Raw genomic sequence first — 48,480 nt, 5'->3', positions numbered from 1 at the left:
GAAGGTCCAATGGGTAAAAAAACCAACTTTATTGTTTCGGCACGAAAATCATACCTCGACTTTTTATTCAAACTAATCGATCTACCCATTCGACCTAATTTTTACGATTTCCAATACAAGGTAGTTCATAAATTCAATGAAAAAACAACCCTAACAGCCATAGGCTTGGGCGCCATCGACAACTTTTCTTTTGGTGCAACCCGGGAATCGAGCCCTGAAAATGAATATTTGCGCCGTTCATTACCTATAATTAAACAATGGAATTATACCACCGGTTTTGTTTTAAAGCGACTCATCAACAAAGGTTACCTGCAAGTGGCGGTTAGCAGAAATATGTTCAATAACGATATTGACCGTTTTGAAGATGCTCAATATGGAGATGAAACCAAACGCAACTTCAAACTTCGCTCCCAGGAAATTGAGAACAAACTCAGAATTGACGTTAACAAATACATCAATGGTTGGAAGATTTCGTACGGAATTATGGGTCAATATGTTAAATACAACACCCAACTCTTTAACAAAGTAACCAACACCATTACCGACTCTTTAGGCAATGTCATTTTCCCTGGATTAACGGTCAACATCAGTTCAGCGATCGACTTTTTTAAGTATGGAGCATTTGGACAAGTTTCAAAAGAGCTTTTTAACAATAAGTTGCTTACCTCGTTTGGCTTGCGAACCGATATGAATTCGTTTATGAAAGATGGCAGTAACCCACTTAAAACCTTGTCACCCCGACTTTCTTTTGCCTACCATATCACCCCCAAATGGGATCTTACAGCATCGGTTGGATTGTACTATAAAATCCCAACCTACACCACCCTAGGCTACCGCGATGCAAACAATGAATTGGTTAATCGTTCCATGAAATACATCAGGTCTATGCATTATGTTTTGGGAACACAATTTTTGCCCAATGAAAGTTTGCGCTTTACATTGGAAGGCTTTTTCAAACAATATAGCGATTACCCTGTTTCTGTGGCCAATGGCTATTCTTTGGCTAACCTTGGAAGCGATTTTGGCAGCATTGGCAGCGAACGTATTCAAAGTTCAGGTTTGGGTGAAACTTATGGATTTGAATTTTTTGTTCAACAAAAACTGGTTAAACGGCTTTTCTATGTCTTTAGCTACACTTTTGTAAGAAGCAAATATTCCGGATTGGATGGCAAACTTATTGCCTCTGCCTGGGATAACAAACACTTGGTCTCTACCACTTTGGGAATTAAATTGGGTAAAGGTTGGCAAATTGGTTTAAAATACCGTTTTGCAGGAGGAACTCCTTACACTCCATTTGACATGACTGCCTCACAGCGAAACTTTGTATTGTTAGGAACAGGAATTTTGGACTACACACAACTTAATACCCAACGTCTGAAATACTTTAGCCAGTTGGATTTAAGGGTAGATAAAATGTTCAATTTCAAGAAATTCAGCATGGATTTGTTTTTAGACTTCCAAAATGTAATGATGACTGCACAGCAATCTCCGCCCTATTACACTTTCAAACGTACTGCTGACAATTCAGGATTTGAAACTACCGACGGAAATCCATTAAAAGCGGATGGTTCTAACGGGATTCCGGTGCTATTGGAAAATTTCAGCAAAAACATTGTTCCTACCATCGGTTTAATTATCGAATTCTAAGCAAAAGTTGCGTATAATCAGTCGTAATTCTGATTGTACTCATTTGGTTAATTAGGGTCAACAACAACCTTTGCATCGGTTGTTTTGACCCTAACTAATGAAAACACCTAGTGATTTTGTATCAAGCCAGGAAGCCCTTCAACTGATTCAATCCGGTCAAAGGGTATTTATCCATGGAAGTGCCGCAACTCCGGTACATTTGTTAAAGGAGTTGATATCTCAAAAAAACCGATTAAATCAGGTTGAGCTAGTAAGCATTTCCTTGCAAGGAATAGATTTAAACGATGTTTCACTCGAAGGTCATTTCTTGATGAATTCCTTATTTGTTTCAGATAGTAACCGTAAGGCTGTTAACGAAGGACGAGGCGATTATATCCCTGTTTTTTTAAGCGAAATCCCCTTGCTGTTTAACCGAGGAATTTTACCCTTGGATGTAGCCATCATCCATGTTTCCCCACCCGATTCGCATGGATATTGCTCCTTGGGCACCTCGGTAGATATTGCTCGTTCAGCCGTAAATAACGCAAAAAAAATCATAGCACAAATAAATCCCCATATGCCTCGAACCCATGGCGACACCTTGGTTCCTTTCGAGAAAATTGATGCAGCAGTTTGGGTGGATGAACCTTTACCACAAATCAGCTATGCGCATTGTGCAACCGATATCACCGATAAAATTGGAAAGCGAGTGGCCGAATTGGTCGAAGATGGGGCCACCTTGCAATTGGGAATTGGTACCATTCCGGATTCGGTAGTAAAAAACCTGGGATCTCATAAAAACCTTGGGCTTCATACCGAAATGTTCTCCGACGGGGTTATTCCCTTGATAAAAACAGGGGTCATCAATAACTCCTTAAAGAAAAAATCAAGAGGCTATTGTGTAACCGGTTTTATGATGGGAACCAACCAATTGTACGAATTTGTAAATGATAACCCTATCGTATTGGCCTTGGACATTGCCTATGTTAACGACCCCCGAATTATCTGTCTTAATCCGAAAGTTACCGCCATCAACAGTGCCATTGAAATTGACTTAACCGGACAGGTTTGCTCTGATTCCATTGGCACTTACCAATATTCGGGTATTGGCGGACAAATGGATTTTATACGTGGAGCTGCCTTATCGGATGGAGGCAAACCTATAATTGCCATTCCTTCCACCACCAACAAAGGATTGTCGCGCATTGTGCCCAATTTGAATGAAGGTGCCGGAGTAGTTACCACCCGCGGACATATTCATTGGGTTGTAACAGAATACGGATCTGTTAACTTGTTCGGTATGAACCTCGAACAACGGTCCAGAGCCTTAATTTCTATAGCTCATCCCCAACATCAGGAGTCATTGGAAAAAGCCTTTTTTAAACGATTTAAACATTTATATAAACCTTTATAGTCATGGAAAATTCAACTAGAACTTACCTTCATTTATACCAGGAATTGGGCAAACTATTTTACGGAATTGCTGCATCAGATCGGCATGTACGAAGCGAAGAAGTCAAAAAACTTCGCCAGGTTGTAAGAGACGAATGGGTACCTTTTGAGAAACATACCGATGAATTTGGCACCGATTCGGCCTTTCAAATAGAAATTGTTTTCGACTGGATGGAAGCCAATCAAATTGATTCGGAAGATATTCTAAGCGATTTTCAGGACTATTTACATGAACATTCCAAATTAATTGATGCAGGAATGCGCAAACATATCTATGATACATCTCTAAAAATTGCCGAGGCCTTTGAAGGAAAAAACAAAGCCGAATCGGTGTATTTGAAACAGCTTAAGCGAATTTTATCGCATTAAGTAAGGCACTTGTTTTAGCTTTAAATCAATTTTATTTTTAATGTTTTGGCGGGCCCCCTCCCGCCCAAAATATTCCTGGTCAACCAATAACCATGCAAGGCGGTCGGGTCAGGCTTTCGGCGCTAGTCCTCGTCCAACTCGGCTAGCGCCTTCGTTGTCCTGTGGGCTAGACTGCCTCTATCCTTGCCCGAGGCACTCCGACCTTCCAATAGTAAGCATTCAAGCTTCCATATTCCAAGCTACCAGCATTACAAACTAAAATTCAGACTGGATGAACTTTCCAATTTCATGCTACTAAAGGCAATTCCCACTTACATTAGCCAACTTTTATGCAAGGAAATGAACACCTGTTGATTTTTGAAAAAACCTATCCTTACCTGATAGGAATTTTACTTGCATCCCTGGTTCTGAATGCCTTGGCCCACCGAAAATCCAATTGGAAACTTAACCTAAGCAACTCCTTCACCAACCTAAGTCAATTATTTACCGAACAGCTTTTTAAAGAGGTTTTGCTCAAATCGCTGTTGTTTTCCGGATACGGATTGGTTTACCATTATTTCCATCTTTTCGAATTTAAAAATCAGTGGTACCATTGGTTGGTGGCATTTTTATTAATTGACTTTATTGGGTATTGTGAGCATTATGCAGCTCATCGAGTAAACCTACTTTGGGCCATCCATGAAATGCATCACCAAGCAGAAGAAATGAATATGACCGTAACCCCCAGAAATCACTGGTTGGATGGTTTCATTAAATCTAAGTTTAACCTACCGCTTGCCTTGCTTGGAATTTCTCCGGAAATGCTTTTAATAATTTCCCTGGTTTCTGCATTTTACACCCTGTTAATTCATACTGAAGTCATACGAAATTTCGGGCCATTGAATTTAATACTGGCAGCTCCCGACCACCACCGGGTGCACCATGGCAAAAACCCGCAATACCTCGACAAAAATTTTGGAATTGTCTTAATTGTTTGGGATCGGTTGTTTGGCACCTTTCAACCCGAGAACGAAAAGGTAGTTTATGGAATTACCGCCACGCGTAACCGGAGCAACTTAATTTACCTCAATACGGCACGTTTTATGGAACTTTGGAAAGAAAGTACCAACCAAAAAGGCTTAAGAAACAAGGTAAAGTGGTGGTTTGCACCTCCCCAAGGAGCAGGTGTAAAAGTATCAACCGCTTCTACAAATCAAACCCGGGTAATATCCGGCCATTTCTATTACACCATGTTTCAGTTCATTCACCTGATTGGGTGGAGTTCCCTATTTTTTCAAATCGATTTAAACTTGGCAAAATCACTTAACTGGCTCGTGGGTCTTAGTCTGTTTGCGGGATTTTGCAATCAAGGTTTTCCAAGATTTTTGGGTTGGAAATGGATAGAATGGTTGAGGCTTTCCGCTTCATTGGCATTAGCATGGGCAATTCCTTACCCATATAATTGGATGCTGGCCCTACCCTGTTTCTTTTCCATTATTTGGATGTATCAATTGGAAGAGCGGAAGTAATTCAACCCTATTCCCTTAATTGGCTTTTGCCATTAAAAAGCGAAGTACTCCGTTTAATCTAGACTTCCAGGCTTTTTCGTCGTGCGCTTGTCCGGGGCAATACCGTGTTAACCAATTGGCAGAAGTATAACCCTTTTGTTTAACAATTTCATCTACCTGACGTTGGAAAGGCGGATAGTAGGCGTCTAGTGTTTGATCGCCGCAATCGAAATAAATTTTATGGTTAGCCGGGTTTGGAAGGTGATTTTGAAGGTATGAAAAGAAAGCCTTGGGTAAAGGATTGAACTCCATGGTATGTCCACCGGGCCAATGCGTAGAGATACAAGCTGCACCACCGAAAATTTCCGGATATTGACAAAGGGCATACATGGAAATTAATCCCCCCATCGAACTTCCTGCAATAAAAGTATGTGCCGGATCTTTGTAAACCGGATATCGGGAGGTAATGTAAGGATACAATTCCTGAGAAATGAATTTTAAGAAGTTATCTGAATTTGGCTTAAATCCATTTGGAGCCAAATTGGTGCGTTTAAATTGAGCTTGCACCGAATCTTTTTCTATCTGGTTGAGGGATTCATAAGGAAGTTGGGGAAAGTAGTTGGCTCTGCGAGTTTGCCACTGACTATAAATGGCAACAATAATAACCGGTGAAATAGAATCCTCATTTATGAGACGACCGGTAGTTTCATCTACATCCCAGCATTGATGGTTCCAGGTTTCAGTAGAGTCGAAAAGCATTTGTCCATCCAACATAAAAAGCAAACTATGTTGATCGTTCGGATTAAAGTAAGGAGGAAGCCAAACATCGAATTGTTGTGAATCCAGGTATGCCGAGGGAAAAGATAAAACCCGCTCCAATTGTCCTTCCGCTAACAACGGTTGGGAATTGGCAATTTTTATCCAGGCGAAAAGAACAAAAAACAAAATTACCTTCCTGATTTGTAGTTTTCCAAACTGCATGAACAAAAGTATCAATTTTATCAGCAAGGTTCAATTATACTGTTTGCAAATCTGTAGCAGAATGAAATTCAAGAACTACCGAAAAAGCAGAAACAAGTAATGAAGCAGGTAGGCTTTTAAGAACTGAGCCAATCCTAAGCCCAAAAGGTTAAAATGTCAATGAATAAAACAATTCCGGAGAAAGGTCATCGCAAGCATAATTGTCCTTGTTTCTTAAAATCATAACAACGATTCTGGCCTTTCCTTTCTTTTCCATGATGACCACATTTCCATCGGTAAATTCCTGCGCGAAATCTTTTTTAAATTGATAATCATCGTATTGTGTACTACCAAATGTAGTTAGCCAATCAGCTTTATTGGTAAGATCGCCCTCGCTGGGTTGTAGTTTAACAAAACTCTCATGTGCTTCGAAAAGTTGGAGACAAATTTTAGATTTTGCATCTGCCAGGAATGCAGTTAAATCTTTTCCGGGAGGTAGAATAAGGTAGCGGATTTCACAATATTTTCCTTCGTAAGCTGATTTAAGATGTACAGCAAAATCGTATGGCATAACTGAGTTGGATAATACCGGCACGGTTTCCCAACCATAAGGATAGGTGAAGTGCAATCCATACTTGGCAATTTTATCAGAAAAAGATTTAGGCAGAGGGTGTTGGCTGAAAGAAAACAGCGGTGCTATTAATCCAAACAGCAGCGGGAAAAGTTTCTTCATTTGTGAGGGAATGAAGATTGTAACGGAATTTAAACCAATTGGTTATCTATTTATTTCCAATCAACCAGATTCCCGGATGAAATCATTTGAAACACTTCATGTGCATAAACTTCATGTGCCCTTTGATTGGGGTGAAGTGGATCCAAAGGAGAACAATTATAGTCTGGATTGGAGATATCAATGGAGGTAGTTGAAAACCGAATATTATTTTCAATCAATACTTTTCTGATATAATCAGGAGGCTCGGTCATGCAATAAAAAAACAGGTGAATTCCATTTTGCTTACAAAGTCTGTCAATGTCCTTTACAAGAGAAACCATAGCCTTTTGATGTCTGGCATTCTTGCTGCGGTCGATCAGTGAGTTGTAGGTAGAATTAAGCAGATGAATTATTGCAGATTTTGACCTAAGCGGAAAATCCTGAGGCCAGTCGGCATAGGGTAAATATTTAATTTGGAGCCTTCCGGTTTCATCATCTACGTCTGCGTAAGGATAAACAAAATTGGTATTTCCGGTAGAATGTTGCAATGCCCAACCAAACCTATTAATCCATTCTCTTTTTAATACACTACGTTCATCATGAAAGGAAGCATAATTGAAAACCGCTACAGAAGGCTTAGTAAACTCAGATTTCAAATCTTGCTGAAGTCTTAAATACATTTGAGTTAAGCCATAACCGGGTACTGCTTGATTTACTACAATTGAGTTTGACAATTTAGATTGAAGGAAATACGGATAATTGGTGGTATCAGAAACAGAAAAGCCATACGTGTAAGAACAGCCATACAGATGCACCCGACTCGATTTGTCGCAGTTCTGAATTTTCTTTAGGCCTATTGTTCGGTTCATGGTTCCGTTGTTGGAAGAAAACACATAGCTGCCTTTGATATAAAAATGGTATTGCCCATTTCTTACCCGAAAACCAAAATTGGAATCAGGCTCAAAAAAACTATCCGGTTTTACCCGAGGGATTAATTCCTTCTCACCGAAGTGGGCCGGATGGAAATTTAACAGACGTAAGGAAATTTCAATAACCAGGAAAGAAAACATAAGCACTCCGGTTATAGCTGCCAATTTCCTTACCAATAGAGGAAATTGGTAAGAAATAGATTTCATTTATATTTTCAAAGGGTAACCAAAAATATAATTTTATCGAATACAAATAAAAATTAATCTATATTATTTAATATTTAATAAAAACAAATAACCATTTTATCGAATAAAAACAAAAGCTAAGTAATTGAAATTCCAAACTTTAGGCAGAAGACAAAACTCAGATAACAGGTTGGTATTCTTTCTTTCACTTAACTCAAAGTCGGTTCAAGAAAAGAAGGTGGGATCAAGAGCTACTTTTAGTTCGAAGCACCCGGGGCAGGGATAGAGCCAAGTACCCCACAGGAGCCCGCGGCGCTAGCCAAGGGCGACAAGGAGTACAGGCGATAGCCCGGTCTTTTTGCCCTTCAACACTTCGAGATTAGCACAAATGGAGTGGCAAAAAGAGCCCCCCAAAATAAAACTAATCTACCGTAACCCTCACCCCTGCGCTGTGGCTGCTAAACTCCGGTGCATACATGCATTCTATGGTCGTAATTCCATTGCTAAACCCACCTGATTGCTGCACAGAAAGCGGATATTCAAACACATATTTCCCCTTTTGCAGGTAGTGAATAAAAAAATCAGTACTTAAATCTTTGGTACTCTGATAATAGTACAAACCATCCTGAAAATGTCCTTCACTTAATGTTTGTGTAGGTTCAAAACCAGCGGCCCTCATATCGCTCAGGCGTACATACTCCATGGGGCGGTCCACCGAAATTTCGATACGAACCACCACCTTGTCACCTTTATGCAACTTAAAACCGGGAGAAAGTTTCACCAAAACCGGACCTTTATCGGTAGTTTGCTCCACATACAACTCTTTATTAATAGAAAGCGAGGTATTTGCCTTTGTAATTTTATCCATCTGTTCGAAATAAGTCCAGTACAATCCACCCCATGAAACTGTTTTGGAACCCGGATTTTGAACACTTACTTTACCCATTTCATTGCTCACTTGCTCAGCCTTCCATTCTTTTGAAAAATAGCCGGTACCAGCTTCGACCGACAAGTTTTTATCTGTAGCAGGTATATTTTTTTGTTTACCCACCGAAAGTTCAACCTTGGTTTCTGTTCCCAACTCGGTTCCTCCGGAAATGAGCAAGGCATAACAGGCATCGGCAGTAGCTTTGGAAGATTCCCAATGATTGGTTTGTTTGTTCTTCAACAACCATTTGCAAAGCTCACTCACCGCAACCTGATTATTGGCGGCTTTGAAAACTTCCACCATTAGTGCATTGGCTTCTATTGGCGCATCGTACCAATAACCGGCATTATTGTTTTTCCAATACATACCTAGATCGGACTTTTTAATGGCCGTTTCTTCTAAACTTTTAACCATATCTGCAAACTTGCCATTTTGTCCACGATGAAACTCCAGCATGGCAGCCAATCCTTTGGAATAATAATCATATTCGGTCCAGAATTTTTCTATTTGGTTGATAAAAAACCGGTGGGCTTCGTGGTCGTTTCCAACAAACTGGGTGGAAGAAAACAAGCTTCGAACATAGAGGTAATGAAGTTGAATTTCATTGGTTCGGTAATTCTTCCAATCTTTGTTTTCCTTTTTCAACCAGGAGTAATCTTTTATTAACTCCTGATCCAAATATACAAAACCTCGGGTTAAGATTTCGGTTACTTGGGCATTTTCTGTTGGATTTAATGCCTTTAATTGCTGCAAATGGGCCAGACCTTCCAAAATATGTTGAGTCATATAACGATCCACCGGCATTCCGGGAAACCAAGTAAATCCGCCTTGAGCGGTTTGCATTTCAGCTAATTTTTGAAGGCTGGCTGCTTGTTCGGCCTCCAAATTTCTGATATCAAAAAGTTGGGCAACCCTACGTTTTTGTTCTGTTTCATTTAAAGCGTTTCTAAGCCAAGGAGTTGTTTGTGCCAATTCTCCCAAAGCCTTTTCCAATTGGGCCGGTGCATTTCCCCATTGATCAAAAACAGCCTTTATTTTTGGGTTAGAATTAGCCACATTAGCAGCTATGGTATTGGCATAATAACGGTTAAACACTTGTTCTGAACATTCCTTTTCGCCTTCCATTAAATACGGCAAACATTGAATGGCCAGCCAGGCAGGATTGGAGGTAAATTCCAGCTTTAGAGATTGAGTGGTTAAGGTATTTGAATTGTTGTTTTCGAGCTTTTCAAGATGAAAAATTTTACTTTCACCGGGATTGATTTCCAGGGCTAAACTTTCGGTTACCAGCATGCGATTGGGAACAACCGGTAAAGTCATTCTTTCGGCATCCGAATAATCTCCGGCCTGAGCTGCAATGGTTAATTCCAATGCTCGAACTGAAGCAGGAATGATTAATTTCCACCAGGCCAAACCCTGAGTTTTAGAAGTAAAATTTGCCGGACTACTTTGACGGATTACCTTCAGGTTAAGGTTTTCCCCTGTAAGCGGATTAACCACTTGCAGGGAGGCCATTACCGGCTGGTTGGGCAGCTCTTGCAACAAATTAATTTTGGTACTGATTAAAATGGTATCCCCTTCCCTAAAAAACCTTGGCCAGTTAGGAGTTACCATCAAGGATTTACGGGTCACAGCTTCTTTTACCAATGGAGCAAACCTAAGGTCTTTGGTAGTGGCAAAGGCCAAAAATTTCCATTTTGTTAGCGCTTCCGGGGCGGAAAACTCAACCAAAACTTCCCCATTCTCATTGGTTCGAAGCTGTGGCAAGAAAAAAGCCGTTTCATTTAAATTGGCTCTTAGTCCTGGCATTCCAGACGCTTTATTCTGCCCGGACTGCTCATCCGGTTTGGACTCTTCAGCTGTGGAAGGTGGCGATTCCATAAAATTACCACCAACAAATCCATTTGCACCATCCCCGTCAGCAACAGCGGCAGCCAAGGTCTCTTCTGCTTCCTTTTTCGACTTTCTTCCCGAAGCTTTTCCGGTTGATTTGGTTCTTACTTCGGAGTCATTTAGCATTCGAAATGCTTGATACCGTCGTTCGCCATAATAGGAAAACCCAAACCAATTCAAATTCCAATATTGACGAGAACGAACCCGAATGTTATCCTGGGCCTTTTTGTAGCTGATGATAGTGGAATTAGAATTACCAAATTCAACCCAATTCCGATCCGAAAGAAATACATAATTAGTCAGACTGTTTGGATTAAAACTCCAGTCATGCTTCCTGAATTGATCCAAAGATGCGTCATACATACTTGCAAGCAATTCTGACTCCATCGGTTTTCCATTAGAATCGACCAGTTTAAGCTTCCACTTTTCAGGCTTTCCGGGTTCCATCACATCCCTCATACTCTCTACCAAAATGCGCATTTCTTTGGATTCGGCAACAATTTGAGGACTCAATTTAACCTGTAGCTTTCGGTTCCCCCAAAATCCACTTAAAACCACATCCACTTCCTTACCCCATTCCGGTTTAAGAGGAATTTCTTTTATTTGAAACTTTTGGGCAACCCCGGTCATCCATTGCTGCATCACAATGGATTGGGAATGATCCTTTCTATTTCCAACAAAGACTTCCAATAATACAGGCATTCCTAAAAAATGCCCCCATTCCATTTGCAAATTCTCTCCGGGTTTAAGCTCTTCCTTCAAAAGTCTGGCCTGTAAAACATCTTTTGAATTTGGACTAGGTTTTGAACCGGAAAACAATTCAACAAACTGATTCAATTTGACCGTATCCCCATTGGCAGCCCCGGTAATTTCTATCCATACAAGTTGTTGTCCATCCCAATTTTTTACAGGAATCAAACTATCCTTTAACGTATTAAAATTCAACGTTTGTAACAACTTCTTTGGAAACAAGTCCCGATTTTCCTCATTTGAATATGCGTATTCGGGGAAGAATTTATGAAACTCTTGCTCATTCAAAGTAAATCGATCCGGTTGTGACCAGAATCTTTTTTGAAAGGCCTTATCCGGAACTGTAACCGAATAAATCTTCACCTGTCCATTAACGGATTTGACCGATTTACCAGCCGAATTTTTAGCTTGAATGTAAAATTGTTTCAGAGTATCAAGATCAACTTCTTGTCCAAGAGAGGTTTGAATCTGAAAAGGTTTGGCACCTACCAGAATGGAATATGAACAGGTATGTGATTCTCCGGAAGGGTCGGTAACCGTGGCGTCAAATGAGAAATTGTACAAATCGCTTTCCAGTGAATTGGCTGGAGGAGTAAGAACCAGGTTCAACTTCACTTTCCCTTGGGCATCTGTCACAAAACCCGGATGAGCCAATACATCCGTTTTTTGGTTTCGGCCTCCATACCAATACCAAACCATTTGTTTACTGCGCGAAACAGTTACTTCAACTCTTGCATTTTCAACCGGCAATCCCGTAAAAGTTTTTGCTTCTAATTCCAGGGAGAAAGAATCTCCTAGCTTAAAACCGTTAAGGGGTGGAATAAAATTGGCTTCAAACTTCGGCCTTTTGTATTCTTCAACAGAAAATGAAACCTCACCGGAACCGGTATACAAGCGATATTCACCATTTAATTTCCCTTTGGGCAAAACAAAAGAACCATGAAAAGTCCCAAATTCATTGCTGGTCAAGGTCAAAGATGAAACATCCTGAAAGTTAGCATCCTTTAAAAACACTGCCACCTGCTTATTCACCAACGGGCGAGATTCATCGATTGTTTGTCTGTAAAAAATACCTTTGAAAAATACGGTTTGTCCGGGACGATAAATAGATCGATCGGTAAATAAACTCACCATGTTTTGATCCAGCACTTGCTCTTGCTCTTTAGAAAAATAAACCTGCTGATTGGACCAATACACTTCGATTCCCTTGCTAATTTTCACCGATAAGTTGTAAATATTGGCATTTCCTTCCAAAATCGCCACCCCATCTTTATCGGTTGTTTTTGCATCTATCAAAACTTGCTTGTTTTTACCCGAACTGTAGTTATACTCGGTATTGTAAATCTCCACTTTTGCTCCTTCCATAGCTTCTCCTGTCAACCGGTTTACTACAACAAAAGATATACGTTCACCAGACAAATCAGCAGTTGAATATGCTAAGGAGGTACACCAAAATGAATTAGCCTGTATTTCTTCTCCATTTTTAAATGCCTGGTTTCTAGACACCAACAATACATAGGCTCCGGCCGTTAAGGAAGGAAGAACGCATTCTGTAGAATGGCTCACCAAATCCTGTTCACCCCCAAATGTCCAGCTTAGTTCCTTATAAACAGGAAATTGCAACAAGGTTTTCTTTAAATCGTTGGAGTAATAACCTCCGGCATTCATTATTTCCTTTTGGTTAGAGGCCGGTATTTGTACCAAACGACCATATACAGTGGATGGCTTTCCATTCAAATCCAAATTTTTGTAAGTAAACTTAATCAGACCTGACCTCCCCGGCATTTGGATCTCTTCCACCTGATAGGATATTGAAGGAGCTTCCAAATCTTTAAGCAACAACTGACAGTATGGAGAATAAAAGGCTTGTGGAAATTTTTGCAAAGCTGTTAAACAAAGTTTTCTAGCCTTAAGCAAGGATTCTGAATCCTCCTCTCCTTGCTGAACCCCTCTTTTGCTGTAGAATGGTTGGGAATTTACGCGATACGATTGTGCCAATAAATAGGAAATTTCAGCAAAAACAGGTTCCTCCGCATACCTAACAAGCATTTCTGTCAAAGCCTTTTCGTAAAGCAACTTTGATTTTGGATTTTGATTGAAACGGGCATTTAACCAATTTAACCTTCTCAAATCAACATCCACAAATGAATTCAAAGAATTTTGATGCAACTCCAGCCATTGAAAATGTAAGGCCAGCGCTTGAAGAAAGGCAGAACTTGTATCCGAAGGAAATCGTTTTTGCTCCAGCAATACATAGCCGGGAACAAAACACTTTTCTAAATAATCCAAAAGGCCGGACTCATTCATATTCTCCAAACCATTAAAATGTTCACCCAAAAAGGTGGTATATCGCATTGCCAAAACATCATAAAGTGTTGACGCTAAAGCCTTTGAATTCTCTTCTTGGGTTAAAATCAACTGATAATTTTCGGCCTTGGTCTGAAAAAGAAATTTTGGATTAACCAATGATTGGCGATAATAAAATGCGCTTTGATCCAGTAAGGATTGGTAATCCCAACTTGAAAAATCCGGATTTTCCCTGATTTGAACTTTAGTTCTCCCTTGAAACTGCCATTGATTGGCGGTGGCATACATGGAATAAAACTCAGCTAAATAACTAAGGGTCAACTGCTTTTGCGGTTCAGGCATCCCCTTTACTTCCTGCTCAATGCTACGAATTTGAGTAACCAGGCTATCGTCGTAAATGTCTTGTGAAAACTTCAACCAATGCAAACTAGCCTTGAGGTATTCCAACTGATTTTTTTCACGGACGGCTTTGGATCGAATCTGGCGCACCCGTTGAAGGGCCGATTCCGGCAATCCTTTTTTATCGAGACTATCTATTGATTTCCAATACGTTGAATAGTTCTGTGAAAAAGAAACTGAAGAAAAGAGGAGTCCGGCGATCAGACTAAAAACATGCGATACTTTCATTCCTGCTGGTAAATTTCAATAGAGATGTAAAGGAAAGGTAAAATCCACAAATCAGGCCAAATTTTCAATATGAATTTACATTTTGCCGTGTAGAAACATGCATTCCAGTTTAGAGTTCTTAATTTTCGGGATTTGGCGGGCCCCCTTCCGCCCAAACCGGTCGATGCCATTTTTCAAAGTTTCAGCAATGGGCGTTCGGGTCACGCTTTCGCCTGTAGTCCTCGTCGTTGGCTGTGCCGAATGGGTTCGGCCAGCCAACTCCTGTGGGCTACTTGTCTCAATCGTTGCCCGGGGTGCAAACCCAAACTACCATTCTTCGACCCAGGTTTTAATTCGGTTTGTAATAACTTCTTGAAGAGCAAAAACATAGGACTATATTCGTCAGGAAAGATAGGTATCACCGGCAGTTTGAATCGGAAAGAATTAAACCTTTCGGTAAAAAAAAGTGCTGTTTTAAGAACGGCACATTTTAAATTTTCAACTGAATGGGCATTTCCTGCTTGTGGAATAAATTTTTTTAATACCTTTGCACCCCTTTTTAAGGTAGTTTGACATGAAGCTGACGGATGAGTTTTCCATTCAATACTCGGGATTAGGTTTAGGAACCCATGAATTTGATTGGAAAATCACAGATAAGTTCTTTGAAGAATTAGAATTCTCCGAAATCAAAAAAGGAGAAGTTGATGTCCATATAGTCTTGGAAAAACGTCCAAGTTTTATGGAATTACACTTCGAAATTGATGGGGAAATCGAACTGGAGTGCGACCGCTGTTCGGTTGAATTTGGCTATGAGATTTCATCTGATGAACGTTTGATAGTTAAATTTGAAGAGGACGGTGGTGAAAATGAAAGTGAAGAAGTAATTGTTTTAGGTAAAAATGATTATCAACTTGATTTATCGCACCATTTGTATGAATTCATTGCAGTTCAGGTACCCATTCGTAAAGTAGGATGTGAACTAAACAACGATGATAGTTTATGTGACCAAAATGTTTTAAAATTATTAGACAATTTGGCTCCTAAAACAGAAGAAAAAACCAGTGATCCGCGCTGGGATAAACTTAGCGGACTAGAATTGAACTAATTGTAAACTGTTTAAATATTTACTGAAATGCCAAATCCAAAGCATAAGATCTCCAAAACCCGTAGAGATAAAAGAAGGACTCACTACAAAGCTGTAGCTCCAACCTTGGCTACTTGTCCAACTACCGGCGAAGTTCACCTTTTTCACCGCGCGCACTGGTACGAAGGAAAATTGTACTACAAAGGACGCGTTGTAATGGAAAAAACGGCATAATCCGTTTCCTTGAACCTTTTTTAGCAAGCTTTCATCAATTGATGTGATTCAGTTTCACCAGGTTTGCTGTATGCCTTATTAACAAAATATGTATTTGCCGGAAGGATTTTCCTTTCGGCTTTTTTTGTTTCCCATGAATAAAATAACCGCCGCAATTACCGGAATTTCAGCCTATGTTCCTGAATATGTTCTAACCAACGAGGAATTGGAAAAAATGGTTGATACCACCGACGAATGGATTCAATCTCGTACCGGAATTAGAGAACGCCGAATTTTGAAAGGCGAAGGAATGGGGTCTTCAGAAATGGCTGTGCATGCAGTAAATAAGTTGCTGGAAAAAACCAATACCAAACCGGATGAAGTTGAACTTTTGATTTGTGCTACCGTAACACCCGACATGCAATTCCCTGCTACTGCCAATATCATTGCAGATAAATGTGGAATTAAAAACGGATTTAGTTACGATATTTCTGCCGCTTGCTCCGGTTTTATGTTCAGCTTGGTAACAGCATCTAAATTTATTGAATCAGGACAATACAAAAAAGTAATTGTAGTTGGGGTAGACAAAATGTCAAGCATCATTAACTACGAAGATCGGGCAACCTGCGTTATTTTTGGAGATGGCGGTGGTGCAGTAATGCTTGAACCCAATACCGAAGGATTTGGAATCGTAGATAACATCCTTCGAACCGATGGTAGCGGCCGTTTCTTCCTCAATCAAAAAGCAGGTGGCAGCGCCTATCCGGCAAGCCTTGAAACCGTCACCAATAAAGAACATTACGTGCATCAAGAAGGACAAACCGTTTTCAAATTTGCAGTTACCAACATGGCAGATGTTGCAGCACAAATCATGGAACGCAACCAACTCAGTGCCGACGATGTGGCATGGTTGGTACCTCACCAGGCTAATAAACGAATTATTGATGCTACAGCTAACCGCATGGGACTTAGCGAAGAAAAAGTCATTGTGAACATTCACAAATATGGAAATACCACCAACGGCACCATTCCAATTTGTCTTTGGGAATGGGAAAACAGGTTTAAAAAAGGAGATAATCTTATTTTAGCAGCTTTTGGCGGTGGCTTTACCTGGGGAAGTATCTATTTAAAGTGGGCCTACTAATCAGATGTAGGTATTTTTACTGCCCACTAATTAGTTCGCCTTAACAGCCTCTTTCCTTAGACCAATCAAAGAAAACCAAAAACAAAAACCACTTTTTACCCGATTCACAACCCTTGAATTTTAAAAGTTTCTCACTTTTACTCCTTTTTTAATCGAAGTATTCACCTTATTTTTGCAACTCAAACCTGAGGCCAGTTGTGAATACACCCGTATATTCCAAGGATATTTTCTATTTTAAACAGTTTGCCATCAAGCAGGACAAATGCCCTTTGCGAGTTGGTACCGATGCTGTTTTATTAGGTTCCTGGTCCAATTTTAATGGTGCTGAAAGAATACTGGATATTGGTTGTGGAACCGGTGTAATCAGTTTAATGCTAGCACAACGCCATTCAGCCTTTATCAAAGGAGTAGATATCAATCCAATCGTTCTGGAACAAGCTCAGGAAAATTATTCCAATAGTCCGTGGGGAGAAAGATTAAGATCTAGGCATATCTCTGTTCAGGAGTTAAGTTTAACAGGTCAGAAATTTGATGGCATTGCTTGCAACCCTCCTTTCTTCACCGGATGTTTACATTCCTCCCAAAAGGACAAAGCAATTGCCCGTCACTCTGATTTGGTATTGCCTTTAGATGAACTTTTTTTATCGGTTAATAATCTCCTTTCTTGTCAAGGTAAATTTAGTTTAATCCTTCCATCTGAATTATTTGAAAGAGCTGTTAAAGAAGGAAGAAAAAACGATTTATATCTAACCAGATTGACCTGGGTAAAAACCTTGGTTTGTAAACCGGCAAAACGGATTCTAATGGAGTTTTCAAAAGAAGAAAGTCCATTGGTAGAAGATGAAATTTCTATACAGCAAATTTCACCAGGTCAATTTTCACCAGAATATCAGAAACTTATTGGGAACTATTTTCTCGATAAAGAAGAACGAGTGGCATTAGTTGAAGGAAAAAAACCCTGCCCCCAGTCATTGAATCCTTCCCAATCTGCCCAAACCACCGTTTCTTAGTTCATTCTAATAGAATACCAAATCAACAACCTGAGTTACCTTACTCTTGGAAGGAATGTTGAATTTTGCTTTATCATAACTCGGTGGACCAAATGATCCCATGGCGTTATTTGAAAAACAGAATCCCTCTTTAGGAATGCCTAAAAAATTCTGATCCAGGTTTTGATTATTGTTCTCATCATGAAAAACAGCAAAAGCATAATCGCCTGATGGAATGCTATCAAATGTTACCTCCGTCGGATTACCTGAAACAGAAACGAAAGAGGAACGATATATTTGATCCGGGTTGTTAAAAGATGAACCGGTGTTATATAAAGCAATATTCACCTTTCCATTCGTATTCTTAAATCCCTTTATTTGAACCACCAAACTGGAGGTATCAGCTCTTTCATTGAATTCAGGAGCGGGCTGGATTTCATCAGATGGCTTTTTGCAAGCTGTTTGAAAAAGCCAAAGGGAAGCAATGGCTATTAAAATAATTGTTGAATTTATTCTCATGGTATATTGGTTCAAGCCTAAACTTGAAGTATTAGTTAAACAAACAGAACAGTCGTTCCGGTGGTTTAATGAGAATAAATGAGTATTGGGTGGGTGAAAATCTTTCGATTTCCGGCACAAAGGTGGAAATAAAATCAAAGAAACTAAATTCCTTATTCCTAACTAGTGTTAAAATTGGGCATTTCCATCCAAATAAAGAGGTATCCATTTTGCAGTATATAAAAAGATTGCATTAAAAAGCAATTGATTTAAGCCCTTCCCGGAATTGATTAGCCAATTATTGAAACCGCTCTTTCATAATAATATCCTTATTTTGATTCAAGAATTCAATATAAGCACGAGCAACAGGTGATAATTTTTTCTCGGCCAACCAAATTAAACTCCAATTGGTCAAAATAGGTAAACCGGAAATTGGTATAATCTTTAACAAGCCTAACTCAAACTCCCTTTTTATTCCAATTAACGGCATTATCGAATACCCCAATCCTGCCATAATAGCCTGCTTCACAGCCTCATTGGAAGTAAGTTCCAATCGTTTAATCGGATTTATTTGGTGATTGGATAGAAATCGTTCCATTACCTGCCTGGTCCCTGAACCTTGTTCCCGAAAAATCAAGGGAATCTTCTCCAAAACTGAAAAATCTTTCCCCTCCAAATCAACCGCATTCACCGCAGGACCAACCAGGAATAATCTGTTTTCCAATAACTCAATCTTCTCCAATTTTATATGGTTTGGCAGAATAGAAACCAAGGCAAAATCAATTTCATTTAGCTCTAGGCTTCTTAAAACTAAATTCTTATTGGTAACTTCCATTTGTAAGGTTACCCCCGGGTGAGAATTAACAAAAGAAGTAAGAAAATAAGGCATCACATATTTACCGGTTGAAACCACCGAAAATTTTAATTTTCCAACCAAAACTTCCCTAAAAGCCAAAGTCTTTTGCTCTATTTCAGTAACCTCTGCCAATATGCGGTAGGCAGATTGGGCTACCTCCTTTCCAAATTCAGTAACAAACACTTTTCTTCCAATTACCTCAATTAACGGAATTTCAAACTGTTCCTGAAAATTCTTCAATTGTATCGATACAGCAGGTTGAGTCAAATGCAGAAGCTCAGCAGCTTTGGTTATGCTGCCAGTTTCAGTAATGGTTTTAAAAACCTTAAGTTGATTAAGGGTGTAATTCATAAAAATTATTTATATAAAATATAACAAATATAAATAAATACTAATAATAAACCATAGCACCTTTGCAAAAATAATTCACATGAAAACGATAACGATTGCCAAAGGGGATGGAATTGGACCTGAGATTATGAATGCAACCCTGTCCATTTTAGAAGCGGCAGGAGCCAATCTCAAATACGAAGAAATTGAGGTAGGAGAAAAAGTTTATTTAGATGGAAACCTCTCCGGTATTAGTCAGGACTCATGGGAAACAATTCGAAAAAATAAAATTTTCCTGAAAGGACCGATTACCACGCCACAAGGAGGAGGTTATAAAAGTTTAAATGTATCAACCAGGAAATTTTTAGGCCTATTTGCCAATGTAAGACCCTGCTTTAGCCTTCATCCATTTGTTGAGACCAAGCATCAACAGATGGATTTAGTTATCATTCGTGAAAATGAAGAAGACCTGTATGCAGGAATAGAACACCAACAAACAGATGAAGTAGTGCAATGTTTAAAACTCATTTCCAGACCGGGCTGTGAGAAGATAATTCGTTACGCATTTGAATATGCCAGAATAAACAAAAGAAAAAAAGTAAGTTGTTTTACCAAGGACAACATCATGAAGCAAACCGATGGTTTATTTCACTCGGTATTCAATGAAGTTGCCAAGGATTACCCTACCATAGAAAACGAACATTGGATAATTGATATAGGTGCAGCATTAATGGCCGATACACCTGAAAAATTTGATGTAATCGTAATGCCTAACCTCTATGGAGATATACTTTCCGACGTTGCTGCTCAAATTACAGGATCCGTTGGACTTGCTGGTTCAGCCAATATTGGTGAAGAGTGTGCCATGTTCGAAGCCATTCATGGATCCGCGCCCGATATAGCAGGAAAAAACCTGGCAAATCCCTCCGGATTAATTCAAGGCGCAGTGCTCATGTTAACCCATCTAGGCGAACATAAAACGGCGGAAAAAATTCAAAATGCCTGGCTCAAAACCATTGAAGAAGGTATACATACTAAGGACATTTTCAAACCGGGAGTTAGTAAAAAACTAGTTGGAACAATTGAATTCACCCATGCACTTATCGACAACCTAGGAAAAATACCAAACAAACTAAAACCTGTTGAATTCTCTGTTCAAGACACCTTACAAATCCATAAGTATCAACGCTCTAAGCCCAAGAACAAGCAACTTGAAGGTGTAGATATTTTTATACAATGGAGAGGAATGGATCCGAATGAGTTAGCCAAACTAGCCGGAAACATCACCAACGAACATGTTAGTTTATCGATGATTACAAACCGAGGAATTAAAGTTTGGCCAAATGGATTTAAAGAAACATTCTGCACCGACCATTGGAGATGTCGATTTAAATCTAAAAATGCCAATAAGTTAAACAATAAAGACCTTATTCATCTTTTACAAAATGCTTATGAAAACAATTTGGATGTCATTAAAACTGAAAATTTATACAGTTTTGATGGGAAACCGGCTTATTCGTTGGGACAAGGCCAATAATTTAACCGATTGGTGGGAAGATCTATCTAACCAAATTTTATTTCCAGTCCTTTTTGCCATTGGTTTATGCGCTTTATGCCTAAGCTTCCTAACAAAAGAAACTGACAATCAATTGTTTGGGAGTTTAGGATTGATTAGCTTGCTTCTAGCCAATAGTTTCCTTAAACTCAATCAGGAATAGCATGGCTCAAATTATGTCTGCCAGGCAACTTTTTGAAGGTAGAAAGGCCTTGCTTACTTCCAAACATTGCAAAGAAAAAGTAATAGCTCCCTTGGCCAAAGAATCACTGGGCATTCTGGTTGAAGTCAACAATGAGGTAGATACTGACATTTTTGGAAACTTTTCAGGTGAGATTGAACGAAAAAACTCACCCAAAAATACAGTTGTGGAAAAATGCAAATTTGGACTAAATCGGGGAAACCATGATTTAGGTTTTGCAAGTGAAGGATCTTTTGGACCACATCCCATAATACCCTTTGTTCCATGCAATGAAGAATTGGTTTGTTTAATTGATTTAAAAAACAATTGGACCTTTGTTGGAAGTTCCCTTACGTTGGAAACCAATTTCCATGGACAGTATCTGAGCACACTGGAAGAACTGGAAAAATTTGCCGATAGAATTACCTTTCCTTCTCATGCTATTATATTGAGAATAGCAGAAAAGGAAGTTAAGGAAATTGTTAAAGGAATTCAAGACCATCAAAGTCTATCAGATAACTTTATTCGTTTAAAATCCAGATATGGAAAGGTTTGGGCAGAAACCGATATGCGGGCCCACCTAAATCCGACCAGGATGAAGAATATAGGTTTAGCAACCCAGAACCTAATTTCCAAAATAAACTCCCTTTGTCCGTATTGCCAAACCCCCGGATTTGAAGTTAGTTCCATTCAAAAAGGCCTACCCTGTTCAATTTGTCAATGGCCGAGCGAATTTGCTATTTCTCATTTATACCAATGTAAAACCTGCGGAAATTCTAAAACCATACTGTACCCTAATGGCAAGGAAAATATTGATCCTATGTATTGCCAAAACTGTAACCCATAAATTAAAATGAATTTTCAACTGCTTAGCGACAACTTAACCAATCCTGCCCTATTATTTTTTGTATTAGGTATTATTGCTGTTTACCTCAGGAGCGATTTGGAAATCCCTTCCAATTCATCCAAATTCATTTCTATTTACTTACTTTTCTCCATTGGTTTTAAAGGAGGACAGGAATTATCACATGAGACCATAGACCGGGAAATTTTATATTGTTTCATTCTAGGACTTTCCTCTTCCATACTTATACCCTATTACACATTTTATCTTCTTAAAACTAAGCTTAAGCTACACGATGCCGGAGCAATTGCGGCTTCTTATGGCTCGGTAAGTGCAGTAACATTTGTAACTGCTTCCGCTTACCTGGAAGGACTTGGACAACATTTAGAAGGACATATGGTTGCTGTAATGGCCTTAATGGAATCACCTGCAATTATTGTTGGGTTATTAATGGTTTCTCTTTATTCCAAGCAAGAGAATGAAGTAAACAATAACAAGAGCAAAACATTGTCACACGCTATGACCAATGGTTCTGTTTTGCTTATTATTGGTAGTTTGCTAATTGGGTTCATTACCACCACCAAGCATGCGGAAGGCATAAAACCATTCACCAATGATATTTTTAAAGGATTTCTGGCTATTTTTTTACTTGATATGGGAATTATGAGTGGCAGGAAGTTAAACTCTATGTTTTCCTATGGTAGCTTTCCTTTGCTTTTCGCTTTAATTATTCCATTGCTAAATGGATGCTTGATGGCCTATTTGGCCAATTATTTTGTTGAATCGATTGCCAATAGGTTTATTTTAGCGGTATTAGCAGCAAGTGCATCTTATATAGCTGTTCCGGCAGCCATGAAAATTGCCAACCCAAAAGCAGATCCGGGATTATACTTACCGATGCCTTTGGCTTTGACGTTTCCGATGAATATTACCTTAGGATTTCCGATTTATTACTCCATTGCCACCTACTTCTAATTTAGTAGTTGTATTCAACTATATAAGAACTACAACTTTTAGCGAGGATTATTAAATAAATCGTTGGCACTAGAACCGAATCGACTATTTATTCCACTTCCTTGTTCATCGATTGGTTGAGTATAATCCAGGTTGCGGCTTTGATCGCTTCTGGCATTTAGGCGCATTTGCCAGCGTTGATCATAAATTTCACCAATGGCTGTGGAATGCAACAATTTATAATCATTGGTAGAACGATCTTGAGCATAAAATACAAACTTTTTATTGGATTGCTGTTTGGTAGTTGCTGTATTAGGAATTTGGTAATAATGCCAAATTTCATAAGGATAGGAGTTCGGCTCAAACCTCCGGATATCCATGGTATTGGGAGCACCATATTGCAAATAAACCCTTCCTCTATCGGTATCATAACCTCGTTGTATTTGAGTACTATAATTTTTCACCACTACTCTAACACGCTCAAAGTAATCAGCCCAAGCTTTATCCGGATTTTGCTTATCGCGAGATTCCCAAAACGCCAACATATAGTGTTTCATTAGCTCTAAATTACCCAAATTCAATTGATTGCGCTGAAACAATTGTTCCATGTTGGTAGAAATTGGATAAAGGGATTTGATACAATCAGCCAGTAGAGAAACATTGGTAAACGTATCGACAAAACTTTGGGAAATATTAGAAGTGGTATAGTCGAAATTACCGGCAATTTCTTGAAAATCGGAATTGAGGGATTTTACAGCAGGATTGCTTCGTTGGAAAAAGGTTGATTTGGCAGCCAAAATTTCATTCTTCACATTTTTAACTTGTATAACCAAATTGTAATTTCCGGAACCTAAATTTTGGATATCTACCTCTTTGCACAACATATTTACTTCTTTAATTTCTTGTCTTGAAAAACCGGAAAAGCCTTCTACTACGCTTTTAGAATCTGCGTTTTCGATAAAGAATTGGAATACAATATTTTTATCGGGAAGAGAAAGTAAAGCTTCATTGAACATGGCTTCCACATAGAAGGTCAAGGTTGAAATAGTTTTAGGGTAGAAAGCTCCGGTAAATGGTATTATATCGTATCCACTTTTGGTAAGTTTAGTTGCGCCGGTGGTCGGTTTCATGCTTTCAACAAGCAGAATATCACTCAAGAAAGTTTCCTGTCTATTTTGCTCTATTTGAATAGTTTGTTTGGTTTTAAGAGTGTCTTTTGGATTATGGAGGTCAGAAATAAATAATTGAGCCTCATATTCTCCATTTTTCAGCGGAATTCGTCTAACATCCAAGACCATGTAAGGATAAATTGAATCCTTGGTTTTAGGTGCCATCAAGGTGTATTTATCGGCAAAAACAAATTGATTTGTTTTTTTATTTAAGATAAGCATACCAATACCTGCTCCTCTAGAAAAGGATGAATCAGGCTGAGAAATGGAAACCAGGGATCCAGCATCGATAGATAAAATGGTTTCCAGGTAGGTGCCAGTTTTAGGTGCTGCAAATTGCAGAAAATTGGCTTCTGCATAAATTTGAGCATTAACTCCAATTGGAAGAGCCAAGATTATGAGGCTTTTTAGCAGTTTTGAAAACATAGGGTAAAGGTAGTTTATTTACCTAAAATAGTTGGACCAAATCCTGAAATAAATTGCAGTTCTATGGCATCTTATCTACCTCTTTTGTTGTTGCACCCAGGATGAACTAGCCAAAATAGAGAATACAAAAAAACATAACGCATTGTTTTCCAATAATTTAATCCAAAATAAAAAAAGTAGCTCTGAATGTTTGTTGGAAAGGCTTTTCTTCTACTTTTGCCCCCGGAGAGATGGCAGAGCGGTCTAATGCGGCGGTCTTGAAAACCGTTGTGCCGAAAGGTACCGGGGGTTCGAATCCCTCTCTCTCCGCCAAACAAAAAAACCAGCCCCTAGGGTTGGTTTTTTTATTTCCAACCCGAACCAAGCCCGCCAGGGATTGAGTGAGGAGTGGAAATAAAAAAAACCAAGCGAGGTCACGAGCGGTTTTTTTGTTTGATGCCCCCCAACCAGGGTTCACGTAAGTAATCCCTCTCTCTCCGCCAAACAAAATAAACCAGCCCGGAGGGTTGGTTTTTTTATTTCCAACCCGAACCAAGCCCGCCAGGGATTGAGTGAGGAGTGGAAATAAAAAAACCAAGCGAGGTCACGAGCGTTTTTTTTGTTTGATGCCCCCCAACCAGGGTTCACGTTAGTAATCCCTCTCTCTCCGCCAAACAAAAAAAACCAGCCCGGAGGGTTGGTTTTTTTATTTCCAACCCGAACCAAGCCCGCCAGGGATTGAGTGAGGAGTGGAAATAAAAAAACCAAGCGAGGTCACGAGCGGTTTTTTTATTTGATGCCTCCCCAACCAGGGTTCACGTAGTAATCCCTCTCTCTCCGCCAAACAAAAAAAACCAGCCCGGAGGGTTGGTTTTTTTATTTCCAACCCGAACCAAGCCCGCCAGGGATTGAGTGAGGAGTGGAAATAAAAAAACCAAGCGAGGTCACGAGCGGTTTTTTTGTTTGATGCCCCCCAACCAGGGTTCACGTAGTAATCCCTCTCTCTCCGCCAAACAAAAAAAAATGTATATTTACAAAACCATCTTACTTATGAAAAAACTATACTTTCTTTCTTTGTTGCTTTGGATACCTAGATTTCAAGCTCAAGCTCAAACCGTTTCCTGCACTGATCAACCTTTTGAATACTTTGAAAATTTAATTACTTATCAAAGTTCCGGAGGGATTTCGTTTGGCGACTATTATTTAGGAATTCCGATTAAAAATACCACTTCCAGCAATTATGCTTACCCTCAGGCCAAGTTAGTTCCTATTACTCCCCTACCCGACGGATTGGTTTTAAATCCTAGCGGCGATGTATGGATTGTATTTGCATCGTCGTGGAATATTGACAGCACTTCTATTGCGCAGGTATTTTTTGACCAAACCCAGGCTTTAGCACCCAATGCAAGTGCAAGCTTTGAACTTTGGATGAAAAACTTAAGTCCTTTAACGATCGACTCGTGCAAGTTTGACCAAACATTTACCTTTAATTTTAACCCACAACCTAACTCGGTAAATACAATAGAGGATTTTATTCCGTATGCCTATTTTCAACAGGAAAGCCTTGTAATTGGTCAGAATGAGCAAGTGAAGTCATTGAGAATTTCGGATGTGTCAGGCAAAAATATTAGCCTGTCCAGTAAATCAATGGAATCAATTAGTTTACCTGCAGGATTATACATAATCACCTTCGAAACAAAGGGAGGGAAAATTATCCATCAAAAAGTAATAAAGCAATAAATAGGGAAAGAGAGAAATCAAATCCTTGAATATTTAAACGTAATTTATTGTTGGTACCGGGGAAATAGAATTTTCATGCACAACTGATTGGGGTTGCTTCGGGCAGGGATAGCAGTGGAAAGCCCACAGACGCCCGCGGCGATAGCCAAGGGCGGCGAGGACTTGAAACGAATAGCCCGGCCTTTTGCTTGCAGTCCATTTTGGGAAAGGCCATACTTTCATAGCAAAAGGGCCCGCATCATTAAAACAAAAACCAATCTAAAACTCCCACACTTTTCAGTTTTTATCCTGTTTCTATACCAATGCAGGCATCTACCTTTGCTTCAACATTTTTACCATGAAAACAACTATTATTAAATCCAATGAGCGCGGCCATGCCAACCATGGCTGGTTAGATGCCCACCATACCTTTAGTTTTGCCCATTTTTACAACCCCGACCAAATGAATTTTGGACTACTTCGGGTATTTAACGACGATCTTATTGCCCCCGGAATGGGATTTGGAACCCATCCGCACGATAACATGGAGATTGTTTCCATTCCATTGAAAGGAGACCTTCAACACCGCGACAGCATGGGAAATACCTCGGTAATTAAGCACGGAGAAGTTCAAATAATGAGTGCAGGAAGTGGAATAACTCACTCCGAATTTAATCCGAACAAAGGCGAAACAACCAACTTGCTTCAGATTTGGGTGTTTCCGAAATTAAGAAATATTGAACCTAGATATGGGCAGGCCCAATTTGCAGCAGAAGGACGAAAAAACAAGGTTCAAACGGTTGTGTCGCCAAACCAGGAAGATGGATCTTTGTGGGTAAATCAAGACGTTTGGTTCTCTTTAACCAACCTGGACCACGGAATGAGTTTGAATTATTCTATGAAAAAACAGGGCAATGGTTTGTGGGTTTTTGTGATTCAAGGACAGGTTAAAATTGGAGACATGGAACTTAACACCCGGGATAGTATGGGGATTTGGGAAGTGGAAAACGTGAACTTGCTTGCCGGAAAAGACAGTGAGTTGGTAATAATTGATGTACCAATGAATTAATGAGGGGCCAAAGGATTTAATGCCGTTCTTTGCAGCGCATGTCCACACCAGCTCTCATCCTTCATCCGAACAAAGAACAATCCCTGTTGAGGTTTCACCGATGGGTATTTTCAGGTGCAGTAAAAACCGGATTGGGTTTAAAAGACGGAACCCTTTGTGAAATTTACTCATCAAGAAACCAGTTTTTAGCCACAGCCCACTACAACGATGGTAGCATTGTTGCCCGAATCCTTGATTTTAAGCCTATTCCGGATTTGGAGCAATTTTATACGGAGCAATTAAGTAAGGCTTATTCCCTTCGTAAGTCTTTGTTTCCAAAGGATGGCCCAACCAATATTTATCGATTGGCACATGGAGAAGGGGATGGATTACCGGGACTTATTGTTGACATTTATGGTAGTACTGCGGTACTTCAAGCCCATTCGATGGGTATGTTCAAGGACAGAAAAATTATTGCCCAGGCATTACTAAAAGCAGGCGAAGGAAACATTACCCAGGTTTATTCCAAGAGCAAGGATACGTTGCCTGGCAAAATAGGATTGGATGTAGAGGATGGATTTTTAATAGGCGACTTGAAGGAGGAGGAGTACTTTGAGAATGGGATTCGTTTTCAGGTAGATTTTATACAAGGACAAAAAACCGGATTTTTTATCGACCAGCGCGAAAATCGGGCACTTTTAGGTGCATATTCAAAGGGAAAGAGAGTTTTGAACACCTTTTGCTACACCGGTGGATTTTCCATGTATGCCTTACAAAATGGAGCCAGTTTGGTGTGTTCGGTTGACTCATCCAAACGAGCCATGGACCTCTTGGAAAAGAATTTAGAACTAAATAAAATCCGGGCATCCAGGCATGAGAGTTTAACTGAAGATGTTATGGAATATATCAAGGATGCAAACTTTGACTTTGATATTGTTATTCTAGACCCTCCGGCCTTTGCAAAAAACATCAAAAACCGTCACCATGCCCTCATGGCCTACAAGCGACTTAACGAGGCTACCTTTAAGCGAATTTTACCAAAAGGTTTAGTTTTTACATTTTCATGTTCACAGGTGGTTGATGCAGATGCATTTGAAGGAGCAGTAAGAGCAGCAGCAATAGAAGCTAAACGTTCGGTACGAATCCTTCACCGGCTGCGGCAGCCAGCCGACCATCCGGTTTCCATTTTCCATCCGGAAGGTGAATATTTGAAGGGATTGGTCGTTTATGTTGAATAAGCCAAGTTAACACAAACTTAACCTTGGCGAAATAATGAGATAGGGTTAGAAATGTTGTTTTGCAGCAACAAAATAACCATGTCAAAACTTTATACCCTTTTTGCTTTTGTTGCATTAATTTTCCTTTCCTTTTCGGCATTTTCCAATACGGATCAATTCAGTGCCAATGTGAGTGGAAAAGTTATCGAAGTACTGAATGGCGTTGAAACACCTATTCCTTTCGCCAACGTAAGCATACCGAATACCAGTTTAGGGGCTACCACTGATTTTGATGGAAATTACCAATTTAACATTCCTGCAGGTACCTACGAAATTGTTGCCAGCTTTGTAGGGTATCAACCTTCAGCTCAAAAAGTTCAGATTAAACCCGGAGAAAACCTGGTATTGAATTTCACCTTAAAAACAGACAAAAAAACACTTGCTACTGCAGTAGTTCAAGCCGAAAGAGTTAGAAATACCGAAAAAGCAGTGGTTGCGGAAATCCGCCAGGCCCAACAAATCGTAAGCGGTATAGGTAGTGAGCAAATTGCAAAAGGCCAAGACAGAGATGCAGGAGAAATCATCAAGCGTATACCTGGTGTAACGATTATTGATGATCGCTATGTGAATATTCGCGGTTTATCGGAGCGTTACAACATGGTTTGGCTTAACAATACCACATCACCATCGGTGGAAACCGATGTAAAAGCCTTTGCTTTTGACATGGTTCCCAGTTCATTGATTGACCGAATGCTAATTTATAAAACCCCTGCTCCGGAACTTCCCGGTGAATTTGCAGGTGGTGTTATAAAAGTTTTCACCAAAACTGCACCCGAAAAGAATGAAGTGAAAGTTGGATTTTCAGGTTCATACCGCGCAGGAACCACCTTTAACGAATTCCTGGTAAATAAAAGCGGAAAAACCGAATGGCTTGGTTTTGATGATGGCGGACGAAGCCTCCCCGATAATTTCCCTGCCAATCTCAACACCATTGACAACAAAGAAGGACAAAACCAATTGACTCAACTTGGAAGAGAATTATCGAACAATTGGAGCACTGTAGCACAAAAAGCCAATCCGGATTTACGATTTAACCTGGAGTTTATTCGCAGATTTAACATTGGAGATAAAATTAAAATCGGACATATCACCGCTCTCAATTATTCCAATACCCATCTTTATTACAACAGCCGCCGTACCGACTACAACGCCTATGACAGTTTAGCACAAAAGTCAGATACCATTTTCGACTATCAAGACAAAACCTATATCAACCAAGTAAGGGAAGGCATTCTGCACAATTGGAGTTTTGGGTTTGGAACCAACCACAAAATCGAATTCAAAAATATTTTTAACCAAATCGGAAACAATACAACTACCATTCGTGAAGGTCGTAACTTAGAAGAAGGTGAAGTGCGAAGAGAGTATTCTTACCGCTATTTCAACCGTTCCATTTATACCGGACAATTGGGAGGTACCCATAAATTCTTCCATGAATTAACGACCATCGATTGGACCTTGGCCTACAGCCGCTCGGTAAGAAAAGACCCGGATTGGAGAAGGGTAAGAACCAGCAAGGGTATTTCAGAGCCCGATTCAGTTCCATTTAGAACTTATATACCTTTTACCGCTACTCCATTTTTCTTGGGCCGCTTGTTTTTTGATTTGAACGAATCTATTCAAACTGCTAATGTGAACCTGGATCAGAAAATTCCGGTATCGGATGTTTTTGTTCCACATGTAAAGGCAGGTTTTTATGGGGAAATTAAAAATCGTACCTTCTCGGCTCGTAACTTGGGTTATGCTGCAGCCGGGTTTGCAACTTACCAAAACTATGGATTGTATACACAACCTTTCGATAGCTTGTTTGCCGACACCAATATCAACTCAAGCAATGGCTTAAAAATTACCGAAGACACCAAAGGAAGCGATAGCTACACTGCCAGAAACGAATTATATGCTTCCTATGTAGCACTTGAAATCCCATTGGCAAAGTATGGTACTTTGTATGGTGGAGTGAGAATTGAAAACAACCGCCAAACCTTGCATTCCAAAGATATTACCGAAAAACCACTGGACATCGACAAACACATCGTAAGTGTATTACCATCCGTAAATTTATCCATAAACCTGACCAAAACCATGTTGGTGCGACTTGCATATGGTAAAACTGTTAACCGCCCCGAGTTCAGAGAATTGGCCCCTTATGCCTTTTATGATTTCAACTTTAACAATGTTATTTACGGTAACGATAGCCTGAAAACCCCAACCATTCACAACCTGGATGCACGTTGGGAGTGGTACCCTGAACAAGGAGAATTAATTAATGTAGGCTTTTTTTATAAAAAGTTCATCAACCCGATTGAGACCTATTTCGTTCCCGGTACCGGATCGGGAGGAACCAGAAACTTCTCTTTCCGAAATGCCGAATCGGCTGTTAGTTACGGAGTAGAGGTTGAACTAAAGAAAAGCTTGAGATTCATATCTGAAACTACCTTTATCAAAGATTTTGCCTTGGTTGCTAATGGTGCTTATATTAAATCGCAAGTTGATTTAGGAGCCAATTCTGCCGGACAAAGCCGCACACGTCCGATGATGGGACAATCACCTTACATCATCAACGCTGGAATTTACTACCAAAACGACAGTTTGGGTTTAAGTGCCAGTTTGTTGTACAATGTTATGGGTCCGCGAATTCGGGTAGTAGGAACCTTTGGAACACCTGACATTTATGAAATGCCTCGAAACACGCTCGATTTAAGCGTTTCTAAAAACTTCTTTAAGCGTCACCTCGAAATTCGTCTGGCTATCCAAAACATCCTTAACCAATCCTTCTTATTGCTCCAGGATGCCAATGGTGATGGTAAATTAAGCCGCAAAACCGATCAGCAACAACAATCATACAAAACAGGTGCTTATTACACACTTGGAGTTATTCTACGGTTTTAATCCAAAGCTATGAGTTCTTAACTGAAAAAGTTAGCTAAACCTCTTCATAAAACTCTGCTATTAAGCCGTCGTCCAGGTAGCGAACTTCCACCATGTGTTTGTTTGAAAACTCGAGTAAAATCGCCTCGTTGCTATAGGTTCCATTCGAAAGTTTTTCCAGTTTAACATGACTAAAAACCTGTCCAACCGCAGGTGACCATAAATCAGTTTCATTCATATTAACCACATGCATGGTTATTTTGCCCTGAAACTCATTCATTAAATCCTGCTTTAACTTCTCGGTATCATCGCCCTGATTATTTACGGTAATCCCTAAAGCATCTTCACTTACACCTAACAATACAGATGGACTGTCCCGAAATACAAACTCTATTTTATCAATGAAGTCGAAGGGTTTGGAAGGATTAGCACGGTTCCGCCAAATTTGGTAGAAAACAGTATCCAGAGTTTTGCCTTCCATGCTCTGCAGCTCTTGCAGTTCGTTGTATAAAAAGTTCATGCTTATAATTGATCTACTATTTCATTAAAAATATCCTGCCAGTACCCATCCGTTTCGCGATTAATATCCGAAAAACGACAAATAACAATGTTTTTCCTTGGGTAAACCCAAATATATTGGTTGTACATACCATTGGCATAAAATGAACCAACATCCTGATTTCCCAACCACCAATGCATTTTATACCTCGACACCGAATAGGAATTGGGGTCATGCATAGCGGTTAATTTAACCCAGGCCTCGGGTACCAGTTGTTTACCATTCCAATTGCCTTTATTTAAATACAACCTACCAAATTTAGCAAAATCTCTGGTTCGGCCATTGAGGCAACAAAATGCCTTTACCTGTTTATCCCGATTATTGTCAACACTCCAGGTAATATCGTATTCGGCTCCCAAGGGTTTCCAAAGTTTCTCTTCCATGTATTGGTACAAGGGCTTTCCGGTGGCTCGTTCAATAGCCATTCCAAGCAATTGTGTATTGGCATTGTCATAAGCAAACACTGAATCAGGTTTTAATTTATACCTGCTTTTCTTCATGTGATGCTTCAAGTTATTTCCATAATACAAAGCGATTGGATTGGCCTGCTTCATCCCACTTTTCATTTTCAAAAGGTGGGCTAGGGTTACCGATTTTAAAGCCGGGGACTTTTTACCCAATTCAGGAAAAAAAGTGGTAATAGGTTCATCAATTCCAGAAATTTTGCCTTCTTCGATTGCAATGCCTAACAATGTAGCAACGAACGATTTAGCCACCGAGAAAGTGGTTACCACACCTTCCATCGGCATTTCATTCTTGTAGTATTCATACAAAATGGTATCGTTTCGAATAATCAGAAAAGATGCCGTAGGTCCCTTATCAAGCAACTCTTCCAAATTTACAACCTTAGAATTCAGTTTTCGGTTATTAAGCTGCATTGTTTTACCTAACCTGTTCAAATCCTTAACTTCAGAAAAACGAAAGGGCTGTTCAGAAGCCTTAATCTTTACTTCCGGAAAAGCTTTATAGGTTTCCAGTTTGGGCTGAAAATACACCAAGGTTCTTACCAATGAACAGCTCGAAAATTGGAGTCCAATGGCAATAAACAATACTAAAAATACCGCCCTTTTCATGCAAGTGCGAAGGTATAGAAATGCGCTTGGTGCATACAGAATTAGGATACTTTTTGAAAATACTTTATTCCCAGACCAACAATCACAGCTTTAAGTTCGTAATCACCCTTAATAACTCAGGGGTTTAATTTTTCGTCCTTCGGCACAATCATGTATCAAAGTTAGCATCCTTTTTTCGCGTGTTGTGGCTTGTTTGGCAGTCATTACCCACTTAATCGCCACTTTACGATAACTTTTGGGCTGGCTTTGAAAGTAGCTCCAGGCTTGAGCATTGGCTTGAAAGGCAAGTTCAAACTCCGGTAACAAACTGAGATTATTTTGCTCAAAAGAATAAAGCAAGGAGCTATCTGCTCTACGTTTATTAAAAATAGCAAGTCCGGGTTCCCGCATTAGTCCGGCCAGGCTCAGTTCCTCCATTTTCCGTATATTCGTTGGACTCCAAACGCTATTGGGCTTACGTGGCGAAAAACGAATGGAATATGAATTGGCATCCAGGTTTTTACGTATGCCGTCAATCCAGCCAAAGCACAGCGCCTGGTCAACCGATTCAGGCCAGGTCATGCTGGGTTTTCCGCTACCTACTTTGTAAAAGCCTACCAGTAACTGACTTTCAGTAAGGTGATGGAGTTCAAGCCAGTGTCTAAATTCTTCTTTTGTGGTAAAAAATTGAGGCAACATGAGGCGAAGATAAAAGCAGATTGTATAAAGTTGTCCGCAAAGTTTTCTGATGTTAATTTTTTGGATGCGGGCCCCCTCCGCCAGGTGTTCGGGTGCCAAATTCCAACCGAAGTCAAGGGCGTCGGGTCACGCTATCGTCTGTAGTCCCGGCAGCCAACGCACCATTGCCCTTCTTTGCCGGGAGCTACTTGCCTCTATCGTTGCCCGGACCAAACCCCGAACTGTTGTATTTCAAACTATGGTTGGAAGGTTGACTGAGTTGGGTCAATAGGGTATTTTCATTTCCCACAGTTGTAATGAAACCCCAAACCCGGAACTTGCACCGGCCCCTCGGGTAGGGATAGAAGTGGATAGCCCACAGAACCCCGAAGGCGCTAGCCAAGGGGGGCGAGGACTAGGAACGTATAGCCCGACCATGAGCCTTGAAACTTTTGGAACCATTGAAAATTTTATGCGAATGGGACCCGCCAAATAATAAAAACACGGATTGAATTGCAATTTTTAAGGAATAATGCCCTTGTTGCTTTGCATCCTTGAATTAGCTTTGCACCGATTATGAAGAAAAACCTGATTTACCTGGCTATCCTGATTGTTTTATCCGGAATTGCTTACTTTTTGTACACCAAAAATCAAAAAACCGGAAGTTTTTCAGCCACCGACTTTGCCATTTCAGATACAAGTTCGATTACGAAAATTTTCCTGGCCGACAAAAAAGGAAACAAAGTCACTCTTTTCCGAAAAAGCCCCACCGAATGGATGGTTGAAAATAAATACACGGTTAGGGCTGATGCAATGAACACCCTATTAAAAACCATACGTCTGGTGGAAGTAAAAAACCCTGTTCCCAAAAAATCGCACAATAACATTGTAAAAGATATGGCAGCCAGGGCAGTAAAAATTGAAATTTACACACAGGATGAAGATGAACCGGCTTTGGTATATTATGTAGGTGGAGCAGCACATGACGACCTGGGTTCATACATGATAAAAGAAGGAGATGAGACTCCGTTTATATGTTATATTCCTGGATTTAATGGATATTTAAGCACAAGGTATATGACACGTATGAAGGATTGGCGCGATACGGAAATTTTCAGGTACAACACTATTAAGGATATAAAAAGTGTAAGTGTTGAATACCCGCAAAAACCGGATAATTCGTTTCAGATCGATATCTTGTCAACCAATAGTTTTGCGATAAAGGCCATGCAAAGCGGAAAAAACCTGGCCATTGTAGATACATTGGCGTTAAAAGACTATTTGACCGGCTGGAAATTTATCAACTTTGAAGCATTCGATTATCCGGAGGCCAAAATAAAAGATTCGATTGTTTCATCGAGTCCTTTGGCTATTTACCGAATGGTAAAATCAGATGGTAAAAAGGTAGAACTTAGGTCGTATTTAAAACGTCCCGGACAAAACATGCCATCCTACAACAAAGAAGTAATGTACGATGTTGACCGCATGTATGGCAAACTTTCCAACGAAGATGATTTAGTGATTATACAGTACTTTGTTTTTGACAAACTCACCGTACCATTGTCCTATTTTAGTGGAGCTAAAACGCCTTAAGCTTTTCCCATAATTCCATAACAGGGAGACCCATTACATTAAAATAACTGCCTTCCAGCTTAGTAATGGCAACGTAACCCATCCATTCTTGTGCACCATAGGCGCCTGCTTTATCGAGGGGTTTGTAATTTTTCACATAATATTGGATTTCATCCGGGCTTAATTGCTTGAAGTAAACTTTGGTAAGCACGGCAAATTTTTCCAGTTTATGGGCACTTCGAAGGCAAACTCCGGTATACACTTCATGCATTTTTCCGGAGAGCATTTCCAGCATTTGAATGGCTTCCTCTTCCGTTTCGGGCTTATTCAAAACCCGGTTATCCACCCAAACGATGGTATCGGAAGTAATCAAAACCGAATCGCCCAATTCCCGGGCTTCGAAAGCCATTGCTTTTTGTTCGCAAAGAAAAAGGGGTATTTCTTGGGCTTGGAGCTGGGGCGGAAAAGATTCGTCGGTAGGTTTTACCCGAACAACAAATTCCAAACCTAAACCTTCCAGCAATTGTTTGCGTCGAGGCGATCCTGAACCTAGGATAAGGCTAAATGGTAAGGTCCAATTTTTCATATTAGTATCCAACCTGAACCTGAGCTTGAGGTACTACTTCCTGGGCTTGAGCAGGCTTAGGAAAATAAGGTCTAAGGGTATACCAAAACACCACCATGGAACAAATTCCGGTTAACATAACCACTTTGCTCAATAAACTTGCTGTTCCGAAATTCTTTTTTGTTTTAGCTCGGGCAATTACCAGAGCAAGTACCAAAGCTGGTAAGGAAATAAACAAAGTGAAATAATAGAAGGAAAACTTGTCTTCATTAACCCATTGGTCGTATTCCAAATAACCCAACGCAACCAATAAGACCGACACAAAAAGCAAGGCAATTCCTTTACTAATTGGCACACCCCAGGCAATAGGCATAGTGCGGCAATCTGTTTCATGATCACCCTCCATATCTTCGAGGTCCTTCACAATTTCACGAACCATCGAAATCAGAAAGGCAAAAACAGAAAAACCCATTACAAATTTAATATCTATAAAAGCCATGTGATAGCTTTTTTGTTCGGCGATTTGTTCAAACAAGCCAACTACCAAAGGAACAAACGCAGTAAAACCAGAAATGACAACATTTCCAATCAAGGGCATTTTTTTATAGGTGGTGGTGTAAAACCAAAGCAGGCCAATAATTAGCAAAGGCACAATGGCTAAAGAAAGCAATTCGATGCGGTAAGCTAGAAAAACGCCAATTGCAAGTCCAAGTAAAGTATGAATCCAATACAAAGTCCAGGCATTTTGCACAGAAATATCTTTTCCAACATACAATTTATTGGGTTTATTAATGGTATCTGCTTCGGCATCAAAAATATCGTTAACAATATAACCTCCGGCCGACATTAGGGCAGTAGAAAGCACTACCAAAATAAACTCAAAGGTTGGATAAGACAGCTCCAAACCTTTTGCCAACAAAAAGGTATTCAATAAAAAATACCGGGTTAAAACCATGGTTACCCCCATCATAAAGAGGTTAAACCAGCGGATTAATTTTAAATAGGTAAGAAAGGTTTTCATAAAAATACAATCAGCCCAAACCAACAACGGTCAAGAACATAACAACAATTCCAAGAGTAAAGCCCCAGTAAACTTGAGCAGGTGTATGAGCAAATAACTTCAAACGAGCAAACCCGGTTAGTCCGGAAATAAACAAAGAAAAATAAATCATGGAGGAAAGATCCATTTTTAATAAGTAGGAAAGTCCGGCCACCGATCCAACCAAACCGCCAACACCCATCATGTGAATACTAATTTTCCAAAGTAAAGTAATGAGGGCTGAGATGAGGATTGAAATCATTCCACCAATAATCATGGCGTAAAAAATGGAAGGCAAACTGGTTTGAGAAAAAATCCAATACGTTAATCCCATAAAGAAGATGGTTACCACAAATGCATACTTACGTTCCTCCCGTTTATCAATATGGTAGGTGGTAATAATCTTTTTTCTAAAAAGATAACCAAATACCATAACCGGCAAAATAACGGTGGTGAGAAGTAAGGTAAGGTAAACGAACTTTCTAACAACCGGTTCGGAGGTAAAATCGATGTAGGTATGGCTATTAAAAAGCATCCAGGCAGTCAGCAATGGCATAAACATAGGTTGAAACACGATGGATAAAAGTTGAGCCATTCTGCGCTCAAAATTGTTCCATGAAGAAACCATATTGCTGAGATCAGGGATAAATTGTGACATAGTATTAAGACCTTTCTGCTTTAAATTGATTTAAGAAACGCAAATCATTTTCCGAATATAGGCGTAAGTCCGGAACTCGAAATAAAAGTTGTGCAATTCGTTCAATTCCCATACCGAAAGCAAAGCCGGTATATTGTTTACTATCAATTCCGCAATTATCGAGAACATTGGGATCCACCATGCCACAGCCAAGAATTTCGAGCCAGCCGGTATATTTACAAATATTACATCCCTTTCCACCACAAAGGCTGCAAGAAACATCCACCTCAAAGCTAGGTTCTGTGAATGGGAAATAACTTGGACGTAGACGAATTTGAACATCTTTTCCAAACAATTCCTGAGCAAAGTACAGCAATGTCTGTTTTAACTCAGCGAATGAAACATCTTTATCAATATACAAGCCTTCTACCTGATGAAAAAAGCAATGAGCTCGGGCTGAAATAGCTTCATTCCGATACACTCGACCCGGCATAATCATTCGGATGGGAGGTTGAGTCGTCTCCATTACTCTTACCTGAACCGAGGAAGTATGTGTTCTTAAAACGAAAGGTTCATCTCCTGTTGGATTTTCAACAAAAAAGGTATCCTGCATATCCCGAGCCGGGTGGTTCAAGGGAAAATTCAAGGCAGAGAAGTTATGCCAATCGTCTTCAATTTCAGGTCCATCGGCAACGGTATAACCAATTCGTTCAAAAATTCCAGCAATTTTTCCACGAACGATGGACAATGGATGCCTGCTTCCTAATTGGTAGGGTTCACCGGGCAAGGTTAAATCAAGTCCTTGGGTCTGGCTCACAGAAGTTTGGGTATTCTCCTGAGCGGTTTGCCACTTGGCCTCTAAAAACAATTTAAGCTCATTCAAGGCCTTACCAACATCACGTTTCTCAGGTCCCGGAACAAGCTTAAAGGCTTCAAAAAGATCATTCAATAATCCTTTTCTGCCAAGGTACTTAATTCTAAAATTTTCAGTAGCTTCTGCCGAAGTCAACACTTCGCTTTCCGCTTCGTTTCTTATTCCGTTTATCTTATCGAGCATGTGGCAAAGATAAAACGGAACAAGAAACAAATGGGAGCTATTACAAGTCTATTTTATTACTTGAACTTTATAGGCTTTTGTTTGACCCTGATTGGAAATATTTACCAGATACATTCCATTGGCCAAATTGGACAAGTCCATTTGAGCCTGGCCGGCATTGGAAGAAATAGGAACAAGCAATTTCCTACCGGAAAGGTCGGATAAACTTAGCTGGGAATCAGCAAGCAGACCCGAAATAGTAATTAATCCTGTGCTCGGGTTAGGATAAACAGAAACCAATTGATCATTTTCAGATATTCCTACCGGAATAGTGGTGCAATAATCGATGTACAAATTATCCAACAAAAGGAAGAACATATCGGTTGAAACGTGTTTAAAACCGATATAAACATTTTGTCCTCCATAGGTAGCTGCTGAAATAACTGCGGATTGATCAGTCCATACGGTATCTCCATCTGTGGAAGGGTCATTATCCGTAGCAGAATACAAAGTTGCACCTGCATTTAGGTTTGCAACGGTGGCACCAACGGTTGAAATTTTTACCGAGTATCCATCTCTGAAATCATTATCCGGAAGTAAATGTTGCCAATGTAAGGTAGCACCAACCGCCGGAATAGAAACTGGACCGAAAGTTAACCAATCGTTGCTGGTTGCAACAGCATCAAAGTAGGAAAGGCTACCTAAATACCAGTTGGTATCAGTACCGCTTGGCAATTCATAAAACGACATCCATTCTGTGCTGTAGTTGGTGGCATCAAAAGGTGTGTTAGTATCGTAGTTAGTAGCATCCAGACTAAAATTCGCCCCTAAGTTACTACCACCATAATACCTTCCATCAAAGTAGAAAGCTGTATCACAAACCGTAGTTTGTCCACCGGAAGTAACCAAAATATAATTGGTTTTCACTTCTGTATCAGAACCTCCATCATTGGTTGCAGTTAAGGTAATGGTGTAATAACCCGCACTTGAAAAAGTCATTTTAGGGTTTTGGGAAGAAGGAAAAGTACCTTGAACATAGGTGTATGTGTTTGGACTTACACTCCAGCTCCAACTGGTTGGAGAGTTGGTACTTAAATCAGTAAAATTTACTTGCTGACCAATACCTACCACCGTATTGTTGGCAGTGAAATCTGCTACCGGGGGATCCACCTGAACACATGGCTGGTTAACGCCTGCCAAGGTTGTAACTCCGGAAGAAGAAGGATCCAACCAAGGTGCTAATTGACGATTAGCCGCTGCTCCGTTCGAAGTCCAGCTATACGAAAACTTACCGTATAAATCAGGAGAAGTTTGTGCGGTGCAATAAGAACTTCCACCTGTTAATTGACCAACAATTAATCCATTGCTTCCGAAAAGCGGAGAACCGGAAGAACCTCCTTCGGTTACACCATGACCATTGGCTGTTCCTGCCCAGGTAACTCTCCAGTGTGTATTGGCAACTGTTCCTCCATACGTGCTGGAAACCAATGTTCCGGTATAGGTTGAAATTTTCTTGATATCACCGGCAGGATGGTGAATACCTACTCCTCCCGTTGATGCTGTATTATTTCTATCCCAACCGTTAAAATAGGGGGCATAAGATTGAGGTACATTGTTGTTTAGAAGAACTAAATAAAAGTCACTATCCTGGTTTCCCATTCCGGTTGTTTGGGCCTTAAGTGTGGCACCGGTCATGGTTTGGTTGGCAAGAGTTCCTTGTGAAGCAGGATTGGTACATCCTGAAGCCTGGTAATTAAAATAAAAAACCCATTGATTTAAATCACTGGCACTGGTTCCTTCAGAACAATGGTCAGCAGTTAGGAATAATGGAGAACAATCCACATTGGTATTATTAATTAAGGAACCGGAACACCATCCATACTGATTTCCGGCTTTCACCATAATTCTGGCAACACCTCTTTTTTGGTTAGCCCAGTTATTCCCTTCCGAACAATTAACATTTACTTCGCAACTTTCTGAATCTCCAAAATCCTTGGCATCCTTAGGAGCATAAACATTTCTATAAAAATATGCCACCTCATTTAAGTGAAATTGCAGGTTGGAACCTTTTGATTTCAATGGAATGTACAATTCCAATATGGCTGAAGATCCAAAAATCATTTCGGTGGCAAAATAGCCGCTTTCATGATTATTTTCAGAAGTAAAGGCTCCAATTACCTGGGATTTATTTTCATTGTATACAAACAATTGAGCACCTACTGGTAAATGGAATTGGTCAAAATAAAAACCCAAAGCTTTAGCACCGGAAGCCGAAACTTGCAATCTCCAAACTTTTCCTCCGTCCGGCAACAGAGTCCAAGTTCCTGAATTTGTAGGCTTTATATCTGTCAAAAGGGAAGTCCCAATTCGATATAAACTACCTTTTACTGCCCTATCCTGATCTTCTGCCAAAAGGCTAGAAGGGTCTGGAGCTGTCAATTCCACACCTTCCACCGACTTAAATAAAGAAGGGAAATGGTTTGAAAGCGGTTGACCTCCGTGACTAATTTGGGCTTGGGTGTTCAGGGTAAGGCAAACAGCTCCTACCAGAATGGTTGTAAAAAGTTTTTTCATATTTTAAGTAAACAGGTCACAAAGGTATATGTTTGATTTTCAAACCTTGTTAAACCTTTTTGCTTTTGTTTATCGTGTTGGATAAAACAAAATAATATCACAATACACCCTGTTAAATTGCCAGGAAATTCCTTTATTTACCTATTTTGGTTTAGGTCCTTGATCTAATTCATACGCTTGAAATAAAAAGTCCTTAATGATATCGGATTGAATATCTGAGATAGATTGAAAGTCTTTCCAAACCACTTGTTTTCGGCTTCCTTTATCCCAATAAACTTCCTCATCCACCAAATAGTTGCCATATGCGAATCCAAACCTAACACCCTTCCAATTTTGATTTTCTCCCCATCCAACAGAGGCTGGCCAGATAAAACAAATCATTCGGTGTCCTTTGAAATACAAAACGTTATACGAAAGTTGCTCCGTAGCAAACGGGATACAATCCAAAACCAATGCTCTCAGTTTCCTGCAAATAAGTTTTTCATCGGCAGGTAAAAATTCCCAAAAATCATCTAAGGTTTTAAAACTAACCTGTTGCATTTTCCGCTTGGGCTTTTGAGGATTCTCCATAGATTTGGTTAATAACCTGTAGAAGTTTCCAAAGATGGGTTATTTTTCCTTCCAGTAATCTAACTTACCTTCGCCCCATTAAAAATTGTCAAAACATGCAACGCGACACCCAGATTTTCAACCTAATCAACAAAGAAAAAAAACGTCAAACAGTTGGGATAGAACTAATTGCCTCAGAAAACTATGTTAGTGACCAGGTAATGAAAGCCATGGGATCGGTTTTGACTAATAAATATGCAGAAGGACTTCCTGGTAAAAGATATTATGGGGGATGTGAAGTGGTTGACCAGGTTGAACAACTTGCAATAGACAGGTTAAAAACTTTGTTCAATGCTGAATGGGCCAATGTTCAACCTCATTCCGGAGCTCAGGCCAATGCTGCAGTTATGCTGGCCTGTCTGAATCCGGGCGATAAAATTCTGGGATTTAACCTCTCCCATGGTGGTCATTTAACCCATGGTTCACCAGTTAACTTTTCAGGAAAATTATATGTACCAAGCTTTTACGGTGTAGAGGAAAATACAGGAAGAGTTGATTTCAATAAAATTGCAGATACTGCAAAAAAAGAAAAACCCAAGTTAATTATTTGTGGAGCATCTGCTTACTCACGCGATTGGGATTACAAAACCCTTCGCGAAATTGCAGATCAGGTTGGAGCATTATTACTGGCCGACATTTCTCATCCCGCCGGATTAATTGCCAGAGGATTACTAAACGATCCTATGCCTCATTGTCATATCGTTACAACAACCACCCATAAAACACTTCGAGGTCCAAGAGGTGGGGTTATTATGATGGGAAAAGATTTTCCAAACCCATTTGGCCAAACCACTCCTAAAGGAGAATTGAAAATGATGAGTGCTGTATTGGACGGAGCAGTTTTCCCCGGAACTCAAGGAGGCCCATTAGAACATGTAATCGCTGCAAAAGCCGTTGCATTTGGAGAAGCTCTATCCGATGAATACCTTGACTATTGCGTTCAAGTAGTGCAAAATGCAAAAGTAATGGCTGACTGCTTTGTGAAAAAAGGTTATAAAATTATATCCGGAGGAACAGATAACCATTGTATGCTAATTGATTTGCGATCCAAAGGATTAACAGGTAAACAAGCCGAAAATGGTTTGGTGGAGGCAGATATTACTGTCAATAAAAACATGGTTCCATTTGATGACAAATCACCTTTTGTTACCAGTGGAATAAGAATAGGTACACCAGCCATAACAACCCGAGGAATTACAGAACCTTACATCCCTCAAATTGTCGATTTAATTGATAAAACCTTGATGAACCTCGATAACAAAACAGTTATTGCTTCGGTTCGAAAAGATGTAAACGACTTGATGGGTGGATTCCCCTTGTTTTCATAATTTACAACACACCCATCGGAACTCGGGTACCTCTGGAACCATCGCATTTTCTGACATGGCCTTGCGAACTGCATGACGAAAATAGCATGGCAGCCAATAGGATGTAGGTTAGACAAGAAAAAAGGAAAACCAACGTTTTCCTGAAAGGTGAACTGAAAAGAATTTTCATTTTTCGGTTTTGGGTTGAAACGTTAAACATTTGGCTTGTATTGCCTATGAAAACTAAGTTTATTACGCTGCTTACCTTTCTTGGTTTAACATTTTCTACCAACGCCCAAATGACCAAGGCCAGATTGGTAGAAAACTTTGATACCACAAGCATCAAAGGATGGCAGGTTTTAGTAAGGACACCTTATGACAAACCTACCATTTTAAATCCTGAAACTTTAGAAAAAATCAGGCATTTTGAAGTACTTAGAATTGAACTTTTCTATACCAAATTTCAACGCAGTGAAAAATTCAATCAAAATCTCTTGAACCAAAAACGCTGGAAAGAACTTGAAAAGTTTATTCCAGGTATAACCCAAGAAGATGGCGTAGCCTATTTGGAAACCGGACAAACCGCTGTACCTAACCTGCAAGAAGGGCGGAAAATGTTCCATGGTTTTTTAATTACCTACCGTCCGGGAACAGATAGTACGGCTTATTCAACCGAGATTGCCAAATTATCCGCTTTTTTGGATATGCTGGAAAAGCCAAAAAATAAATTGAAAACCCCGGAACCTGACAATTCCAAACCAGGTCCCAAAAAATTTCCTCCTGCAAAAACTGGACCTACCCTACCCACACAATTTATCGGAGGTGAACAAAAATTCAAAACCTATTTGAAGGGCGTCCTATTAAGCAGTCCTAATCCTCCAGGTTGCAATTGCAATGGCCAGGTAAACCTCAAATTCACCATAGACACCATGGGGAAATTACGGTATTCTAAAGTGGCTTTAGGCATTGGCCAACCATGCGACGATATTGCACTAAAAGCTATACAAAATATGCCCGATTGGCAAGTTGGTCGTGTTAATGGAGATGCTTTACTTACCAATTTTATGCTTCCTATTAAATTTACCAAGGGGAAATGCCAGGCCGAACCCGGTGAATTAATTAATAATTCTACCTTTTTTCCGTCTGGCAGGAACTCACCTGAGGTAAAATCTTCACCACCTCCTGGTTTTGAACGGCTTGACAAAGCAGCCGAAGAAGTTGTAATAACAGCGTTAGATAAACACAATTGGAAAAATTCCGCCTTGGTTATTGATGTAACCGCCAGTATGTCGCCTTACCTAGCACAAACCATGCGTTGGCTCAAAAAAAATATTTCCAAAAAGAACTTCTCCAAAGCCTTTTTCTTTAATGATGGCGACGGCAAACTGGATGTAAATAAATCCTTAGGCAATACAGGAGGTATATACAGTACCGACTGCTCCTCCTTTGAGCAGGTAAAAGAAACTTTACTTAAAGCCTGCAACAATGGTGGTGATAAATCTGAAAACAACATCGAAGCCTTATTAAGAGCTCAGGAAGCTTGCCCTTCCTGCGAAAGTCTGGTTATGATTGCCGATAACCTAGCCACTCCGCGTGATTTAGCATTGATTTCTCAACTAACCAAGCCGGTTCATATTATTCTATGTGCAAGCCGCTTTTCACCTAATCCACGTTACCTTGATATTGCCAAAGCAACAGGAGGCACCGTTCATACCATGACCGGTGAGGCAATTGATTTGAATGAAATGCAAGAAGGACAACAAATTAAGCTGGGTGTTTTCACTTTTAAATTATTAAATGGGAAATTTGAAAAAGTGTTGAATTAGCAATCTTTGAGAAATCAACCTCGATTTTCCCAAAAATGTTATCTACCTTCGTTCTCTAATTCTCCTTTAAAGCAAACTGTATTGCTACCATGATTGAGTCCCAGATTTTTGAAAAAAAAACGGCCTATTTATGGTTTATTGCCTTTAGTATAACCATTGGGTTTTCTTTTAATTCCCTCGCTCAATCCATTTCCGGAAACGATTTGCATTACCTTGGGTACAGCCGAATAACTAATGACACTTTAGTTTTATCAAAAATCCAAAACGACGATATTTATTATTTGGCAAAATCCATTTTCGAAAAAAAAGAGACTCTGCTTAAGTTTGTCAAGGACGATGATCTGTACTTTCTAGGCAGAGCCTTGGTTTTAAAAAATAAGGCTGAATTGGAAAAAATAAAAAATGATGACTGGTTCTACCTGGGTTCAAGTCTCCTTGAAAACAACCCCTCCTACCTAACCAATATCCAATCAGATGATATCTATTTTCTTGGGAAGGGAATTTTAGACAAAGACAAATCCTATCTGGATAAAATGAGCCAATAAAACATCAGGCTCAACCGCTGGTACATTCATTCAACTCATTTTAAGTCAAATTCTACTGAAACGGAAATGTTGAAAATGCCGGAATTAATCGCTCAAATTTTCCTGCTTTAACACTGAGTTCAGTAGCAAAAAAATCAGTTTCTTTGCACCCTGAAATTCTGAAGCAATTTTAATACAATTGTTACATCCTAAAACGAAAGAAACATGTTTGAAAATTTAAGTGAAAAGTTGGACAGAGCCTTTAAAGTATTGAAAGGCCAAGGAAAAATTACAGAAATCAACGTTGCTGAAACCTTGAAAGAAGTTAGAAAAGCCTTGCTCGACGCCGACGTTAACTATAAAATTGCCAAACAGTTCACCGACACAGTTAAGGAAAAAGCTCTAGGCCAGGATGTATTGACCTCCGTTTCGCCAGGACAACTTTTGGTAAAATTGGTTCATGATGAATTGGCCCAATTAATGGGTGGAAGCAAGGTTGATATCCAATTAGGAGGAAACCCTACCGTAATTCTGATGGCCGGACTTCAAGGAAGTGGTAAAACAACCTTCTCAGGAAAATTAGCAAACCACCTCAAAACCAAAAGAGGTAAAAACCCATTGCTTGTTGCTTGTGACATTTATCGCCCGGCAGCGATTGACCAATTGAAAGTGCTTGGTGAACAAATTGGAGTGGAAGTTTATGCAGAACCTGATACCAAAAATGCAGTTCAAATCGCTAAAAACGCTATCAATCATGCTAAATCCAAAGGTCACTCGGTTGTAATTATCGATACCGCCGGTCGTTTGGCTGTTGATGCGCAAATGATGGATGAAATTGCGTCATTGAAATCAGCTTTACAACCCAACGAAATTTTGTTTGTGGTAGATAGTATGACCGGGCAAGATGCCGTAAATACTGCTAAAGCTTTTAATGACACCCTTGATTTTACCGGTGTAATTCTCACCAAATTGGATGGTGATACCCGCGGTGGTGCTGCCCTAAGTATCCGTAGCGTTGTAACTAAACCCATCAAATTCGTCGGTTTAGGTGAAAAAATGGACGCCATGGATGTATTTCATCCGGAGAGGATGGCAGACCGTATATTAGGTATGGGTGACATCGTTTCCTTGGTTGAAAGAGCTCAACAACAATTTGACGAAAATCAAGCACGCGAACTCACCAAAAAATTAGCAAAAGACCAATTCAATTTCAACGACTTCCTGAAGCAAATCGATCAAATCAAAAAAATGGGCTCCATGAAAGATTTAATCGGTATGATTCCCGGAATGGGCAAAGCAATGAAGGATATTGAAATTGGTGATGATGCCTTTAAAGGAATTGAAGCTATCATTTCTTCCATGACTCCGGCTGAAAGAGAAAACCCGGCTATTATTAATGGTAACCGCCGTAAACGTATTGCAGCAGGTAGTGGAACTTCCATACAGGAAGTAAATAAATTACTCAATCAATTTGATGAGACTAGAAAAATGATGAAAATGTTTACTAACCGTGAACAAATGAGTAAACTAATGCGAAATATGCCTAATATGCGTAAGTAATTGTTTACATTTCATTACAGAACCACTGAAACACCATCTGATTTACACCAAACTTATAAGGCAATAACAACCTGTCTTGCTCCTAGCTTTTATTTTAGAACAGGGATTAGAACTTCACTTATTCGATGGTTAAGCCATGTAACCAAGTTACAGCTTCATCCTTGTTGTTAAAAATCCGAATAGGGCGAGGTGTCTTTACCACATGAAAATATCCATTTATAAGTATTTTCAAAGCTAAACTATTCGTTACCAACGCATCAGCCTTAACTAAGGGCCTTGTCACTTCTTCACTTCCTATTAATTTCATAACCTCTTGATCAAACAAATTATTATGGTGGTAAATTGCTAATACCTTACGCCTCTCTCCACCTCCTAATTTCCTGAAAGAATCTAATATTTTACGAGCATCCTCAACCCCATAACTTTGATCCTTGAAATATTGAATTTGCATGATCCCGTCCTTCCTCAAAAACACAAAATATCCATCATAAATATCTATATCCGACTGGGCTTCGGGTCCAAATTGTTCATGGATGGATTCAATCGTCATTCAACAAAGATACACACTTAAACATTGGCTCTAATCATGATTAAATTCGCCTGTAAAGAATCCTAAAATTTTCATCTTATTTCTAATCACTAAAATTCCAACTAAAATCCTCCATTTTTAATCCATCTTTCAAGTTGGAGTTTACCTTTGTATCATGGATGAAAATATACCCTTAGCCGAACGAATGCGCCCAAAAACATTGGACGAGTACATCGGCCAGGAACATTTAACAGGTCCTAATGCCGTGCTCCGTCGTGCCATCGAAAGTGGACTGCTTCCTTCCATGATTCTGTGGGGCCCTCCGGGTGTTGGAAAAACTACCCTGGCCAATATCGTTTCACATAGCCTTAAACGTCCGTTCTACTCCCTTAGTGCCATCAACTCCGGAGTGAAAGACATTCGTGAAGTAATTGAAAAGGCCAGAGGTGACCAGTTTTTCGGAACCAATAACCCGGTCTTATTTATTGATGAAATACATAGATTTAGCAAAAGTCAACAAGATAGCCTGCTCGGTGCTGTTGAAAAAGGATGGGTTACCCTGATCGGTGCCACCACCGAAAACCCTTCCTTCGAAGTAATTTCAGCCTTGCTCAGCCGTTGCCAGGTTTATGTACTCAAACACCTTAGCAACGAAAACCTCTTCTCCATCCTATCCCAGGCAATGCAAAAAGATGGTTTTCTTAAATCAAAAAATATCCAACTCCTCGAAACAGAAGCACTCTATAGATTGTCAGGTGGTGATGCCAGACGATTGCTGAATGTGTTCGAATTAGTTGTCAAAAACCTGGGACAAGACTCTATCGAAATTACAGATGAAAAAGTTCTCGGAATTGTCCAACAAAACATAGCACTCTACGACAAGACAGGTGAACAACATTATGATATTATTTCGGCTTTTATAAAATCCATACGGGGTAGCGACCCCAATGCAGCGGTATATTACCTCGCCCGGATGATTGAAGGAGGGGAAGACCCTCTTTTTATTGCCCGAAGAATGCTCATTTTAGCATCAGAAGATATCGGAAATGCCAATCCTACTGCTTTGGTGATTGC

Annotated in this window: 39 protein-coding genes and 1 tRNA gene; 22 read left to right on the top strand and 18 right to left on the bottom strand. The window is 39.8% G+C overall.

The window, feature by feature from the left end; translation table 11 throughout:
* From K1X82_04225 to K1X82_04210, 4 genes are all read left to right on the top strand, one after another.
* Positions 1–1,647: TonB-dependent receptor (locus K1X82_04225; GenBank protein ID MBX7181298.1), on the top strand; the 1,647-nt coding region annotated here is incomplete at its 5' end.
* A gap of 97 nt (positions 1,648–1,744) precedes the next feature.
* Positions 1,745–3,040: a 4-hydroxybutyrate CoA-transferase gene (locus K1X82_04220; protein MBX7181297.1), complete on the top strand. Its 1,296-nt coding sequence runs from the start codon at positions 1,745–1,747 to the stop codon at positions 3,038–3,040.
* 2 nt (positions 3,041–3,042) lie between these two features.
* A complete protein-coding gene (locus K1X82_04215) occupies positions 3,043–3,447 on the top strand; it encodes a hypothetical protein (protein MBX7181296.1) in 405 nt (134 codons plus the stop codon).
* A gap of 329 nt (positions 3,448–3,776) precedes the next feature.
* Positions 3,777–4,955, top strand: coding sequence for a sterol desaturase family protein (locus K1X82_04210; protein MBX7181295.1), 1,179 nt, complete (start codon positions 3,777–3,779; stop codon positions 4,953–4,955).
* A gap of 15 nt (positions 4,956–4,970) precedes the next feature.
* On the opposite strand, the gene K1X82_04205 is transcribed toward K1X82_04210, so the two are convergent.
* The 4 genes from K1X82_04205 to K1X82_04190 all read right to left on the bottom strand — a co-directional run bounded on the left by K1X82_04205 (position 4,971) and on the right by K1X82_04190 (position 14,226).
* Positions 4,971–5,915, bottom strand: a complete 945-nt coding sequence (locus K1X82_04205) for an esterase (protein MBX7181294.1) — start codon at positions 5,913–5,915, stop codon at positions 4,971–4,973.
* A 148-nt stretch (positions 5,916–6,063) separates the two neighbouring features.
* Entirely contained in the window at positions 6,064–6,627 is a 564-nt protein-coding gene (locus K1X82_04200; protein MBX7181293.1) for a hypothetical protein, read from the bottom strand.
* Positions 6,628–6,677: 50 nt separating this feature from the next.
* Positions 6,678–7,742, bottom strand: coding sequence for a hypothetical protein (locus K1X82_04195; protein MBX7181292.1), 1,065 nt, complete (start codon positions 7,740–7,742; stop codon positions 6,678–6,680).
* 400 nt (positions 7,743–8,142) lie between these two features.
* A complete protein-coding gene (locus K1X82_04190; protein MBX7181291.1) occupies positions 8,143–14,226 on the bottom strand; it encodes a hypothetical protein in 6,084 nt (2,027 codons plus the stop codon).
* A 553-nt stretch (positions 14,227–14,779) separates the two neighbouring features.
* Between K1X82_04190 and K1X82_04185 the strand changes: the two genes are divergently transcribed.
* From K1X82_04185 to K1X82_04170, 4 genes are all read left to right on the top strand, one after another.
* Entirely contained in the window at positions 14,780–15,310 is a 531-nt protein-coding gene (locus tag K1X82_04185; protein MBX7181290.1) for a DUF177 domain-containing protein, read from the top strand.
* Positions 15,311–15,337: 27 nt separating this feature from the next.
* Entirely contained in the window at positions 15,338–15,523 is a 186-nt protein-coding gene (gene rpmF, locus K1X82_04180; protein ID MBX7181289.1) for a 50S ribosomal protein L32, read from the top strand.
* Positions 15,524–15,656: 133 nt separating this feature from the next.
* Positions 15,657–16,646: a ketoacyl-ACP synthase III gene (locus K1X82_04175; GenBank protein ID MBX7181288.1), complete on the top strand. Its 990-nt coding sequence runs from the start codon at positions 15,657–15,659 to the stop codon at positions 16,644–16,646.
* Positions 16,647–16,843: 197 nt separating this feature from the next.
* Positions 16,844–17,656, top strand: coding sequence for a methyltransferase domain-containing protein (locus tag K1X82_04170; protein ID MBX7181287.1), 813 nt, complete (start codon positions 16,844–16,846; stop codon positions 17,654–17,656).
* A 6-nt stretch (positions 17,657–17,662) separates the two neighbouring features.
* Here the strand turns inward: K1X82_04170 and K1X82_04165 are convergent, their stop codons facing one another.
* Together K1X82_04165 and K1X82_04160 are read right to left on the bottom strand one after the other, a co-directional pair.
* The gene (locus tag K1X82_04165; GenBank protein MBX7181286.1) at positions 17,663–18,154 is read right to left on the bottom strand and encodes a DUF2141 domain-containing protein; all 492 of its coding nucleotides are present in this window, start codon (positions 18,152–18,154) and stop codon (positions 17,663–17,665) included.
* 277 nt (positions 18,155–18,431) lie between these two features.
* Positions 18,432–19,340 carry a LysR family transcriptional regulator gene (locus K1X82_04160; GenBank protein ID MBX7181285.1) on the bottom strand — a complete coding sequence of 303 codons (909 nt, stop codon included), beginning with the start codon at positions 19,338–19,340 and terminating at the stop codon, positions 18,432–18,434.
* 79 nt (positions 19,341–19,419) lie between these two features.
* Between K1X82_04160 and K1X82_04155 the strand changes: the two genes are divergently transcribed.
* The 3 genes from K1X82_04155 to K1X82_04145 all read left to right on the top strand — a co-directional run bounded on the left by K1X82_04155 (position 19,420) and on the right by K1X82_04145 (position 22,874).
* Entirely contained in the window at positions 19,420–20,856 is a 1,437-nt protein-coding gene (locus K1X82_04155) for an NADP-dependent isocitrate dehydrogenase (protein ID MBX7181284.1), read from the top strand.
* 182 nt (positions 20,857–21,038) lie between these two features.
* Positions 21,039–21,902, top strand: coding sequence for a hypothetical protein (locus tag K1X82_04150; protein ID MBX7181283.1), 864 nt, complete (start codon positions 21,039–21,041; stop codon positions 21,900–21,902).
* A 6-nt stretch (positions 21,903–21,908) separates the two neighbouring features.
* Positions 21,909–22,874: a sodium-dependent bicarbonate transport family permease gene (locus tag K1X82_04145; protein ID MBX7181282.1), complete on the top strand. Its 966-nt coding sequence runs from the start codon at positions 21,909–21,911 to the stop codon at positions 22,872–22,874.
* A 38-nt stretch (positions 22,875–22,912) separates the two neighbouring features.
* Here the strand turns inward: K1X82_04145 and K1X82_04140 are convergent, their stop codons facing one another.
* Positions 22,913–24,448 carry a GWxTD domain-containing protein gene (locus tag K1X82_04140; GenBank protein MBX7181281.1) on the bottom strand — a complete coding sequence of 512 codons (1,536 nt, stop codon included), beginning with the start codon at positions 24,446–24,448 and terminating at the stop codon, positions 22,913–22,915.
* A gap of 224 nt (positions 24,449–24,672) precedes the next feature.
* Between K1X82_04140 and K1X82_04135 the strand changes: the two genes are divergently transcribed.
* The 5 genes from K1X82_04135 (at position 24,673) to K1X82_04115 (ending at position 31,360) form a co-directional block, all read left to right on the top strand.
* A tRNA-Ser gene (locus tag K1X82_04135) sits at positions 24,673–24,760 on the top strand.
* 717 nt (positions 24,761–25,477) lie between these two features.
* Complete coding sequence (locus K1X82_04130; GenBank protein MBX7181280.1) at positions 25,478–26,167, top strand: T9SS type A sorting domain-containing protein; 690 nt, start codon at positions 25,478–25,480, stop codon at positions 26,165–26,167.
* A gap of 337 nt (positions 26,168–26,504) precedes the next feature.
* Positions 26,505–27,215: a pirin family protein gene (locus K1X82_04125; protein ID MBX7181279.1), complete on the top strand. Its 711-nt coding sequence runs from the start codon at positions 26,505–26,507 to the stop codon at positions 27,213–27,215.
* A 38-nt stretch (positions 27,216–27,253) separates the two neighbouring features.
* Positions 27,254–28,432 carry a class I SAM-dependent rRNA methyltransferase gene (locus tag K1X82_04120; GenBank protein ID MBX7181278.1) on the top strand — a complete coding sequence of 393 codons (1,179 nt, stop codon included), beginning with the start codon at positions 27,254–27,256 and terminating at the stop codon, positions 28,430–28,432.
* Positions 28,433–28,510: 78 nt separating this feature from the next.
* Positions 28,511–31,360 (top strand): outer membrane beta-barrel protein, encoded by a 2,850-nt coding sequence (locus K1X82_04115; protein ID MBX7181277.1) that lies wholly within the window; start codon positions 28,511–28,513, stop codon positions 31,358–31,360.
* 34 nt (positions 31,361–31,394) lie between these two features.
* Here K1X82_04115 and K1X82_04110 read toward each other — a convergent pair whose 3' ends face one another.
* The 3 genes from K1X82_04110 to K1X82_04100 form a co-directional block, all read right to left on the bottom strand.
* On the bottom strand, positions 31,395–31,859 hold the full coding sequence (locus K1X82_04110; GenBank protein ID MBX7181276.1) for a hypothetical protein: 465 nt from the start codon (positions 31,857–31,859) through the stop codon (positions 31,395–31,397).
* Positions 31,860–31,861: 2 nt separating this feature from the next.
* Entirely contained in the window at positions 31,862–32,971 is a 1,110-nt protein-coding gene (locus tag K1X82_04105) for a beta-lactamase family protein (GenBank protein ID MBX7181275.1), read from the bottom strand.
* 108 nt (positions 32,972–33,079) lie between these two features.
* Positions 33,080–33,649, bottom strand: a complete 570-nt coding sequence (locus K1X82_04100) for a YdeI/OmpD-associated family protein (GenBank protein MBX7181274.1) — start codon at positions 33,647–33,649, stop codon at positions 33,080–33,082.
* Positions 33,650–34,204: 555 nt separating this feature from the next.
* On the opposite strand from K1X82_04100, the gene K1X82_04095 reads away from it, so the two are divergent.
* Entirely contained in the window at positions 34,205–35,221 is a 1,017-nt protein-coding gene (locus K1X82_04095) for a DUF4340 domain-containing protein (GenBank protein ID MBX7181273.1), read from the top strand.
* Here the strand turns inward: K1X82_04095 and K1X82_04090 are convergent.
* The 6 genes from K1X82_04090 to K1X82_04065 all read right to left on the bottom strand — a co-directional run bounded on the left by K1X82_04090 (position 35,208) and on the right by K1X82_04065 (position 41,621).
* Positions 35,208–35,786, bottom strand: coding sequence for a Maf family nucleotide pyrophosphatase (locus K1X82_04090; protein ID MBX7181272.1), 579 nt, complete (start codon positions 35,784–35,786; stop codon positions 35,208–35,210). The two genes, K1X82_04095 and K1X82_04090, sit on opposite strands and share 14 nt — an antisense overlap.
* A 1-nt stretch (position 35,787) precedes the next feature.
* Complete coding sequence (locus K1X82_04085; GenBank protein ID MBX7181271.1) at positions 35,788–36,786, bottom strand: geranylgeranylglycerol-phosphate geranylgeranyltransferase; 999 nt, start codon at positions 36,784–36,786, stop codon at positions 35,788–35,790.
* 10 nt (positions 36,787–36,796) lie between these two features.
* Positions 36,797–37,462, bottom strand: a complete 666-nt coding sequence (locus K1X82_04080) for a hypothetical protein (GenBank protein MBX7181270.1) — start codon at positions 37,460–37,462, stop codon at positions 36,797–36,799.
* Between the two features lie 4 nt (positions 37,463–37,466).
* The gene (pheS, locus tag K1X82_04075; protein MBX7181269.1) at positions 37,467–38,498 is read right to left on the bottom strand and encodes a phenylalanine--tRNA ligase subunit alpha; all 1,032 of its coding nucleotides are present in this window, start codon (positions 38,496–38,498) and stop codon (positions 37,467–37,469) included.
* A 48-nt stretch (positions 38,499–38,546) separates the two neighbouring features.
* Positions 38,547–41,051 carry a T9SS type A sorting domain-containing protein gene (locus K1X82_04070; GenBank protein MBX7181268.1) on the bottom strand — a complete coding sequence of 835 codons (2,505 nt, stop codon included), beginning with the start codon at positions 41,049–41,051 and terminating at the stop codon, positions 38,547–38,549.
* Positions 41,052–41,192: 141 nt separating this feature from the next.
* Positions 41,193–41,621, bottom strand: coding sequence for a DUF1801 domain-containing protein (locus K1X82_04065; protein MBX7181267.1), 429 nt, complete (start codon positions 41,619–41,621; stop codon positions 41,193–41,195).
* Positions 41,622–41,716: 95 nt separating this feature from the next.
* On the opposite strand from K1X82_04065, the gene K1X82_04060 reads away from it, so the two are divergent.
* The gene (locus K1X82_04060) at positions 41,717–42,988 is read left to right on the top strand and encodes a serine hydroxymethyltransferase (protein MBX7181266.1); all 1,272 of its coding nucleotides are present in this window, start codon (positions 41,717–41,719) and stop codon (positions 42,986–42,988) included.
* A 1-nt stretch (position 42,989) separates the two neighbouring features.
* On the opposite strand, the gene K1X82_04055 is transcribed toward K1X82_04060, so the two are convergent.
* Complete coding sequence (locus K1X82_04055; GenBank protein ID MBX7181265.1) at positions 42,990–43,157, bottom strand: hypothetical protein; 168 nt, start codon at positions 43,155–43,157, stop codon at positions 42,990–42,992.
* Positions 43,158–43,203: 46 nt separating this feature from the next.
* Here K1X82_04055 and K1X82_04050 point away from each other — a divergent pair, with 46 nt between their 5' ends.
* The 3 genes from K1X82_04050 (at position 43,204) to ffh (ending at position 46,877) form a co-directional block, all read left to right on the top strand.
* Positions 43,204–44,793 (top strand): energy transducer TonB, encoded by a 1,590-nt coding sequence (locus K1X82_04050; GenBank protein ID MBX7181264.1) that lies wholly within the window; start codon positions 43,204–43,206, stop codon positions 44,791–44,793.
* 89 nt (positions 44,794–44,882) lie between these two features.
* Complete coding sequence (locus K1X82_04045; protein MBX7181263.1) at positions 44,883–45,338, top strand: hypothetical protein; 456 nt, start codon at positions 44,883–44,885, stop codon at positions 45,336–45,338.
* 204 nt (positions 45,339–45,542) lie between these two features.
* On the top strand, positions 45,543–46,877 hold the full coding sequence (gene ffh, locus K1X82_04040) for a signal recognition particle protein (GenBank protein ID MBX7181262.1): 1,335 nt from the start codon (positions 45,543–45,545) through the stop codon (positions 46,875–46,877).
* 118 nt (positions 46,878–46,995) lie between these two features.
* On the opposite strand, the gene K1X82_04035 is transcribed toward ffh, so the two are convergent.
* Positions 46,996–47,427, bottom strand: a complete 432-nt coding sequence (locus K1X82_04035) for a hypothetical protein (protein MBX7181261.1) — start codon at positions 47,425–47,427, stop codon at positions 46,996–46,998.
* A gap of 154 nt (positions 47,428–47,581) precedes the next feature.
* Here K1X82_04035 and K1X82_04030 point away from each other — a divergent pair.
* Positions 47,582–48,480 (top strand): replication-associated recombination protein A (locus K1X82_04030; protein ID MBX7181260.1); only part of this gene is annotated, 899 nt, incomplete at its 3' end.

Source organism: Bacteroidia bacterium (genome assembly GCA_019695265.1).
Lineage (GTDB): Bacteria > Bacteroidota > Bacteroidia > JAIBAJ01 > JAIBAJ01 > JAIBAJ01.
Note: the sequence above shows the minus strand (reverse complement) of the source record. Positions and strands in the feature narration are given on the sequence as shown.

Bases quoted from the DNA above. Each gene is read 5' to 3' on its own strand.
- ffh (MBX7181262.1), top strand. From the start codon at position 45,543: ATGTTTGAAAATTTAAGTGAAAAGTTGGACAGAGCCTTTAAAGTATTG.
- K1X82_04220 (MBX7181297.1), top strand. From the start codon at position 1,745: ATGAAAACACCTAGTGATTTTGTATCAAGCCAGGAAGCCCTTCAACTG.
- K1X82_04055 (MBX7181265.1), bottom strand. From the start codon at position 43,157: ATGAAAATTCTTTTCAGTTCACCTTTCAGGAAAACGTTGGTTTTCCTT.
- K1X82_04190 (MBX7181291.1), bottom strand. From the start codon at position 14,226: ATGAAAGTATCGCATGTTTTTAGTCTGATCGCCGGACTCCTCTTTTCT.
- K1X82_04095 (MBX7181273.1), top strand. From the start codon at position 34,205: ATGAAGAAAAACCTGATTTACCTGGCTATCCTGATTGTTTTATCCGGA.
- K1X82_04145 (MBX7181282.1), top strand. From the start codon at position 21,909: ATGAATTTTCAACTGCTTAGCGACAACTTAACCAATCCTGCCCTATTA.
- K1X82_04070 (MBX7181268.1), bottom strand. From the start codon at position 41,051: ATGAAAAAACTTTTTACAACCATTCTGGTAGGAGCTGTTTGCCTTACC.
- K1X82_04130 (MBX7181280.1), top strand. From the start codon at position 25,478: ATGAAAAAACTATACTTTCTTTCTTTGTTGCTTTGGATACCTAGATTT.
- K1X82_04100 (MBX7181274.1), bottom strand. From the start codon at position 33,649: ATGTTGCCTCAATTTTTTACCACAAAAGAAGAATTTAGACACTGGCTT.
- K1X82_04210 (MBX7181295.1), top strand. From the start codon at position 3,777: ATGCAAGGAAATGAACACCTGTTGATTTTTGAAAAAACCTATCCTTAC.
- K1X82_04080 (MBX7181270.1), bottom strand. From the start codon at position 37,462: ATGTCACAATTTATCCCTGATCTCAGCAATATGGTTTCTTCATGGAAC.
- K1X82_04150 (MBX7181283.1), top strand. From the start codon at position 21,039: ATGGCTCAAATTATGTCTGCCAGGCAACTTTTTGAAGGTAGAAAGGCC.
- K1X82_04085 (MBX7181271.1), bottom strand. From the start codon at position 36,786: ATGAAAACCTTTCTTACCTATTTAAAATTAATCCGCTGGTTTAACCTC.
- K1X82_04185 (MBX7181290.1), top strand. From the start codon at position 14,780: ATGAAGCTGACGGATGAGTTTTCCATTCAATACTCGGGATTAGGTTTA.
- K1X82_04120 (MBX7181278.1), top strand. From the start codon at position 27,254: ATGTCCACACCAGCTCTCATCCTTCATCCGAACAAAGAACAATCCCTG.
- K1X82_04215 (MBX7181296.1), top strand. From the start codon at position 3,043: ATGGAAAATTCAACTAGAACTTACCTTCATTTATACCAGGAATTGGGC.
- rpmF (MBX7181289.1), top strand. From the start codon at position 15,338: ATGCCAAATCCAAAGCATAAGATCTCCAAAACCCGTAGAGATAAAAGA.
- K1X82_04175 (MBX7181288.1), top strand. From the start codon at position 15,657: ATGAATAAAATAACCGCCGCAATTACCGGAATTTCAGCCTATGTTCCT.
- K1X82_04035 (MBX7181261.1), bottom strand. From the start codon at position 47,427: ATGACGATTGAATCCATCCATGAACAATTTGGACCCGAAGCCCAGTCG.
- K1X82_04090 (MBX7181272.1), bottom strand. From the start codon at position 35,786: ATGAAAAATTGGACCTTACCATTTAGCCTTATCCTAGGTTCAGGATCG.
- pheS (MBX7181269.1), bottom strand. From the start codon at position 38,498: ATGCTCGATAAGATAAACGGAATAAGAAACGAAGCGGAAAGCGAAGTG.
- K1X82_04045 (MBX7181263.1), top strand. From the start codon at position 44,883: ATGATTGAGTCCCAGATTTTTGAAAAAAAAACGGCCTATTTATGGTTT.
- K1X82_04155 (MBX7181284.1), top strand. From the start codon at position 19,420: ATGAAAACGATAACGATTGCCAAAGGGGATGGAATTGGACCTGAGATT.
- K1X82_04110 (MBX7181276.1), bottom strand. From the start codon at position 31,859: ATGAACTTTTTATACAACGAACTGCAAGAGCTGCAGAGCATGGAAGGC.
- K1X82_04140 (MBX7181281.1), bottom strand. From the start codon at position 24,448: ATGTTTTCAAAACTGCTAAAAAGCCTCATAATCTTGGCTCTTCCAATT.
- K1X82_04050 (MBX7181264.1), top strand. From the start codon at position 43,204: ATGAAAACTAAGTTTATTACGCTGCTTACCTTTCTTGGTTTAACATTT.
- K1X82_04065 (MBX7181267.1), bottom strand. From the start codon at position 41,621: ATGGAGAATCCTCAAAAGCCCAAGCGGAAAATGCAACAGGTTAGTTTT.
- K1X82_04165 (MBX7181286.1), bottom strand. From the start codon at position 18,154: ATGAGAATAAATTCAACAATTATTTTAATAGCCATTGCTTCCCTTTGG.
- K1X82_04200 (MBX7181293.1), bottom strand. From the start codon at position 6,627: ATGAAGAAACTTTTCCCGCTGCTGTTTGGATTAATAGCACCGCTGTTT.
- K1X82_04115 (MBX7181277.1), top strand. From the start codon at position 28,511: ATGTCAAAACTTTATACCCTTTTTGCTTTTGTTGCATTAATTTTCCTT.
- K1X82_04160 (MBX7181285.1), bottom strand. From the start codon at position 19,340: ATGAATTACACCCTTAATCAACTTAAGGTTTTTAAAACCATTACTGAA.
- K1X82_04105 (MBX7181275.1), bottom strand. From the start codon at position 32,971: ATGAAAAGGGCGGTATTTTTAGTATTGTTTATTGCCATTGGACTCCAA.
- K1X82_04195 (MBX7181292.1), bottom strand. From the start codon at position 7,742: ATGAAATCTATTTCTTACCAATTTCCTCTATTGGTAAGGAAATTGGCA.
- K1X82_04060 (MBX7181266.1), top strand. From the start codon at position 41,717: ATGCAACGCGACACCCAGATTTTCAACCTAATCAACAAAGAAAAAAAA.
- K1X82_04205 (MBX7181294.1), bottom strand. From the start codon at position 5,915: ATGCAGTTTGGAAAACTACAAATCAGGAAGGTAATTTTGTTTTTTGTT.
- K1X82_04125 (MBX7181279.1), top strand. From the start codon at position 26,505: ATGAAAACAACTATTATTAAATCCAATGAGCGCGGCCATGCCAACCAT.